The organism is Erwinia sp. OLFS4, assembly GCF_002752165.1.
GTDB lineage: Bacteria > Pseudomonadota > Gammaproteobacteria > Enterobacterales > Enterobacteriaceae > Izhakiella.
Genome location: NZ_MOMB01000050.1, coordinates 57,672 through 115,342, shown reverse-complemented (window position 1 = coordinate 115,342; position 57,671 = coordinate 57,672). Strand labels below are relative to the sequence as shown.

50 protein-coding genes and 2 tRNA genes (2 of these 52 cut by a window edge) are annotated in these 57,671 nt (G+C 52.4%); 19 read left to right on the top strand and 33 right to left on the bottom strand.

Going from position 1 to position 57,671, the window contains the following annotated elements:
• The 5 genes from agp to BL249_RS11605 all read right to left on the bottom strand — a co-directional run.
• A protein-coding gene (gene agp, locus BL249_RS11625; protein ID WP_099705295.1) for a bifunctional glucose-1-phosphatase/inositol phosphatase crosses the window boundary here: on the bottom strand, positions 1 to 243 show its 5' portion. 1,467 nt of this gene lie to the left of the window's left edge; the window shows 243 of its 1,710 coding nt (coding positions 1-243); its start codon is at positions 241 to 243; its stop codon lies beyond the left edge, outside the window.
• Between the two features lie 364 nt (positions 244 to 607).
• Complete coding sequence (locus BL249_RS11620; protein WP_342633903.1) at positions 608 to 865, bottom strand: AzlD domain-containing protein; 258 nt, start codon at positions 863 to 865, stop codon at positions 608 to 610.
• Positions 862 to 1,521, bottom strand: coding sequence for an AzlC family ABC transporter permease (locus BL249_RS11615; RefSeq protein WP_099705294.1), 660 nt, complete (start codon positions 1,519 to 1,521; stop codon positions 862 to 864). Before BL249_RS11615 ends, BL249_RS11620 begins: the two co-directional genes overlap by 4 nt.
• A 223-nt stretch (positions 1,522 to 1,744) precedes the next feature.
• Positions 1,745 to 1,832: transfer RNA gene (locus tag BL249_RS11610), tRNA-Ser, on the bottom strand.
• A 203-nt stretch (positions 1,833 to 2,035) separates the two neighbouring features.
• Positions 2,036 to 2,123, bottom strand: a tRNA-Ser gene (locus BL249_RS11605).
• Between the two features lie 228 nt (positions 2,124 to 2,351).
• Here BL249_RS11605 and yccA point away from each other — a divergent pair.
• Positions 2,352 to 3,008 carry an FtsH protease modulator YccA gene (gene yccA, locus BL249_RS11600; protein WP_099705293.1) on the top strand — a complete coding sequence of 219 codons (657 nt, stop codon included), beginning with the start codon at positions 2,352 to 2,354 and terminating at the stop codon, positions 3,006 to 3,008.
• Positions 3,009 to 3,117: 109 nt separating this feature from the next.
• Positions 3,118 to 3,441, top strand: a complete 324-nt coding sequence (locus BL249_RS11595) for a TusE/DsrC/DsvC family sulfur relay protein (RefSeq protein ID WP_099705292.1) — start codon at positions 3,118 to 3,120, stop codon at positions 3,439 to 3,441.
• Positions 3,442 to 3,444: 3 nt separating this feature from the next.
• On the opposite strand, the gene yccX is transcribed toward BL249_RS11595, so the two are convergent.
• Positions 3,445 to 3,723 (bottom strand): acylphosphatase, encoded by a 279-nt coding sequence (gene yccX / locus BL249_RS11590; protein ID WP_168174276.1) that lies wholly within the window; start codon positions 3,721 to 3,723, stop codon positions 3,445 to 3,447.
• A gap of 85 nt (positions 3,724 to 3,808) precedes the next feature.
• Here yccX and rlmI point away from each other — a divergent pair, with 85 nt between their 5' ends.
• Positions 3,809 to 4,999, top strand: a complete 1,191-nt coding sequence (gene rlmI, locus BL249_RS11585; RefSeq protein WP_099705290.1) for a 23S rRNA (cytosine(1962)-C(5))-methyltransferase RlmI — start codon at positions 3,809 to 3,811, stop codon at positions 4,997 to 4,999.
• Positions 5,000 to 5,060: 61 nt separating this feature from the next.
• Positions 5,061 to 5,378 (top strand): heat shock protein HspQ, encoded by a 318-nt coding sequence (gene hspQ / locus BL249_RS11580; protein WP_099705314.1) that lies wholly within the window; start codon positions 5,061 to 5,063, stop codon positions 5,376 to 5,378.
• A gap of 39 nt (positions 5,379 to 5,417) precedes the next feature.
• Here hspQ and BL249_RS11575 read toward each other — a convergent pair whose 3' ends face one another.
• Positions 5,418 to 5,840 (bottom strand): CoA-binding protein, encoded by a 423-nt coding sequence (locus tag BL249_RS11575; RefSeq protein ID WP_099705289.1) that lies wholly within the window; start codon positions 5,838 to 5,840, stop codon positions 5,418 to 5,420.
• A gap of 187 nt (positions 5,841 to 6,027) precedes the next feature.
• Between BL249_RS11575 and BL249_RS11570 the strand changes: the two genes are divergently transcribed.
• Positions 6,028 to 6,666 (top strand): YccT family protein, encoded by a 639-nt coding sequence (locus BL249_RS11570; RefSeq protein ID WP_099705288.1) that lies wholly within the window; start codon positions 6,028 to 6,030, stop codon positions 6,664 to 6,666.
• A 72-nt stretch (positions 6,667 to 6,738) separates the two neighbouring features.
• Positions 6,739 to 7,197, top strand: a complete 459-nt coding sequence (locus tag BL249_RS11565; RefSeq protein WP_099705287.1) for a methylglyoxal synthase — start codon at positions 6,739 to 6,741, stop codon at positions 7,195 to 7,197.
• Between the two features lie 18 nt (positions 7,198 to 7,215).
• Here BL249_RS11565 and helD read toward each other — a convergent pair whose 3' ends face one another.
• The gene (helD, locus tag BL249_RS11560; RefSeq protein ID WP_099705286.1) at positions 7,216 to 9,270 is read right to left on the bottom strand and encodes a DNA helicase IV; all 2,055 of its coding nucleotides are present in this window, start codon (positions 9,268 to 9,270) and stop codon (positions 7,216 to 7,218) included.
• Positions 9,271 to 9,396: 126 nt separating this feature from the next.
• Between helD and BL249_RS11555 the strand changes: the two genes are divergently transcribed.
• Positions 9,397 to 9,852, top strand: coding sequence for a YccF domain-containing protein (locus BL249_RS11555; RefSeq protein WP_099705285.1), 456 nt, complete (start codon positions 9,397 to 9,399; stop codon positions 9,850 to 9,852).
• Positions 9,852 to 12,017 carry a YccS family putative transporter gene (yccS, locus tag BL249_RS11550; RefSeq protein WP_099705284.1) on the top strand — a complete coding sequence of 722 codons (2,166 nt, stop codon included), beginning with the start codon at positions 9,852 to 9,854 and terminating at the stop codon, positions 12,015 to 12,017. The genes BL249_RS11555 and yccS overlap by 1 nt, the downstream gene beginning before the upstream one ends.
• On the opposite strand, the gene BL249_RS11545 is transcribed toward yccS, so the two are convergent.
• Positions 11,980 to 12,603 (bottom strand): TfoX/Sxy family DNA transformation protein, encoded by a 624-nt coding sequence (locus tag BL249_RS11545; protein WP_099705283.1) that lies wholly within the window; start codon positions 12,601 to 12,603, stop codon positions 11,980 to 11,982. The two genes, yccS and BL249_RS11545, sit on opposite strands and share 38 nt — an antisense overlap.
• 187 nt (positions 12,604 to 12,790) lie before the next feature.
• Here BL249_RS11545 and sulA point away from each other — a divergent pair, with 187 nt between their 5' ends.
• Both sulA and ompA read left to right on the top strand, forming a co-directional pair.
• Complete coding sequence (gene sulA, locus BL249_RS11540) at positions 12,791 to 13,291, top strand: SOS-induced cell division inhibitor SulA (protein WP_099705282.1); 501 nt, start codon at positions 12,791 to 12,793, stop codon at positions 13,289 to 13,291.
• A 344-nt stretch (positions 13,292 to 13,635) separates the two neighbouring features.
• Entirely contained in the window at positions 13,636 to 14,700 is a 1,065-nt protein-coding gene (gene ompA / locus BL249_RS11535) for a porin OmpA (protein WP_099705281.1), read from the top strand.
• Between the two features lie 85 nt (positions 14,701 to 14,785).
• Here the strand turns inward: ompA and matP are convergent, their stop codons facing one another.
• Positions 14,786 to 15,247: a macrodomain Ter protein MatP gene (gene matP / locus BL249_RS11530; RefSeq protein ID WP_099705313.1), complete on the bottom strand. Its 462-nt coding sequence runs from the start codon at positions 15,245 to 15,247 to the stop codon at positions 14,786 to 14,788.
• A gap of 147 nt (positions 15,248 to 15,394) precedes the next feature.
• Between matP and BL249_RS11525 the strand changes: the two genes are divergently transcribed.
• Positions 15,395 to 17,188: a S16 family serine protease gene (locus BL249_RS11525; RefSeq protein ID WP_099705280.1), complete on the top strand. Its 1,794-nt coding sequence runs from the start codon at positions 15,395 to 15,397 to the stop codon at positions 17,186 to 17,188.
• Between the two features lie 67 nt (positions 17,189 to 17,255).
• Complete coding sequence (fabA, locus tag BL249_RS11520) at positions 17,256 to 17,774, top strand: bifunctional 3-hydroxydecanoyl-ACP dehydratase/trans-2-decenoyl-ACP isomerase (protein ID WP_099705279.1); 519 nt, start codon at positions 17,256 to 17,258, stop codon at positions 17,772 to 17,774.
• 59 nt (positions 17,775 to 17,833) lie between these two features.
• On the opposite strand, the gene rmf is transcribed toward fabA, so the two are convergent.
• From rmf to rlmKL, 6 genes are all read right to left on the bottom strand, one after another.
• Positions 17,834 to 18,001, bottom strand: coding sequence for a ribosome modulation factor (gene rmf / locus BL249_RS11515; protein WP_099705278.1), 168 nt, complete (start codon positions 17,999 to 18,001; stop codon positions 17,834 to 17,836).
• Positions 18,002 to 18,278: 277 nt separating this feature from the next.
• Positions 18,279 to 18,860, bottom strand: a complete 582-nt coding sequence (gene pqiC, locus BL249_RS11510) for a membrane integrity-associated transporter subunit PqiC (protein ID WP_099705277.1) — start codon at positions 18,858 to 18,860, stop codon at positions 18,279 to 18,281.
• The gene (pqiB, locus tag BL249_RS11505) at positions 18,857 to 20,500 is read right to left on the bottom strand and encodes an intermembrane transport protein PqiB (protein ID WP_099705276.1); all 1,644 of its coding nucleotides are present in this window, start codon (positions 20,498 to 20,500) and stop codon (positions 18,857 to 18,859) included. The genes pqiC and pqiB overlap by 4 nt, the downstream gene beginning before the upstream one ends.
• Entirely contained in the window at positions 20,487 to 21,761 is a 1,275-nt protein-coding gene (gene pqiA, locus BL249_RS11500) for a membrane integrity-associated transporter subunit PqiA (RefSeq protein WP_099705275.1), read from the bottom strand. The genes pqiB and pqiA overlap by 14 nt, the downstream gene beginning before the upstream one ends.
• A gap of 16 nt (positions 21,762 to 21,777) precedes the next feature.
• Positions 21,778 to 23,694 carry an ABC transporter ATP-binding protein gene (locus tag BL249_RS11495; protein WP_099705274.1) on the bottom strand — a complete coding sequence of 639 codons (1,917 nt, stop codon included), beginning with the start codon at positions 23,692 to 23,694 and terminating at the stop codon, positions 21,778 to 21,780.
• A complete protein-coding gene (gene rlmKL, locus BL249_RS11490) occupies positions 23,685 to 25,817 on the bottom strand; it encodes a bifunctional 23S rRNA (guanine(2069)-N(7))-methyltransferase RlmK/23S rRNA (guanine(2445)-N(2))-methyltransferase RlmL (RefSeq protein ID WP_099705273.1) in 2,133 nt (710 codons plus the stop codon). The genes BL249_RS11495 and rlmKL overlap by 10 nt, the downstream gene beginning before the upstream one ends.
• 104 nt (positions 25,818 to 25,921) lie before the next feature.
• On the opposite strand from rlmKL, the gene BL249_RS11485 reads away from it, so the two are divergent.
• Positions 25,922 to 27,031, top strand: a complete 1,110-nt coding sequence (locus tag BL249_RS11485; protein ID WP_099705272.1) for a YcbX family protein — start codon at positions 25,922 to 25,924, stop codon at positions 27,029 to 27,031.
• Positions 27,032 to 27,041: 10 nt separating this feature from the next.
• Here BL249_RS11485 and BL249_RS11480 read toward each other — a convergent pair whose 3' ends face one another.
• The gene (locus BL249_RS11480) at positions 27,042 to 27,587 is read right to left on the bottom strand and encodes a cell division protein ZapC (protein ID WP_099705271.1); all 546 of its coding nucleotides are present in this window, start codon (positions 27,585 to 27,587) and stop codon (positions 27,042 to 27,044) included.
• Positions 27,588 to 27,773: 186 nt separating this feature from the next.
• Positions 27,774 to 28,784: a quinone-dependent dihydroorotate dehydrogenase gene (pyrD, locus tag BL249_RS11475; protein WP_099705270.1), complete on the bottom strand. Its 1,011-nt coding sequence runs from the start codon at positions 28,782 to 28,784 to the stop codon at positions 27,774 to 27,776.
• A 217-nt stretch (positions 28,785 to 29,001) separates the two neighbouring features.
• On the opposite strand from pyrD, the gene ssuE reads away from it, so the two are divergent.
• Positions 29,002 to 29,550 (top strand): NADPH-dependent FMN reductase, encoded by a 549-nt coding sequence (gene ssuE / locus BL249_RS11470; protein WP_099705269.1) that lies wholly within the window; start codon positions 29,002 to 29,004, stop codon positions 29,548 to 29,550.
• 76 nt (positions 29,551 to 29,626) lie between these two features.
• Here the strand turns inward: ssuE and pepN are convergent, their stop codons facing one another.
• A complete protein-coding gene (gene pepN / locus BL249_RS11465; RefSeq protein ID WP_099705268.1) occupies positions 29,627 to 32,242 on the bottom strand; it encodes an aminopeptidase N in 2,616 nt (871 codons plus the stop codon).
• A 258-nt stretch (positions 32,243 to 32,500) separates the two neighbouring features.
• Here pepN and pncB point away from each other — a divergent pair, with 258 nt between their 5' ends.
• The 4 genes from pncB to BL249_RS11445 all read left to right on the top strand — a co-directional run bounded on the left by pncB (position 32,501) and on the right by BL249_RS11445 (position 38,079).
• A complete protein-coding gene (pncB, locus tag BL249_RS11460; RefSeq protein WP_199073466.1) occupies positions 32,501 to 33,706 on the top strand; it encodes a nicotinate phosphoribosyltransferase in 1,206 nt (401 codons plus the stop codon).
• Positions 33,707 to 33,864: 158 nt separating this feature from the next.
• A complete protein-coding gene (gene asnS / locus BL249_RS11455) occupies positions 33,865 to 35,265 on the top strand; it encodes an asparagine--tRNA ligase (protein ID WP_099705266.1) in 1,401 nt (466 codons plus the stop codon).
• A gap of 312 nt (positions 35,266 to 35,577) precedes the next feature.
• Entirely contained in the window at positions 35,578 to 36,693 is a 1,116-nt protein-coding gene (gene ompF / locus BL249_RS11450) for a porin OmpF (RefSeq protein ID WP_099705265.1), read from the top strand.
• Between the two features lie 195 nt (positions 36,694 to 36,888).
• Positions 36,889 to 38,079 carry an amino acid aminotransferase gene (locus BL249_RS11445; RefSeq protein ID WP_099705264.1) on the top strand — a complete coding sequence of 397 codons (1,191 nt, stop codon included), beginning with the start codon at positions 36,889 to 36,891 and terminating at the stop codon, positions 38,077 to 38,079.
• A gap of 51 nt (positions 38,080 to 38,130) precedes the next feature.
• Here the strand turns inward: BL249_RS11445 and BL249_RS11440 are convergent, their stop codons facing one another.
• The 7 genes from BL249_RS11440 to cmoM all read right to left on the bottom strand — a co-directional run bounded on the left by BL249_RS11440 (position 38,131) and on the right by cmoM (position 48,899).
• Positions 38,131 to 38,760, bottom strand: a complete 630-nt coding sequence (locus BL249_RS11440) for an MBL fold metallo-hydrolase (protein WP_099705312.1) — start codon at positions 38,758 to 38,760, stop codon at positions 38,131 to 38,133.
• Between the two features lie 185 nt (positions 38,761 to 38,945).
• Positions 38,946 to 39,497: a YcbK family protein gene (locus BL249_RS11435; RefSeq protein WP_099705263.1), complete on the bottom strand. Its 552-nt coding sequence runs from the start codon at positions 39,495 to 39,497 to the stop codon at positions 38,946 to 38,948.
• A gap of 185 nt (positions 39,498 to 39,682) precedes the next feature.
• Entirely contained in the window at positions 39,683 to 41,344 is a 1,662-nt protein-coding gene (gene ldtD / locus BL249_RS11430; RefSeq protein ID WP_446717712.1) for a L,D-transpeptidase, read from the bottom strand.
• 287 nt (positions 41,345 to 41,631) lie between these two features.
• A complete protein-coding gene (gene mukB, locus BL249_RS11425; protein ID WP_099705261.1) occupies positions 41,632 to 46,098 on the bottom strand; it encodes a chromosome partition protein MukB in 4,467 nt (1,488 codons plus the stop codon).
• Positions 46,095 to 46,814 carry a chromosome partition protein MukE gene (mukE, locus tag BL249_RS11420; RefSeq protein WP_099705260.1) on the bottom strand — a complete coding sequence of 240 codons (720 nt, stop codon included), beginning with the start codon at positions 46,812 to 46,814 and terminating at the stop codon, positions 46,095 to 46,097. The genes mukB and mukE overlap by 4 nt, the downstream gene beginning before the upstream one ends.
• Positions 46,795 to 48,117: a chromosome partition protein MukF gene (gene mukF / locus BL249_RS11415; RefSeq protein WP_099705259.1), complete on the bottom strand. Its 1,323-nt coding sequence runs from the start codon at positions 48,115 to 48,117 to the stop codon at positions 46,795 to 46,797. Before mukF ends, mukE begins: the two co-directional genes overlap by 20 nt.
• The gene (gene cmoM / locus BL249_RS11410; RefSeq protein ID WP_099705258.1) at positions 48,114 to 48,899 is read right to left on the bottom strand and encodes a tRNA uridine 5-oxyacetic acid(34) methyltransferase CmoM; all 786 of its coding nucleotides are present in this window, start codon (positions 48,897 to 48,899) and stop codon (positions 48,114 to 48,116) included. Before cmoM ends, mukF begins: the two co-directional genes overlap by 4 nt.
• A gap of 118 nt (positions 48,900 to 49,017) precedes the next feature.
• Here cmoM and elyC point away from each other — a divergent pair, with 118 nt between their 5' ends.
• A complete protein-coding gene (gene elyC, locus BL249_RS11405) occupies positions 49,018 to 49,806 on the top strand; it encodes an envelope biogenesis factor ElyC (protein WP_099705257.1) in 789 nt (262 codons plus the stop codon).
• Here elyC and BL249_RS11400 read toward each other — a convergent pair.
• The 7 genes from BL249_RS11400 to BL249_RS11370 form a co-directional block, all read right to left on the bottom strand.
• Positions 49,750 to 50,682, bottom strand: coding sequence for a fructosamine kinase family protein (locus BL249_RS11400; protein ID WP_099705256.1), 933 nt, complete (start codon positions 50,680 to 50,682; stop codon positions 49,750 to 49,752). The genes elyC and BL249_RS11400 overlap by 57 nt on opposite strands.
• Positions 50,683 to 50,752: 70 nt before the next feature.
• Entirely contained in the window at positions 50,753 to 51,526 is a 774-nt protein-coding gene (kdsB, locus tag BL249_RS11395; RefSeq protein WP_099705255.1) for a 3-deoxy-manno-octulosonate cytidylyltransferase, read from the bottom strand.
• A complete protein-coding gene (gene ycaR / locus BL249_RS11390) occupies positions 51,523 to 51,705 on the bottom strand; it encodes a protein YcaR (protein ID WP_099705254.1) in 183 nt (60 codons plus the stop codon). Before ycaR ends, kdsB begins: the two co-directional genes overlap by 4 nt.
• Before the next feature lie 71 nt (positions 51,706 to 51,776).
• The gene (locus tag BL249_RS11385) at positions 51,777 to 52,988 is read right to left on the bottom strand and encodes a winged helix-turn-helix domain-containing protein (RefSeq protein ID WP_099705253.1); all 1,212 of its coding nucleotides are present in this window, start codon (positions 52,986 to 52,988) and stop codon (positions 51,777 to 51,779) included.
• Between the two features lie 45 nt (positions 52,989 to 53,033).
• Positions 53,034 to 54,014 (bottom strand): tetraacyldisaccharide 4'-kinase, encoded by a 981-nt coding sequence (gene lpxK, locus BL249_RS11380; RefSeq protein ID WP_099705252.1) that lies wholly within the window; start codon positions 54,012 to 54,014, stop codon positions 53,034 to 53,036.
• Entirely contained in the window at positions 54,011 to 55,759 is a 1,749-nt protein-coding gene (gene msbA / locus BL249_RS11375; protein ID WP_099705251.1) for a lipid A ABC transporter ATP-binding protein/permease MsbA, read from the bottom strand. The genes lpxK and msbA overlap by 4 nt, the downstream gene beginning before the upstream one ends.
• A gap of 35 nt (positions 55,760 to 55,794) precedes the next feature.
• Positions 55,795 to 57,671: the 3' portion of a DNA internalization-related competence protein ComEC/Rec2 gene (locus BL249_RS11370; RefSeq protein ID WP_099705250.1), read on the bottom strand. It continues 391 nt past the right edge of the window; only the last 1,877 of its 2,268 coding nucleotides appear in the window; the start codon falls outside the window, past its right edge; the stop codon is at positions 55,795 to 55,797.

Below are 57,671 nucleotides of genomic sequence, written 5' to 3'. Positions count from 1 at the left end.
CATATACACTTCGAGAATGCCCCCCTTTGTGGTCAGCTGACCACCAGGTACCTGCCAGGACGGCCAGCTTTTCTTTGTCGCCTGCTGTAATACGCTGCCGTTATTGGCCAGTGGCGCACGCAGATTATGACGACTCAGCATCAACACCTGCTCCAGCTGATAATCTCCGTCAGCACCCCAGGCTGTGCCGACAGACAGTGCGGCGCAAACTGAAACTGCGCACAAATTTATATTTTTAATCATAACGTTATTCCATTTTAGTGGCGATAACATCCTGACCTGTCTGGTCGGGCTTTGCCGTCTCGCAGCAACCCCGAATATCGTTATCCTCACCCAGAGCAGAACCATCAGGTGTTTGAAATATTGAAAGCATGGAGAATATAGCAGACTCTCCTGTTACGGGTTTAGCCCCGTTGGCACCTTGAAAAGCAACAAGATGTTATCCGCAAAGCCGCCTGGCCCTTATCAGGGCCACCGATGCATCATAATGCCAAAATCTTTACGCTTAAACAGTGAAAAACCGCTGTATCGCCCGATTTTAGTGGATGCCAAAATATCTCAGCATGGCAGTCACTGCCGCCGCTGCAATAACAACCACAATCAGCGACTACCGTGCCAGCGCCAGCAGCAGGCCTGCCACAACGCCAGCGACGCGGGCACTACCCGCAAAATGGCCATTCTGCAGAAAAGTGGCCATCACCGCCACGGTAACCAGCAAAACTGTAGCCGCATCATTTAGCAGCTGACGGCTGTTTTCCCCCAGAGCCAGCCGGTTTCCTAAAACGACGCCGGTCAGCCGAATCAGATAGGTTCCGGCTGCCAGTGCGACAATACCGGCAACGATCCACCACGGATGGGCCATCATGATGTTTTATCCCTTATCAGTAAACCACTCAACGCGCAGAGTACCGGTAAGCCAACCGGTAAAAAAGGCGAAAGAATCAGTGCGATGGTCACACCACTGAGCGCAGAAATCAGCGTCTGCCGGTTTTTCAGCGCTTGCAACGTCAGCGCCAGCAAAATAGCCGGAAATACGGCATCCAGCCCGATGGAAGCAGGATCCGGGATAATTTGCCCAATCACCCCACCCAAAACCACACACAATGGCCAGATGAGGAAAATGCCCATGCCACACAGCCAGAACGCAGCCCTGGCCCGCCGCGGCGATTTTTGCGCCAGCCCGACTACCACGCTCTCATCATTCATAATGTGATAGCCAAGATAACGCGTTGCTGAACGTCCAATTAAATCTTTCACTGCCATACCAAAAGGCAAATGACGGGCGTTGACTAACAGGCCGGCAACCACTGCAGCGGCAATACTACCGCCGCCACCAACAATGGTTACAAAGAGAAATTCTGACGCCCCTGCCAGCACCAATACCGACAGCGCAGCCGCCACCCACAGCGGAAAACCATAGCTGGTAGCAGTCGAACCATATGAAAGACCGAAGATACCGTCGGCAAGACAAATTAACAGAATGGATTTTAACAGTTTTTTATTGATATAACGTACACGCATCCCTGCCACCACATGAAGAACACCAATCAGCAGTCATAATGAACACTACGGAATTGGTTTTCAATGCATCCAGACCGTTCAATGCGAAATAATAATGCTTTCATCGATTCTGGCACGTTTTTCAGCCAGCCAGCGTGACGGGGCATCAGATTGCCCGACGACGGTTTCCAGGCAGTAATCAATAAAAAACCCCGTGCTGTCAGGCAGCACGGGGCGCAATATCTGGCGGAGGAGGAGAGATTCGAACTCTCGAACGGTTTCCCGTCGCCGGTTTTCAAGACCGGTGCCTTCAGCCACTCGGCCACCCCTCCGCATATCATCATGTTTTCAGCGATGATGGCGCGGGAGTATACTCAGGCCAGCAATCTTTGCCAATCTATTTTTATTGTACTTTCCGCCGGTTGCACAATGCTTAACCTGCCCGCATTAGCTTACGTGGCAAAGCACCCGTCAGGCTGCGGAACGCGTGACAAAAGAAAAACCCCATACTACAGCGTAGTATGGGGTTGATATCTGGCGGAGGAGGAGAGATTCGAACTCTCGAACGGTTTCCCGTCGCCGGTTTTCAAGACCGGTGCCTTCAGCCACTCGGCCACCCCTCCGTAATGAGGCGCACTATAAACATCCCCTGAAAATATGTAAAGGCTGTTTTGTTCTGGTTGCCTGAAAAACAGGCGATTAGCGGTTATTTGTCGCTATTATCACCAGACAAAACACCGTGACTCCTTTTGCTTACGTAAGCCACGGGTAAAGAAGGGTAAAACGGCTTTCCCTGGTGCCTGACGCTTCATATTCTTAACCTGGTTTGGTGACTCATAGTGAGGCATTGTATGGAACGCATTATTACGTCTTCACGCAGCCGGTCGTTACTCAGCAGCCACCGGGTGCTACGCAATACCTATTTTCTTCTTGGCCTGACGCTGGCATTTTCCGCTGTTACCGCCACAGCCAGCACTGTTTTCGCTTTACCGGCTCCCGGACTGATTCTGATGCTGGTCGGCTTTTATGGCCTGATGTTTCTTACTTACCGGCTGGCCGATCGCCCGGCGGGAATTCTGGCGGCGTTTGCCTTTACCGGTTTTCTCGGTTACTGCCTTGGGCCAATTCTTAACAGTTTCCTGATGGCGGGCATGGGCGATGTTATCGCGCTGGCGTTAGGCGGAACGGCGCTGGTATTTTTCTGCTGTTCAGCCTATGTACTGACCACACGCAAAGATATGTCCTTCCTGTCAGGCATGCTGATGGCCGGTTTTGTGGTGCTGCTGCTGGCAGTTATTGCTAATCTGTTTCTCAACATCCCGGGCCTGCAGCTTGCCATCAGCGTGATGTTTGTTATGTTCTCCTCTGCCGCTATTTTATGGGAAACCAGTAACATCATTCAGGGCGGAGAAACAAACTACATTCGCGCCACCGTCAGCCTTTACGTCTCTATCTATAATATTTTCATCAGCCTGCTGAGCATTCTCGGCTTTACCCGCAGCAACTGATTCGAACAGTCTGTTATTGTCTGAATAAAGCCCCGTCCGGGGCTTTATTTTTGCCGGCAGCAAAATTTGTTACACTTGCAGAATCTCAACCTTCTGAGGTGATGTTGTGATGGTTGCCGAAAAAGAAATTGCCCGTGATGCTAACGGTTATCTGAAATCTGTCGATGACTGGACGCCGGAACTGGCCGCCATGCTGGCGGCGGAAGAAGAAATTACCCTTAGCGAGGCGCACTGGGAAGTGATTGATTTTGTGCGCGCATTTTACCTTGAGTTTAATACCTCCCCTGCTATCCGCATGCTGGTTAAAGCAATGGCACAAAAGTATGGTGAAGAGAAGGGAAACAGCCGTTATCTGTTTCGATTATTTCCGCAGGGACCGGCCAAACAGGCAACAAAAATTGCGGGTCTGCCCAAACCGGTCAAATGTCTCTGAAGATTAATGCGTGGTAAAGCGTTCGGGTATCTGCTGCGGCTGATAAGGCTCTGTCAGTACCCGTTCTACCTGGGCAGTACGCGGTCCGCCGGCTTTCAGCCAGTCAATCAGACTATCAACCTGTGTCGCCTCTCCCCATGCCAGCACTTCAACGGAACCATCTTCCAGATTACGAGCGTAACCCGTCAGACCGTATTCATTTGCCTGCTGCTGGGTACTGTAACGAAAGCCAACCCCCTGTACTCTGCCATAAACCCAGGCACGCACCCCTTTTTTTGCCATGACGATCTCCTGTATGCCCATGCATTGATTTTTACACGCGTCAAACCGACAATACGGCCTGTTTTTCTTAAAATAAGCATAGCAAATGTCAGCACGATTAATTCTTGCCAAAGGACGTGAAAAATCCTTACTCCGCCGTCATCCGTGGGTTTTTTCCGGCGCCATCGCCCGCACTGAGGGTAAAGCCGCCGCCGGAGAAACTATCGACATCTGTGATAGTCAGGGAAACTGGCTGGCCAGAGGTGCATTTTCTCCGCAGTCTCAAATCCGCGCTCGCGTCTGGAGCTGGGATGCCGATGAATCTATCGATAGTGCTTTTTTTGTCCGCCGCCTGCAACAGGCGCAGCGCCTGCGTGACTGGCTGGCCAGCCGCGATAATCTCGACAGTTATCGCCTCATTGCCGGTGAATCTGACGGACTGCCTGGCATAACCGTTGATCGCTTTGCTGGTTTTCTGGTTGTGCAACTGCTTTCTGCAGGTGCCGAATATCAACGTCCGGCGCTGATTTCTGCACTGCAGCAGTGCTATCCCGCGCTTTCTATCTTTGACCGTTCTGACGTAAGCGTACGAAAAAAAGAAGGTTTAGCTTTAAGCCATGGACCGATCTGCGGCGAATTGCCGCCGCCGCTGTTAACCATTAACGAGCACGGGATGAAACTGCTGGTGGATATCCAGCACGGACACAAAACCGGTTATTACCTCGACCAGCGCGACAGTCGCCTGGCAACCCGCCGTTATGCCAGCGGTAAACGCGTACTCAACTGTTTTTCTTATACCGGGGGCTTTGCGGTTTCCGCCATGCTGGGAGGCTGTGAGTCGGTTGTCAGCGTCGATACCTCGCAGCCTGCGCTCGATATTGCCCGTCAGAATATTGAACTCAACGGGCTGGATAGCGCAAAAGCACAGTTTATTCGTGACGATGTATTTAAGTTGCTACGACGCTGGCGCGAACAAGGTGAACAATTCGATCTTATCGTGCTGGACCCGCCAAAATTTGTCGAAAATAAAAACCAGCTGGCCGGCGCCTGCCGCGGTTACAAAGATATTAATATGCTGGCTATGCAACTGCTCAGTCCGGGCGGCATGCTGCTGACCTTTTCCTGTTCAGGACTGATGCCCACTGAGCTGTTTCAGAAAATTATCGCCGATGCCGCAGTAGATGCACAGCGTGATGTACAATTTATAGAGCAATTCCGTCAGGCAGCGGACCATCCTGTTATTACCAGCTATCCTGAGGGACTGTACCTCAAAGGCTTTGCCTGCCGGGTAATATGACTTGAAAAATATTGCCCTGCCCTTATATAAGCGTCAGGGCAATATTGAGTGGGAGGTCATAATGATTGCCAGTAAGTTTGGTATTGGCCAACAGGTCCGACATAAAATGTTAGGTTTTCTCGGCGTGGTGGTTGACGTCGATGCTGAATATTCGCTCGATAAACCGGCATTTGAAGATGTTGCCGGCAGCGAACAATTACGAACCTCACCCTGGTATCATGTGGTGATGGAAGACGAGCTGGGTCAGCCTGTGCACACCTACCTGGCAGAAGCGCAGCTTGCCTGGGAAACCCAGGCAGAACATCCGGAACAGGCATCTCTGGATGAACTGGCCGACTCGATCCGCAGGCAGCTGCAGGCCCCTCGCCTGCGCAACTAACCTGCTATCTACGGCTGACAGCCAGCTGTCAGCCTGCTGTCAGCCCGCTGTCTTCTCAAGGCCCAGACGCGGAATTTCAATTTTCGGACAACGATCCATTATCACCGTCAGCCCAGCATCTTTTGCCAGTATCGCTGCCTGTTCATTAATAACCCCCAGCTGTAACCATAAAGTTTTCGCGCCAATAGCAATAGCCTGCTGAGCGATCTGAAACGCCGCCTCGGCATGACGGAACACGTCTACAATATCCACCGACTGTGGAATGTCAGCCAGCGAGCCATAGCCCATCTGTCCTAACAATCTGCGGCCTGCCAGTTTCGGACTCACCGGAATAACCTGATACCCCTGAGCCAGCAGATAGGCCATCACGCTATAGCTGGGTCGGGCTGGATTGTCACTGGCGCCCACCAAAGCCACGCTATGACTGGTGCTCAACACCGTTTTAATCAGCTTGTCATCCATTTCCCCCCCTTTCTGTGCCGGTTATAGCTGAGTGTATGCCAGGCGGCTAAATCAGGCGAAATACTTCACCCGAACAGCATCGATAACCTATTTATCGCGCCAGCAAGTATGTTTAAATGTTACTATATCGTCATAATGAAAAAATTAGATACAATTAAGACCGTGAAGGCCTCGAATTGGAGAAACCATGAAATCGCGTATCTGGTGCGCAGGTCTGTTAATGTTATCAGTCAGCATGGCGTTGCAGGCAACCACGCTGAAGCTGGCACCAGACGTTGACTTACTGGTGCTCGACGGCCGTAAAATTTCAGGTTCATGGCTAAAAGGCGTCGACGGTATTGAGCTGGAACCAGGACAGCACCAGCTGCTTTTCCGCGTCAATAAAACCCTTAATGTCAGCGGGCATACTACAAAATATCTTTCCGTGCCGTTTATTGCCACTTTTGTTGCAGAAACGAAATCTGTCGCCATTGGACTTCCCACACTGAAAAGCAGCGATGATGCCAGAAAGCTGGACAGCACGGCGAACTTTCAGCTTTTTAATGAGCATAATCAGCTAATTGCCAGCCAGCGCGACACGCTGACGCTGTCAGCCGGCGACGATGCCGAGCAGCTCATGATTGCCTATAACCGCGCAAATCATGCCGCGTCAGTCCCCCGCTTTGCGCTCAATCCGCGTACGGTGGAACCGTTATCACCGTCGGCGAAAAGTATTGTACTGAATAAGTTAGCGGATACCGCCGTGTTGTATCGCTGGTATATGCAGGTTGACACTGCAACCCGCCAGCATCTACGCCGTCTGTTTAAAGCACTTCATGCCAGTTGAACCGGGTTGCCACAGAGCGTTAAACTCGCTTTTTCTCCGGTTACTCCGATTACTTTCACCAGGACATGTCTTATGGATCAAACCACACGAAAAATACATGAAAAAAAACATATAGCGCTGGTTGCCCACGATCATTGTAAAACGGCGCTGATGCAGTGGGTCGAACGTTATAAAGAGATACTCAGCCACCACAATTTGTATGCCACCGGCACCACCGGCAATCTTATTCAGCGGGCGACCGGTCTGCCAGTAAAATCAATGCTCAGCGGCCCCATGGGTGGCGATCAGCAGGTAGGTGCCCTGATTTCAGAAGGTAAAATTGATGTGTTGATTTTTTTCTGGGACCCCTTAAATGCAGTGCCGCACGACCCGGATGTTAAAGCCTTACTGCGGCTGGCGACTGTTTGGAATATTCCGGTTGCCACCAACCGCGCTACCGCGGATTTTATTATTCATTCCCCACTTTTCAGCCACGAACTGGAGATAATGATCCCCGATTATCAACGCTACCTTCAGCAACGGTTACAATAGGTTCGTGGCCTGGGTCGATCAGGGCTTACGCTGTACTGATACGCCGAGCCGTTTAAATTCATCAACAAATACAGAAGGTGCCTGCGGGTCAAACAGCAGCCATACCTGTTCTTTGGCTCTGGTAAGCGCCACATAAGCCAGACGTCGTTCTTCGGCGTCGGGAAAATCTTCCGGTACCGGCAGCAGGACTTCCTCAATTACCGATTCCCTGGCAACAGCCGGAAATCCCTCTTTACCCTGAGATAATCCGAGCAAAATAACATAATCAGCCTGACGGCCCTTACTGACATGAATCGTCATGAATTCAATATCCAGTCCTGGCCAGCGGGTTTTTGCTTTATCCAGCTCAGCCGGACGCAGGTAATGATACCGGGCCAGCACCAGCACTTTTTCCTGTGGCCTGACAAAACCGCTGAGTTTATTTAGTAAAGCTTCGAACTGGTTTTCAGGTAATAAAATCACCGCTTTTTTACTGCCCTTACGTAAGCTATTAAGCGGCTTTTTTAACTGATGTGGATTTTGCTGAACAAAACGGTTAGCAATGTCGCCAATACGTTCATTAAAGCGATAGGTAATATCAAGTATGCAACGGTCACCCTCACCAAAATGGTGATGAAAGGCCGTGGTCAACGCCATTTCCGCACCGCTGAAACGATAGATAGCCTGCCAGTCATCGCCGACAGCAAACAGCGAGGTACGCGTATTCTGGCGACGCAGCGCGGCCAGCAGGCAGGCGCGCTGAGGTGAAATATCCTGAAATTCATCAACCAGAATCGCTTTCCACTGGCTGATAAAACGACCTTTATCCAGCAAATTGACCGCCTGATGAATCAGACCGGCAAAATCCACCGCACCTTCATTCTTAAGCGCGCTTTTCCAGGCTTTAACTAACGGGGCCATCAGCCGGACACGCTTGCTAAACTGATCGCGCAGCGCGTCCGGTGCCTGTTCTATCATTGCCGCCTGTGCACCGCCATGGGTACGCATTAATCCCAGCCAGCGCTCAAGCCGGCTGGCTACGCGGCTAGCCAGCCGTTCATCCTGCCAGAAAGCCGCATCATCCAGCGTCCAGCCCAATTCTTCTTCCAGCCACTGACGCCAGCCTTTTGCCTGCGCTTTTTTTTCAGCACATTGCTGGCGCCAGACCGAAACCAGAAATTCGCGTCTTTTCATGGCATCAGTTTCCAGCACGCTGATAGCCGGCGGGCGCTGGCTGGCTTGCTGAATAATATGCAATGCCAGTGAATGAAACGTTCTGACGTCAATTTCTTCCTTGTTCAATCGCTGCTGAACACGCTGTTGCATTTCTTCCGCCGCTTTACGGCCGAATGCCAGCAACAAAATTTGTTCCGGATTGGCAAGTTTACGTTGTATTAACCAGCCGGCACGGGCAACCAGTACCGAAGTTTTACCGCTGCCGGCACCGGCAAGAGTCAACACCGCATCTTCACCATTTACCACCGCGCGCGCCTGTGATTCATTTAGCGGAGTGGATTCTACCGTATTAAAGAAATCGGCATACTCTTCCAGCATGCGGCTGCTCCACTGCGCATTATGCTGCTGGCGCTGCTCATCGGCCTGCTGGTACCAGCACTGGCAATACGCCCACTGCTGCCCGCAGTTTGCAAATTGCGGCAAGCGCTGATGCGGCAATGGCAAAGCAGAAAATAAACTATCAAGCTGCTGACGCAGATCGGTAATATCGCTACTTTTAAGCCAGCGAGACTGTTGTTTAACATCGTCAATAACCCTGACGGCGTCGGCCAGCACCGTTGCGCTCACCTCGCTCATTTCTTCACTCCAGCGGGTCCAGGCTTTGTCCAGATAGTGAAAAAAACGCTGGGTTTCGTTCCACTCAGTACCGTGCAGGCGCACCACTTTCTCATCAATCAGCGTAAACTCCAGTTCACCCCACACCACTCCACGCTTACAACGAATGGTTAGCAACTGGTTAAAAGGAATAAGGTACTGATGTTTCTCTCCGCTGACTTCAACGCCGGCATTCAGTAAACGCACCTGGTTATAAGGATGCCGCGCCAGATGTTTGCCAAGCGACGTTGATTTCAGTTCCATGCACCTGGCCCCGTAGCAATAAGTAATCCGGATAGTTTACCGCCAGCAGGTTTAGCGCTCCAGTGCTAAAACGCGTTACAATCAAGGCATTGAACATTGTGTTTCATATTTAACGGGAGAAGTGCCATGCGCACTGTACTAAACATTCTGAACTTTGTACTGGGTGGCTTCATTACCACTCTCGGCTGGTTGCTGGCGACACTGGTTTCTATAGTGTTGATCTTTACCCTGCCTTTAACCCGCTCCTGCTGGGAAATCACCCGGCTCTCTTTCCTGCCCTTTGGCAATGAACCCGTACACGTTGATGAACTGTATCCCGAACGTCGCAACACGCTGCGTAATGGCGCAGGTACCCTGCTGAATATTGTCTGGTTTATATTGTTTGGCTGGTGGCTCTGCCTGAGCCATATATTTATTGGCATTGTACAGTGCTGTACTATTATTGGCATTCCGGTTGGCATTGCCAACCTCAAGATTGCCGCCATTGCCCTTTGGCCGGTTGGACGCCGGGTGGTGACCGTTGAACAAGCGCGTGCTGCACGTGATGCCAACGCCCGTCAGCGTTTTAATCAGGGAAACTAATGCAACCTCTCCTTTCGCTGACTCTGCGCCGTTTCAGACTCAGCAGTGCCTGGTTATATAATCTGCGTATTTTACTGGCGCTAACCGGAACGACCCTGGTGCCGTTCTGCTTGCAACAGGTTACCTGGACTATTCCGCTAACCCTGGGTGTGGTGGCCGCCGCGCTGGCTGACCTTGATGATCGCCTGAGCGGGCGCCTGAAAAATCTGATTATTACTCTGATTTGTTTCTGCGCGGCATCAGTTTCCGTTGAGCTGCTTTACCCCTGGCCCTGGCTGTTTTTTATTGGGCTCGGTCTTTCCACCTGGGGGTTTATTTTGCTCGGCGCCCTGGGTCAACGCTATGCAACAATTGCCTTCGGTGCTTTGCTTATCGCACTTTATACCTTGCTGGGTGTTGGACTGTTTTCTCAATGGTACTTTCAACCTCTTCTGTTACTGCTCGGCGCCGCCTGGTATAACCTGCTCACACTCTGTGGCCATCTGCTCTTCCCGGTGCGTCCGTTGCAGGAAAACCTCGCCAGCACCTTTATCCAGCTGTCGCACTATCTTGAAGCCAAGGCCGGCCTGTTTGACCCCGACGCGGAGACCGGCAGTAATTGCGGCTTAATTGACGTGGCAATGACCGACAGTCAGTTAGTTGCACAACTGAACATCACCAAAGCCTCAGTACAAAGCCGGCTGCGCGGCGATCAGGCACAGCGCGGTACTCAACGCTCTCTGCATTATTATTTTGCTGCGCAGGATATACATGAAAGAGCCAGTTCATCCCATGTTCAGTACGACAGGTTACGTGATGCCTTCCGTCACAGCGATATTCTGTTTCGTTTTCAGCGGGTATTAACGCTGCAGGCAAAAGCCTGTAGCCAGCTGGCGGAGGCCATTTTGCTGCGGCGGCAATATCAACACGATCCGCGTTTTGAAGCACAATTCAACAACCTCAGAATCGCGCTGGCTCAGCTGGATGCGCATGCCGGCTTCCCTGCCGAGCGAAAAGCCATGCATTATCTGCTCAACAACCTGCTGGCAATTGACGCCCAGCTGGCCACTATTGAATCTGAACGGCGATTAGCACAGCCCAATGCCAGCGAAAATCAGTTGCCCGATGAGGGACTGACCGGCTGGCATGACATTCGCCTGCGCGTCAGTCGTCACCTCTCTCCGGCTTCACCGCTGTTCCGTCATGCGGTTCGCATGTCACTGTTATTATGTTGCAGCTACGCAGCCATCCAGCTTACCGGCATGAAACATGGCTACTGGATTTTATTAACCAGCCTGTTTGTCTGCCAGCCTAATTACAATGCGACAAAACACCGGCTGTCACTGAGGATAGCGGGGACAATTGCCGGGATACTGATTGGTTTGCCGGTACTGTGGATGGTTCCCTCAGTTCAGGGCCAGCTACTGCTGATTGTGCTCAGTGGCGTGCTATTTTTTGCTTTTCGCACGATACAATATGCACACGCTACCATGTTCATTACCCTGCTGGTATTGCTCTGCTTTAATCTGCTTGGTGAAGGCTATGAAATCGCGCTGCCTCGTATTATTGATACCCTGATTGGCTGCGCAATTGCCTGGATGGCGGTCAGCTGGATTTGGCCTGACTGGCGTTTTCGCGATTTGCCCTCCGTGATTCGCCGTACGCTGGACGCCCACTGTCGTTATCTGGATGCCATTCTGGTGCAATATCATCAGGGTAAAGATAATCGTGTTGATTACCGGATCGCCCGACGTCAGGCACACAATGCAGCCGCAGAACTGGCCACGGTAATTGCCAACAGATCTGGCAAAAAGGCCCACTCCGGTTTACAGAACGAGGAAGCGTTTCGCCTGCTGTGCTTATGTCACTCACTGTTAAGCTATATTTCTGCTCTCGGGGCCCACAGAGAAAAAATCGAGGACGAGGCGTTATTATTATTACTGGATGATGCCGTCTGTTATGTTGATGATGCCTTGCAGCCAGACGCTGCACTTTCCCTGGCGTTGAACAAACAGCACGCTGCATTGTTTAGCCGAATTGAAACGCTGGAACCACAGACAGAAAGCAGCGCCCACCTGATTTTACAACAGATTTTATTGCTACTTGCTTTACTACCTGAGTTAACTGCGCTTCAGGCGCGTATTATTGCTATCGACAGCGCTGACGCTCAAGCTCGGCAATCTTAGCCTCATACCAGCGCCGCAAATCGGCCTTCACATCTTCAGGTAACGCCTGATAGTGAAGGCCACTTAACGCACCTTCCAGCGCGAAAAGCGTATTCAGACCCAGATGCGCATTTAACGCCCGCAGCTTAAGCCAGCTGGCTTTTGCGCCCTCTTCTCTGAGCGCACCGATGCTGCTAATGCCCGCAGCACGCAATAAGCGTTCAAGCTGCTGACCGATGTTGGGCAAATCCCGTATTTGCCGTGCCTGCCTCGATTCTTCAATATGCTGCTGCGCGCCCTTTAAACACAGCCGTGATATAGCCAGCAACTGCTCTGGCTCCTGCCACAAGGTTTCATTGACCTGATAATAGTCAAGGCTGACCGGTACACCGCGCTTCATAAACTGTAGCGTATGCAGCTTGCGTTCACAGAGATAGGGCCTGGACGCTTCACAGGCGCGCAGATAAAGCTCACCTTTAGCAACCACAGCAAAGACGGCTTTACCTACGCTCAGGCTGTAGCCACCAAATTGCGTGCGCACGCTAATCGTGCCCAGTGGGTCCAGAACCCTGGTAATGCGCTCAATACGTCCTTTTGTCGTCATCATTTCCTCCTTGTTAATTAACCGGGCTGCCCCTGACATTAGAGGTTGTAGTAAAAGCAATCAATGCCTTGCCGCTGTTTTTGTCAACGTCGTGTCAGATTTGCGAGGTGTTTTGAAAAAAATCAGGTTGATTTTCAGCCATGACACGGATACTGTATATTCATACAGTGACAATACAGGTGAATTAATTATGCGTACTCAACTTTCTCATTCTTATCGTGTTAGCAAACCTGTGCATGTAAACGCCTGTCCGGCAACCACACTAAGTTCCGGTAGCATTGCCGAACTCGTCATCGGTGACGGTCAGATAGCAATGCTGCAGCTGATGTTATTGCCGCTGCTGCAGCAGTTGAGTCTTGAATCCCGCTGGCAGCTGTGGTTAACATCAGAACAAAAAATCAGTCGTCCCTGGCTAAAATCAACCGGACTGCCACTGAATAAAATGATGCAGGTTCAGCGTCCGGGGGAAGTGACTACCCTCGATGCAATGATCAAAGCATTACAGACTGGCAATTACAGCGTGGTAATTGGTTGGCTGCAAAGCCCGCTGTCTCCTGAACAGAGGAAAATGCTGGAAGCAGCAGCAAAAACAGGTCACGCCCTCGGCTTAATTTTATCCACGACAGATCGTCAGAAAACCATCAACGGACCAGTAAACAGCCTGAAAATTCCCTCAAGTTTGTATCATTAAGTAAAAATGGGAATTTTCTCAGCGTTATGCCGCCTGAAGCCTTCGATAAGCTTATGATTCTGTTATGGCGCGCTTTGACAATGGGTTAGCGACGTTATGAGATATAATCACTGTTGATTTTTGCGCGACAATTGTTAAAAGATATGTATAAAACGCTATTTTTTTATCGCGCTACCCAACATCATACTTGTAAGTTTTTCACGACGTTGTAGACTTTATCACGCCGAGGTGCTCCGACAACCTCCATGCGGAAGCGTAATAATCGAGCTATAAAGCCCGGCGAAGGATTAAACCAAGAGCTAAATTCAGCTCCTTGCCTATTTGGATGATAACGAGGCGCAAAAATGAAAAAGACAGCTATCGCAATTGCAGTGGCACTGGCTGGCTTCGCTACAGTAGCGCAGGCCGCTCCGAAAGATAATACCTGGTACGTCGGTGGTAAACTGGGCTGGTCTCAGTATCACGACAAAGGCTACTACGGTAACGGTTATGTCAACAACGATGGCCCGACCCATGAAAGTCAACTGGGCGCTGGTGCATTCGTGGGCTATCAGGCGAATCCTTATCTGGGCTTCGAACTGGGCTATGACTGGCTGGGACGTATGCCTTACAAAGGCAATACTGTTAACGGCGCGTTCAAAGCACAGGGCATTCAGCTGGCAGCGAAACTGAGCTACCCGATCACTGATGATCTCGATATCTATACTCGCCTGGGCGGTATGGTATGGCGTGCTGATTCAACCCAGTATAACGGTAACACTAATTCCCGCATCAGCGACAACGACACTGGCGTTTCTCCGCTGGCAGCCGTTGGTGTTGAATATGCTGTCACTAAAAACTGGGCAACCCGTCTGGATTACCAGTGGGTGAACAACATCGGTGACGCGACTACCGTTGGTACCCGTCCTGATAACGGCATGCTGGCTCTGGGTGTTTCTTACCGCTTCGGCCAGGATGAGGCTGCTCCAGCTCCGGCACCTGCTCCGGCTCCGGTTGTTCAGACCAAACGCTTTACTCTGAAGTCAGACGTATTGTTCAACTTCAACAAAGCAACGCTGAAACCTGAAGGTCAGCAGGCGCTGGATCAGCTTTACAGCCAGCTGAGCTCAATGGATCCGAAAGATGGTTCTGTCATCGTTCTGGGCTACACCGACCGCATCGGTTCTGACCAGTACAACCAGAAGCTGTCTGAGAAACGTGCTCAGTCCGTTGTTGACTACCTGGTTTCTAAAGGTATCCCGTCTAACAAGATCTCTGCACGTGGCATGGGCAAATCTGACCCTGTTACCGGCAGCACCTGTAACAGCGTGAAAGGCCGCAATGCCCAGATCAGCTGCCTGGCGCCTGACCGTCGCGTAGAAATCGAAGTTAAAGGCATTAAAGACGTTGTTACTCAGCCACAGGCTTAAGTAACCGGCTTTGAAAAAACCCCGCTGATGCGGGGTTTTTTATTTCTGTTCTTCGGGTGACAATGACTACAGCCTCTTTACAGGCTCAGCGCTCTTTAGAATCGCCAAGAATAGCCTGCAAGTCCTCTTTGAGTAACGACATCTTACTGGCGTATTTTTCTTTGCGCTCAGCATCTTCAATCAGCTGCACAATGGTTTCAGACAGGGTCAGCTTACGCCGCTGGGCAAGACCGGCAAGCCGCTGCCATACCAGATATTCAAGGTCGATTGATTTTTTACGACTATGCTGATGTTCCGCATTAAAATGACGTTTACGTCGGGCACGTATCGTCTGCTTCATACGATTTTCCAGCGCCGGATTGATATGTTGCTGTATCCACAACAATACCTCCACCGGCCGGTTTTCCATAGCCAGCAGCTCATCCACCGCAACCTGAGCCGCACTTAGCTCAATATAACGGGTGATCAATTCCCCTTCGCGGTGTTTTTTTACCAGATATTTCCATTTCCATCCGCTTTCAAGATTTTCGAGCTGCTGATATTTCATCGGAATCTCAATGCTGATCGCCTTGTTTACAGAGCATAACAGCTTTTCAGGTGACATAAACCGGAAAACCGCTGTACTTAGCAAAAGGTGTGCGGCATCACAGCTAAATTGACAGGCGCGGTGCTTAACCGGCTGAAATACAGTATAATGCGCCCTTTGTTCATTTCAGATAAATCGATAACATTGACCAGTAACAAACTAGATTGGCAGGTACTACGGCCACAAACCGATAATTATCAGCACTTTTTTTCTCAGCTCCCTGAGGATACTTCAGGGTGTTTTGAAAAAATTCAGGCACGCCTGGCAGACGGTTTGCAGACCTTCAGTCTGACGACGGCACAACCGGCAATGATGCTGGTAAAAATCGCAGAATATGGACAATACCTGACGCTACTGCGCGACCGATTGATGATGCTGCAAGCAGATAAGCCACCACACTGGTGCGGTGGGCATTACAGTCTTGAAGGAAATCAGGCCCGCTGGCGCAGTGTTGAAACGGCGGAAGATAACTTTGCCTGTCTGTCCGGTCAGGTTGGCGTGGCCGACTGGATTGAACCTGAACAGCTGTTTGGCTGTGTGCGTATTTTCCGTGACAATCTGACGCTTGAACCGGGCCTGCTGCACCGCATTAATGGTGGGACGCTGATCATTTCGCTGCGAGCTATCATTAGCCAGCCCTTAATGTGGCTGCGGCTGAAACAAATTTTTCTCAGCCAGCAATACATCTGGTTATCACCAGATGAAACCCGCGCGCTGCCTGTTTCTGTGCCCGCCATGCCGTTAACCTTCCGCCTGCTGATAGCCGGCGATCGCGAAGCGCTGGCGCAATTTCAGGAAATGGAAGCCGAATTGTCAGCCCTGGCCATCTACAGTGAGTTTGAAGAAAACATACAGATTGTTGACGATGAAGAAATGACTGACTGGTGTCAGTGGGTGCGTGAGGTGGCTAATCGTGCCGATATTGGTGACATTGAAAGCGATTTCTGGTCGCAGCTGATCATTGAAAGCGTACGTTATACCGGTGACCAGGAAACCTTGCCGCTTTGCCCCTGCTGGCTGACACGTCAGCTACAGGATGCGTTAATTTACAGCGAAGATAACCGTCTCGCCGCCAGTCAGTTAAAGAGCGCGCTTGAAGCACGCGCCTGGCGCGAAGGCTTCCTTGCCGAGCGCATGCAGGATGAAATTCTGCTCGATCAAATCCTGATCGATACTGAAGGCGCCGTCGTCGGTCAGATAAACGGCCTTTCTGTAATCGAATTTCCTGGTCATCCACGCCCCTTTGGTGAACCTTCGCGTATCAGCTGCGTCGTCCATCCCGGTGACGGAGAATTTACCGATGTTGAGCGTAAAGCGGAACTTGGCGGCAATATTCATGCAAAAGGCATGATGATTATGCAGGCCTGGCTGGTATCTGAACTCGAACTGGAGCAGCAGCTGCCCTTCTCGGCCTCGATTGTTTTTGAGCAGTCTTATTCAGAAGTAGACGGTGACAGCGCATCGCTGGCCGAACTATGTGCGCTGATTAGCGCCCTGGCGAATCAGCCTGTGAATCAACAGATTGCCGTTACCGGTTCGGTCGATCAGTTTGGTAATGTACAGCCTGTTGGCGGACTGAATGAAAAAATTGAAGGCTTCTTCCAGATTTGCCAGCAGCGTGGGCTAAACGGCAGACAGGGTGTTATTTTACCTGCAAGTAATGTGCGCCATCTGGCCCTTAACGACGACGTGATCAACGCCGTCAGGGAAGAACAGTTCCACCTCTGGACCGTCAGCCATATTGAACAAGCCTTGCCATTGCTGATGGATAAAGTGTGGAATACCGAACGCGGTCCCTGCCTGTTGCGAACAATTCAGGAACGTATTGCGCAAATGAACCAGCAGGAAAACCGCCACCGTCCATGGCCGCTGCGCTGGCTTAACTGGTTACATCACAACTGATCGGAGTTGTTGAGCGTACAGCTGTTCGCTAATCTTCGACACTCATGAAAATAGGGCTATAGAACTCATGGTAGATAAACGTAATTCTTATTCTAAAGAAGACCTGATGGCTTCTGGTCGTGGTGAGCTGTTCGGCGCCGGTGGCCCGCCTCTTCCGTCAGGCAATATGCTGATGATGGACCGTGTGGTTGAAATGAATGAAACCGGCGGAAAATATAATAAGGGTTACGTCGAGGCAGAACTGGATATCTCGCCGGACCTGTGGTTCTTTGGCTGCCATTTTGTTAACGATCCGGTTATGCCTGGCTGCCTTGGACTTGACGCAATGTGGCAGCTGGTCGGTTTTTATCTGGGCTGGCTGGGTTCAGAAGGTAAAGGTCGTGCGCTGGGCGTCGGTGAAGTGAAATTTACCGGCCAGGTATTACCAACAGCGAGCAAAGTCAGCTACCGCATTCACTTCAAACGCGTTATCAGCCGCAAACTGGTGATGGGGGTGGCTGATGGTGAAGTACTGGTAGATGGCCATGTGATTTACACCGCTACCGATCTGAAAGTGGGTCTGTTCAAAGACACCAGCGCTTTCTGAGTCACCAATAATAATAAACCTCCGCATCAGCGGAGGTTTTTTCCTGACAACGAACAGAATCACGCCAGCGTCGTTCTGTCCGCCATGGCTTGTCGCCAGCCTCCCAACCAGTGAGACCGGGCATCAATCATCTGGTAAGGACACATTTCCCTTGAACGTCCGCTGATGCCTGCCTGATAACCGCGAGAATGTGCGCGCTCGAGTCGGTCTCTTTTCTGTCTCTTCATACCTTGTTTCCCTCATTTTGACTGGTGGAATTCGGATGTTAAGAAAGCAATGGCTACTTCAGGAAAGCAGCCATTATGTTGGTTTTAACCCCTGTATCAGCAAAGATCAATGCGCAAATTTCACGCCAATGTCATCAAAATGACGTGTAAAGAAAGTAAAGCGAAGCGTTTACTCTGCGCTAGCCAGATGACTAACCTGCGGAAAAACATTGAAAAAGCCCCTGATCCTGACAAATTTTCATCTGTCAGCAATCAAGGACTTAGCGAAAAGTAAAGATTAGCGATTGCCGGCAGCCGATGACAACTGGCGGGCAATCTCAGCAGAAACCTGTTGCCAGCCTGCGGCTAAGGTTTTCACCAATGGCTGGTAACCGTCGTCACGCAATGGCAGACTCAGTGAAAAACCCTGACGTCTGATAATATTACCCTGTTGCAGTATCCAGTCACCACTGATTACCACCTGACCATCGTAGCGGCCCTGGAAAGCGGTAATATTTACGCTGAGCACATCCGGCCGATCCCCCAGTGCTGTTGCAGACACCACCCGTCCAGGTAGCTGAGCTGACAAATTATTGATCAACGCCTGCTTTAGCTGCTGGTCAAGCGGACTGGCCCACAAATGACGACTGGCGATAACATAATTGACCTTGCTGGTCTGATAAACAATTCCGCCGGCGGATAAATAGTCCGGCAGCGTCAGTCGTTCAATCCAGACCGCTGGCCGGCCGGTGGCATCTTTGTGCAGCTGGCTGCTCAGCACAGCATCAGCCTGCGGCAGCTGATAATAAGATGGCTGACCTGCGCCGCCACAGGCGCTCAGGGCCAGCACCATTATACATACAGGGATCCACTTCATCATTTATGTGCCCTCTTTGGCTGCGGATCCTGGCCGGGTTTAGCCTCAAATACCAGCGCATTACTCTTAGTATTCAGCGTACGCAGTAGCGGTTGCAGTTCACGTAAAACCTGGTCAAGACGTTGCATATCCGATACCAGACGATTATATGCCGGTGACCCGGGCTGAAAACCACGCAGACTGCGGTTAACATCAATCAGCGTCTGCTGCATGTCGGCCGGCAGCTTTTGCATTTCCTTACTGCTGATTAGCGTGTTAAGACTGCTAAGCGTACGATCCAGCTGACGCATCGACTGCTGACTCTGTTTCAGTGTACGAGTGGCCTCATTGAGCATCGGATCAATTGGCAGGCTGTTGATCTTGTCCAGTACCGCCACCAGCTTCTGCTGGATCTGGTTCAGACCACCATCAATTGTCGGAATAATATCATAGCCGGATACTTTATCCGGACCTGTGTAGGCTTTGATATTGTTATAAAAATCCAGATCAACATACAGCGCGCCGGTGAGTAAATTGGCGGTTTTCAGCGACGCACGCAGCCCTTGTGTTATGCCGCTTTTCAGGTGCTGATCAATATTAAAATCGCCCCCCAGCATACTGCGCAAGCGATCCGGCTCAATGCGAATCAGCACCGGGATGCGGTAATCGTTATTCAGCGCCTGAGCAACCGCCATGGACTTAAAGGGTACTTCAGCAACGGTCCCCAGACGGATGCCGCGGAACTCAACCGGTGCGCCGGGTTGCAGCCCGCGAATTGATTGATTAAAGAACATCAGGAAATCCTGATGTTCGGTATACAGCGAATCCTGGATGCTGCGCTGATCGTCAAACAAGCGATATTCCGCCTGATTTTGCGCCACCTTACCTAAATCCCAGCCTTGTGGCACGTCAAAACTGACGCCGCCACTGAACAGCGTCGTCAGCGAGCCCATTTCAACACGCATACCCGATGCAGACATATCGACGGCAATACCGCTGTCTTTCCAGAAGCGAACGTTTGTGGTCACTAATCTGTCGTAAGGTGCCGTAATAAACAGCTGGTAGGTCATCATACGTTTTTCGGTATCAAAATGCGCCATTTCCACCGAGCCAACCCGGTAACCCCGAAACAGCACCGGATCGCCAGGCGTCAGCTGACCGGCTTTGCCGCTGTCTAAAATAACATGGATACCCTTAGCGTCAGGTGGCGCCAGCGGCGGCGCATCAAGCAAAGCATACTCTTTGGCCTGGCTGCCTTTGCTTCCTGGCTGCAGCTCGATATAGGCACCGGAGAATAACGTTCCAAGACCACTGACGCCGGAGCGACCAATGGTCGGTTTCACTACCCAGAAAACGCTGTCGGTGTGCAGCAGTTTTTCCATGCCCGCATTAAGCCGCGCTTTAATTTTAACATGATGCAGGTCATCACTCAGCGTCACGCTTTCAACCATACCAACATCGACACTGCGGCTTTTAATCGCCGTTTTACCGCCGACGATATCTTCAGCATTGGTGGTGGTTAAGATAATTTCCGGCCCCTGATGACTAAAATGCCAGAACAGGATCCAGCCGCCAATCAACAGGGTAACAATCGGCACGATCCATACCGGTGACCAGCGTTTGATCTGTTCTATCTGGGCTGAGCCCTGATTATTCTCCTGCAAGTTTCAGCTCCTTCCGGTTGTGCTGTGCGTAGCGTGCACGATCCCACGTCAGGCGGGAATCAAAGGTCATTGACGCAATCATGGTCAGAATGACTACCAGCGCAAACAACAGCGCCCCGATATCCGGATAAATACTCATTAGTTGCCCCATTCTGACCAGCGCGGAAAGAATCGCGATAACAAAAACATCAATCATTGACCAGCGGCCAACAAACTCAACCACCTCATAAATCAGATGCATTTTTTCACTGTCGCGCCGGCCATAGCCAGCGGCATCCCAGCAAAGCCAGCCTATGGCCAACATTTTCAGGCTGGGCACCATAATACTGGCAATAAAAATAACCAGCGCCACCGGGTACGAACCTTCACCCCATAACAGCACCACGCCGGCCATGATCGTTGAGGTTATCTTATTTCCCAGCGCCTGAGTCACCATGATAGGCAGTAAATTAGCCGGGATATAAAGCATCAGAGAGGTGAGCAACAAAGCCAGCGTCCATTGCAGACTATGGCGACGGCGCGGCGTGCCATATGTATGACAACGGGGGCAGACCGTCTGCTGCGCCGGTAAAACGGCGGCACAACAGCGGCAGGCGCGCAGTTGTTGCGCCAGACCGCTGATCCCTGGTGTCGGCATAGCCGGTAACGCAGGCAGCGGCGCTATCTCCTGCCACAGCATACGCCGGTCAATACACATAAAGGCACGCAGCTGTAACAAGCAGAACAAACACCAGGGCAAAAAACTGCTGCCAAGACCAATATCACCGTAGGCCATCAGCTTGACAAAGCTAACCAGCACGCCCACCAGAAAAATTTCGGCCATACCCCAGGTTTTAAGATGAAACAGTACCCTGGCCATTAGCCGCTTACAGGCCAGCGGCAAGCGGACCCGGTTCACCAACAGGAAAATAGTGAGCATACACAGCGCCGGCACGCCCTGAACAAACAGCAAAAACAGCATGGCCAGACTGGCATAATCTTCGCTAAGCATCACTTGCGGAATGCGCCACAAGGTAATCTGATTGTTGAAGCCCGCTACCTGCATACTGATGAACGGGAACAGATTGGCCAGTATCAGCATAAACAGTGCTGCCAGCGTATAGCCGGTAGCGCGGATACGCGTATCCCGCCAGCGCGTGAATAAGGTTGAATGACAGCGCGGACAGCGTGCTCTCTGCCCGACACTGATCGGTGGCAGATGCGTCATCAGATCGCACTGCGGGCAGAGTATCCATTGTTCAGCGGGGGGTGATGCGCACATCCCTCTCTCCTGTGGTTTAATCGCTGTTTTTCAGGGATTCAAGATACTCCCAGCGTTGAAAAGCGCTTTCTAATGCTTTCTCAGCCGCAGACAGCGCATCCAGTGCCGGTTGCGTCACTTCAAGCGGCTGATTAAAGAATCCCGGATCGTTCACCGTCGACTGCAGTTGTGCTAACGACAACTCCAGCGTTTCCAGCTGTTCAGGCATTTGCTCCAGCTCGCGCTGCAGTTTATAGCTGAGTTTAGTGGTAACCGGTTTGGCCGAATCGTTTTTTAGTGCCGTCTTTTTTGCCACAACGGCCGGCGCAGTTTTCACCGGCTGACGAGCAGAATACCAGGCCGCACGCTGCTGCATGGCATCATGATAGCCGCCTACGAACGTATTAATCTCACCATCACCTTCAAAGATCCAGCATTCGGTTACCGTATTATCGACAAACTGACGATCGTGGCTCACCAGCAGTACCGTACCCTGATAACCGTCGATCAGCTCTTCCAGTAGTTCCAGCGTCTCCACATCAAGATCGTTCGTCGGTTCATCCAGTATCAGTAGATTACTGGGCTTCAGGAATAATTTTGCCAGTAAAAGACGATTCCGTTCGCCACCCGACAGCGCCCGTACGGGTGTCATTGCCCGCCTGGGATGGAACAGAAAATCCTGCAGATAACCTAAAACGTGCCGTGGCTTGCCGTTTACCATCACCTCCTGCTTACCTTCAGCAAGGTTATCCATTACCGTGTGATCAGGATCCAGCTCGGCACGGTGCTGATCAAAGTAAGCGACTTCCAGTTTAGTCCCGCTGTGTACCCGACCGCTGTCAGCCTTTAACTGACCGAGCATTAAGCGCAGTAAGGTGGTTTTGCCGCAGCCGTTGGCGCCAATCAGCGCAATTTTATCCCCCCGCTGTACCTGGGCGGAGAAATCGTTCACCAGTTTTTTTTCTGCATTACGGTAACTGACTTGTTCCAGTTCAAAGACGATTTTGCCAGAGCGCGTTGCCTCACCGACCTGCATATTGGCTTTGCCCATCACCTCACGGCGCTCGGCGCGCTCACGGCGCAGTGCTTTAAGCGCCCGTACCCGGCCTTCATTACGTGTCCGTCTGGCTTTGATACCTTGTCGTATCCACACTTCTTCCTGTGCCAGCTTGCGGTCAAATTCGGCATTTTGCATCTCCTCCACCCGCAATGCCTCTTCTTTGCCGCTAAGATAGAGATCGTAATCACCAGGCCAGGAAACCAGCTTGCCACGGTCAAGATCGACAATACGGGTAGCCATATTGCGGATAAACGAGCGATCGTGAGAGATAAAAACGATACTGCCACTAAAACCTTTCAGGAAGTTTTCCAGCCAGTCAATGGTTTCAATATCCAGGTGGTTTGTCGGCTCATCGAGCAACAATACCCGGGGATTGCTGACCAGCGCGCGGCCCAACGCCGCTTTACGTAGCCAGCCGCCTGACAGTGCAGAGAGTTGCATGTCCGGCTGCAGACCAATTTGTTGCAAAACATCGTGAATACGACTTTCCAGCTGCCAGAGATTCTGGTGGTCAAGAATCGTCTGCAGGCGCGCCATCTCATTAAGATTCTTTTCACTGGCATCCTGCATCACGCGATGTGAAATGGCATGATAAGCTTTAAGGTATTCGGCCTGTTCTTCAACACCTTCCGCCACAAAGTCATACACCGAACCGGCGATATTACGCGGCGGATCCTGCTGTAAGCGGGCAACGATCAGGTCGTTTTCATAAACCACGCGCCCGTCATCGAGCGACTGTTCCCGGTTGATAATTTTCATCAACGTTGACTTACCGGCACCGTTGCGTCCAACCAGACAAACCCGCTCATTTTCTTCAATGTGCAGCTCGGTATTGTCCAGCAGCGGCGCATCGCTGAATGACAGCCATGCGCCATGAATACTGATTAATGACATGGCACTGTTTCCTTACCGGCGTGGGTTATCAGCCAGCAGTTATGTATCTGACGATGGCGGGCAAAATCCAGCGATTGCGTACGGACCGTAATATCCTGAGCCAGCAGCCCCAGCGCCTTCAGCCCGTCGTGGTCCATTTTAAAGCCCCTGCGGTTATTGGAGAATACCACTGTCCCGCCAGCACGCAGCAGACGCTTTAAATCGCGCATCAGCCGCAAATGGTCGCGCTGCACGTCGAAACTCTCTTCCATGCGTTTGGAGTTAGAAAACGTCGGCGGATCAATAAAAATCAGATCGAACTGTTCATCAGTTTCACTCATCCAGCCAAGGCAGTCGGCCTGTATCAGGCGGTGCTGACGCCCGCTCAGACCATTCAGCCGCAAATTTCTTTCTGCCCATTCCAGATAAGTACGCGACATATCCACCGTGGTGGTGGTACGGGCGCCACCCAGTCCGGCGTGTACGCTGGCGCTGCCGGTATAAGCAAATAAATTCAGGAAATCCTTACCCTGGCTCATTTCACCCAGCATGCGGCGGGCGATGCGGTGGTCAAGGAACAGTCCGGTATCAAGATAATCCGTCAGGTTCACCCACAGACGAGCCTCATACTCCTGAACTTCAAAACTGTCGCCCTTTTCGCTCAGCTTCTGGTATTGGCTTTTCCCTTTCTGTCTTTCACGGGTTTTCAGCACCAGACGGTTAGCCGGAAGTTCCAGTACCGACAGCGTGGCAGAAATCACGTCAAACAGCCGCTGACGGGCGCGATGTGCATCAATTGTTTTTGGCGGTGCATATTCCTGAATCACCACCCAGTCAGCATAACGATCGACGGCCACATTGTATTCCGGCAGATCGGCATCGTAGACCCGGTAACAGTTAATCCCTTGTTGCTGCGCCCATTTATCAATTTTTTTCAGGTTTTTACGCAGGCGGTTAGCATAGTCACCCGCCACCTCAGCGCCAGCGCTTTCGCCGCTGCCGGCCGCCAGGTGATAATTTTTCTGAATACAGTCGAGCGGACCATTTTTCGCTTTAAACTGTCGGTCTGCCCGCAGCTGCACGCAGCTAAGTAAATCGACAGATGCGCTGAATAATGACAGCTGCCAGCCGGCAAAATGCTGCTTCAAACGTCGCCCCAGCAGGCTGTGCAACGCAATCAGCGCCGGTTCACTGTCCAGACGCTCACCGTAAGGCGGATTGCTGATTACCGTGCCGGTCGGCCCCTGATGCAGCGGATTAGTCAGATGAATCACATCCTGCCGGGCAAAGCTAATCAGTTCAGCAACCCCGGCGCGACGCGCGTTGGCCTTCGCCTGAGTCAGTACCCGGTCATCATTATCATAAGCAAAAAAGCGCGAGCTGGTTTCCTGCAATCCGCGACGGGCACGTACCTGTGCCTCACTGCGCACGTTTTTCCACAGTTCATCATCATATTGTGACCAGCCAGAAAAACCCCAGTGTGTCCGATGCAAACCCGGCGCCCGATCCGCGGCTATCATAGCCGCTTCAATCAGTAAGGTGGCAGAACCACACATCGGATCAACCATCGGGGTGCCCGGCTGCCAGCCAGAACGTAAAACAATCGCCGCCGCCAGCGTCTCTTTAAGCGGCGCCAGGCCGGCCTGCTGACGATAACCGCGCTGATGCAGCCCTTCACCGCTCAGATCAAGCGCAATACTGGCGGTTTCTTTATGCAGCCAGACGTTAATGCGAATATCCGGTTGTTCACGGTCAACATTCGGTCGGGCAAGGTTATTGCGCGTGAAGCTATCAACAATCGCATCTTTGACTTTTAGCGCGCCATACTGGCTGTTACGGATAACCTCGTTAATGCCGCTAAAATGCACGGCAAAGCTTTTGTCACCGCTGAAAATTGTGGTCCAGTCAATAGCCTGAACGCCAAGATAGAGATGCAGATCGCTGTACACCCGACATTCTGTCAGTGGCAGCAGTATGCGTGAAGCCAGCCGACTCCACATCAGCGACTGATACATCAGACGATCGTCACCCTGATAATGCACGCCGCCCTGAACAATCTGGCATTCGCTGGCACCGAGCTGTTCGAGTTCACTTTTTAACAGCTCTTCTAGTCCGCGCGCCGTACTGGCAAACAGAGATTTCATAAACTCACTTATCGTCTTCTCAAAAATTGTTGCGCATTATAGCGAATGCGCGTCACATGTCATAAAGTTAGCTTTTTTTGTAATGGCTGGAGCAAGGAGCCCCCATGATTTCACTCACCCGCCTTTTTATTCATCCCATTAAATCAATGCGCGGCCTGCAGGTTTCTCATGCGCAGGCGCTGGATAGCGGGCTGGCTTTCGATCGCACATTTATGATTAGCGACGAGAATGGCACCTTTCTCACAGCCCGTCAGTTTCCGCAAATGGTGCTGTTTACCCCAGCGCTGACCGCTGAGGGACTTTACCTGACCGCCCCGGATAACCGCAGCGCCGTAGTACGCTTTTGCGATTTTCAACCTCAGGCAGCGGCCACCGAAGTCTGGGGACAGCATTTTACCTCGCAGATTGCCCCCGACACCATTAACAACTGGCTCAGCAGCTATTTTGATCGGCCGGTACAGCTACGCTGGACTGGTCAGAAGATGACGCGCCGCGTCAAGCGTTATGATCAGATCCCCCTCGGCTTCGCCGACGGTTTTCCCTACCTGCTGATTAATGAAGCGTCCTTTCGCGATGTGCAGAACCGCACGCCGGCGGGAATCAAAATGGAACAATTCCGGCCTAACCTGATCGTTACCGGTGCGCCGGCCTGGGATGAGGATAGCTGGTCATCTTTGCGCATCGGCAATGTCACCTTTGAAGTCAGCAGACCCTGTTCACGCTGTATTCTCACCACTGTCAGTACCGAGCGCGGACGTAAACATCCCGCTGGCGAGCCGCTGACCACCCTGCAAAATTTCCGTACCGCAACAGATGGCAGTGGTGACGTGGATTTTGGTATTAATCTGCTGGCCAGTAATAGCGGTATATTACGCGCCGGTGACGAACTGACGGTATTAAGCCGCAAGTCTCCGCGCAGTTATGGCGCCGGCAAAATGGTGGAATCCCTCCAGCTAAGCGACGACCATCCCCAGGAGATAAGCATTCACTATCAGGGCCAGACGGTAAAAGGCAATAATCAGCAGGTGTTACTGGAACAGCTGGAAATGCACGGTTTTCGCATTCCCTATTCCTGTCGGGCGGGAATCTGTGGCAGCTGCCGTATGACGTTAACATCCGGCCAGGTTAAACCGATGAAACAAAGTGCGGTTGCAAATGACGGCACCATTTTGTCCTGTAGCTGTATTCCGGCAGGCGACATCAGCCTGGCCTGACAAAATAGTGTCAGACCGCGTGGTCGTAACGTAAGTCGCTGGCTGCCGGCGGCGCAGGCATCAGGCGGTCATGCATCACTTTAATGGCGTCGCCTAACACCATCGTGCGTCCGGCTAGCTGCAGCTGAGGCTGGGCCAGTAAGCACAGCGCCGCGTTTTCACCGTTTTCAACCACCAGCAGCTCTGCACGCTGGTTGTTTTCGCACAGGATTACTGACACGCGTTCACCGGGTTCCGGGCAGTGACTGTGGTTCTGTGAGACGAAATGCCAGCTTTTTGGCATCAGTGGTTTCAGAAAGCGCAGCGCAACCAGTGCATTGAGTATCAGTTCAGCGCGCTGTTCGCTGTTTAACTGACAATGACGGCATTTCTCTTCAAAATTAAAATAAAACGCCGCATCGTCGACACAGAAGCGACTTTCGCAAAAAGCATCCGGCGTTAACATTTTACGTGGAAAACGCGAACGGAACAGCATGCCGTCAGCCAGATCAAGCATCATTCTGTCCTGTTCGTCATCATAAAACCAACGCCAGTTATCGTCAGGTTTAATCCTCATTGTGCGCCTTGTGGTTGCTATTAAATAATTAGTTACAAATAAGCTGCCCGATATTCTGATACCTCGGAATCCGAAAATATTTGATACGCGAAATTCAGCCGCAATGAAAATAACTATAGACTAGATAAAATATAAACGAGCCAGTGGAGAAAATAAAGCCCCTGGCTGCATTATCTAAGAATTGGCTTAGAGATAGGTCACAATTTGTTTTATCAGCGACGGTCCCTGATAAATAAAACCGGAATATATTTGTACCAGCGAAGCCCCTGCCGCAATCTTTTCTCTGGCGGCCAGCAATGAATCAATGCCACCTACGCCAATAACAGGTAATTTTCCTTGCAGCTCATCCGTCAGACGACGAACAATTTGCGTGGCACTAAGCTGAAGCGGACGCCCGCTTAGCCCCCCTGCTTCATCCGCATATTTTAATCCCTGCACCAGGCTGCGATCGAGGGTGGTATTCGTCGCAATCACGCCGTCAATATTATGTCTGACCAGACTATCAGCTATTTGGATCAATTCGTCTTCGGAAAGATCCGGCGCGATCTTCACAACGATCGGCACATATTTATGATATTTAACTTCCAGCGCATTTTGTTTATTCTTCACCGCGCTTAATAAATCATCCAGCGCCTCACCATATTGCAGACTGCGTAATCCAGGTGTATTTGGTGACGAAATATTAATGGTAATATAGCCGGCATAGGGATAAATTTTATTTATACAGGTCAGATAATCTTCTTTGCCCTGCTCCACTGGGGTATCTTTATTTTTACCAATATTGATACCCAGTATGCCATCAAAGCGCGCTTTCTTGACATTCTCAACCAGATTATCAACACCCAGGTTATTGAATCCCATGCGATTTATAATACCCTGTGCTTGCGGCAGCCGGAACATCCTGGGCTTATCGTTACCGGGTTGCGGGCGCGGCGTTACGGTACCGATTTCGATAAAACCAAATCCCATCGCGCCAAAGGCATCAATACACTCTCCGTTTTTATCCAGCCCTGCGGCCAGACCCAGCGGATTCCTGAAAGTCAGCCCCATACATTTGACGCTGCGCCCATTCAGTGGCTGACGGATCAACCCTTCCAGCGGCGTACCGCTGATAAAACGTAATTGCTGCATAGTTAATTCATGCGCCCGTTCCGGGTCGAGCCGGAACAGTGCCTGACGGACAAGGGGATAGATCATTTACTCTCCTGAGTTGCCGATGCAAACCGGCGGACGATTATCCGCTATATCAGGCTGAAAATAAAATGACTTGTCTTCGCATCACCGCCTGCTTTTGCATTCCATGCACGATGAATACCGGATAAAGCATTTACCGGATGTCCACCGCTCTGCCAGGATAATGCCACAAAGTATTAATGCAGGATTAATCAACAACTGTTGATTATAAGGAGCGGCAATGTGCGTTATCACGCTGGCGGGCAGCCCGCGCTATCCGTCACGTTCATCGTCTTTGCTGGTGCTGGCACAGCATTACCTCACCGCCCGTGGCGTTGAGGTTATTCCGTGGAATCTGCACAATTTTGATCCGGCAGACTTACTGCATGCGCGCTTTGACGCGCCGGCGTTGCTGGCATTATGTGAGGATCTGCAAAAAGCCAGCGGCCTGATTGTAGCCACGCCAATTTATAAAGCCTCATTTTCAGGCGCGCTAAAAACCCTGCTCGACCTGCTGCCAGAACGGGCGCTGGAAAATAAAGTGGTCCTGCCGCTGGCCACCGGCGGCAGTGCTGGCCATATGCTGGCGGTTGATTACGCGCTGAAACCTGTGCTTAACGCCTTAAAAGCCCGGGAGATATTACAGGGCGTCTTTGCCCAGGAGCAGGAGATCAGCTATCAGCAAAACCAGCCGCAATTAACGCCGGCACTCACGTTACGTTTTCAGCAGGCGCTGGCAACGTTTGTCAGTGCTATCAGCCGACAGCGTAGTACCGAGGTCAGCGCCTGAACGCCAGCAAGCTGATTATCCGGCAACGATAAAATAAAGGGCGCCATTAAGGCGCCCGAATCGCATACTGCCAGTATCAGGCATTCAGTGCGCGACTAATCTTTTCATAGAGATCCCCTGACAGTTTATCCAACCGCTGTAAGCTCTCCAGCGCCTCACGCATCAACGCCTGACGCGCACTGTCATAACGTTTTAAGCGAATAAGCGGCTCGATCATACGGGCAGCAACCTGCGGGTTACGGCGATTGAGATCGGTGAGGATCTCAACAAGGAAGCGGTAACCGCTGCCATCGGCGGCATGAAATGCCGCCGGATTAGCCGAGCAGAATGCGCCAATCAAGGCACGAACACGGTTAGGATTGCTCAGGGAAAACGAGCGGTGTGTCAGCAATTCACGTACCTTGTCCAGCACGCCGTCCGCCGGGCTGGTTGCCTGCAGAACAAACCATTTATCCATGACCAGACCGTCCTGGTGCCAGCGATCATCAAAAGCCGTCATCAGGGCCTCTTTACAGGGTAAACGGGCCGCCACCGCCGCGGATAATGCGGCCAGGGCATCGGTCATATTATTCGCCTGCTGGTACTGACAGCGTACCAGCCTGTCCGCCTGTGTAGCGTCGCCAAATGCCAGATAACTCAGACAGACATTTTTCAGCGCTCGTTTACCAATATCCGCCTGTTCAACCCGATAGGTAGCCGTCTGGTTAGCCTGATAAACCGCCAGCCACTCATCTGCCAGTTCCGCTGCCAGCGTCTGCTGCATCGCCTGACGTACCGCTGCAATCGCCTGTGGATCAATCGTGCTGAATAACTCGGCAATTTCATTTTCCCCGGGCAGAGTAAGAATCAGTGCCATCAGCGCCGGATCGCTGTGCTCGTCGAGCAAAACGGCGCGGAAAGCATCAGCAACGTGAAGCGGCAACGAAAGCGGCTGCTGCTGCTGATAGCGGGCAACATTCAGTTTGATATAGGTCGCCAGCAGACTCTGCGCGGCGTCCCAACGGGAAAAATCGTTGCGGGCATGGCGCATCAGGAAGGTCAGCTGTGCATCGCTCCAGGGATAATCCAGCTTAACCGGTGCAGAGAACTCACGCAGCAGTGACGGCACCGGCTGAAAATAAACCTTATCGAACACAAAGCTCTGAAATTCTTCAGTAACATTGAGTACATGGTGGACAGGATGGCCATTGTACTGCAACGGAATCACGTTACCCTGGTTATCATACAGCTCAATATCCAGCGGAATATGCAATGGAAGCTTCTCTTTTTGATCGGCCGTCGCTGGCGTCATCTGCTGCACATGCAGAGTATATTGTTCGAGTTCAGGATTGTAATCATCACGGATGGTCAGCTGGGGCGTACCCGACTGAGTGTACCAACGGCGGAACTGTGACAGGTCAATATTGGATGCGTCTTCCATCGCCTGGACAAAATCATCACAGGTCGCCGCGCTGCCATCGTGACGTTCGAAATAGAGCGCCATTCCTTTCTGAAAATTTTCCTCGCCAAGCAACGTATGCAGCATGCGAATCACTTCCGCACCCTTTTCATAAACAGTCAGGGTATAAAAGTTATTCATTTCAATCACCTGATCCGGACGGATCGGATGCGCCATCGGACTGGCATCCTCAGCAAACTGGGCACCACGCATCACGCGCACGTTGTCGATGCGATTAACCGCGCGTGAACCCAGATCAGAGCTGAACTCCTGATCGCGAAACACCGTTAGCCCTTCTTTAAGGCTCAGCTGAAACCAGTCACGGCAGGTAACACGGTTACCGGTCCAGTTATGGAAATATTCATGGCCAATAACCGCCTCAATACCAAGATAATCTTTATCAGTGGCCGTCTCCGCTTTTGCCAGTACATATTTAGCATTGAAAACGTTCAGTCCTTTATTTTCCATCGCTCCCATATTGAAAAAATCAACGGCGACAATCATAAAGATATCGAGGTCATATTCCAGATTGAAACGCTGTTCATCCCATTTCATGCTGTTTTTCAGCGACGTCATCGCCCAGTCAGCACGATCCAGATTGCCGCGATCGACAAAGATCTCCAGCGCAACGTCCCGACCAGAACGGGTGCGGAAACTGTCGCGCAGTACGTCAAAATCACCGGCAACCAGGGCAAATAAATAGCAGGGTTTTGGAAAAGGGTCCTGCCATTTCACCCAGTGACGTCCCTGCGCCAGGTCTCCGCCATCGAGCCGATTACCGTTAGATAACAAATAGGGATAACGCGCTTTGTCGGCATAAATTGTGGTCGTAAACCGCGCCAGTACATCCGGACGGTCGGGATAATAAGTAATATGCCGGAAACCTTCAGCTTCACATTGGGTACAGAGCGCTTCACCTGACTGATAAAGTCCCTCCAGCGCGGTATTTTTATCTGGCTGAATCGTATTGACGATTTTCAGGGTGCAGTGTTCTGCCAGTCCGTGAATAACCAGTCCGCCTGTAACCTGCTGATAATCACGCCATGGTTCACCGTCAACCTCCAGGGAAACCAGCGTAAGATCTTCACCATCCAGCCGCAGTGGCTCACCGGCCTTGCCCAGACGCTTAACCTGACTGATTGCCGTAACCTGGCTCTGATCAGGTGCTAAATCAAAGACCAAATCAATGTCAGTGATGGTATAATCGGGCGCACGATAATCGTGACGGTGTTTAGCTTGCGGCAATTGAGTCATAAAGCATGCTCCTGGCATAATGAAGTCAGTGCGAATAAGTCTATGCTGCTTGCCGCCCGCATGCTATGACTGAATCCATTTTCAGCGCGTAAATAAACGTTATTTATACAATTGATTAACAATGGCACAGAATGATCTCGACCCGGATAGCGCTTTTTGCTGTGATCAGATTCACTCTTTAAAGAAACGGGTTATACTTCGCCGTCTTTTACTCAAACCAGGGACAACGCTCTTCGCCAGAGGTTGCTGAAACGCACCATGACACGACACGCTTCCCCGATACTCCTGAGCCTGCTGGATACCGACGCTTATAAGCTGCATATGCAGCAAGCGGTCTTTCATCGCTATCCGTCTGTAACGGTCACGGCAGAGTTCCGCTGCCGTGGTGATGATTTGCTCGGCTTTTATGCCGATGAAATTTCAGCCAATATTGCAACGATGCACCAGCTGGCTCTGAGCGATGAGGAGTACAGCTGGCTGGCGTCGCTGCCGTTTTTTCAAGCGGATTATCTTGACTGGCTGCGCAGCTTTCGTTATGACCCGAGCCAGGTCAGGGTGCGTAATCATCAGGGCAAACTGGATATTCGCATCAGCGGCCCCTGGCGGGAAGTTATTTTATGGGAAGTCCCTCTGCTGGCGCTCATCAGTGAAATCGTTCACCGCCATCGTTCACCCGGAGTGTCTGTTACCCAGGCGGTTGAACGCCTGCAGGAAAAGCTTCATGACTTCAGGCAACAAACTAACGGTATGGATATGCGCCGGTTCAAACTGATGGACTTCGGGACCCGGCGACGTTTTTCCCGTGAAGTTCAGTGGGCCATTGTTAATACCCTAAAAGCGGATTTCCCCTGGCTGGTGGGGACCAGTAACTACGATCTGGCCCGTCAGCTCCAGCTAGCGCCGGTTGGCACTCAGGCCCACGAATGGTTTCAGGCCCACCAGCAGATAAGTCCGGTACTGGCCAATAGCCAACGGGCGGCGTTAGCCTCGTGGCTGGCAGAATACCCCGACCAGCTTGGCATCGCCCTGACCGACTGCATTACCATGGACGCTTTTTTGCGTGATTTTGGCCTTGAGTATGCCAGCCAGTATCAGGGGTTGCGCCACGACTCCGGCGATCCCATTGAATGGGGCAAAAAAGCCATTGCCCATTACCGCAGTCTGGGTATCGATCCGCAAAGCAAAACGCTGGTATTTTCTGATAATCTGGATCTCAACAAAGCGCTCGATCTCTATCGCCACTTTGGCCAGCATGCCAACGTTATTTTTGGTATCGGCACCCGTCTGACCTGTGATATTCCAATGGTGAAGCCACTCAATATTGTCATTAAGCTGGTCGAATGCAACGGCAAACCGGTGGCAAAGCTGTCAGACAGTCCGGGTAAAACCATCTGCCATGATAAAGCTTTTGTGCGTGCCCTGCATAAAGCGTTCAATTTACCCCTGGTGAAAAAAGCCAGCTGATTGCCGGCACCCGACCAGGGTGCCAGGCTGTTTTCAACGCCAGCAATAATTCTCCTCATATCAACGTCAAATCTGCTTGTGTCCTGGCAGTCGTCAAGTAACATAGCCATACCCTGGAACAGGGACCTATTTTAAACTGACTGATAGTGAGAAAACTTATGAGCGTAGTGCCTGTAGCGGACGTCCTGCAAGGTCGCGTGGCGGTTAACAGTGAAGTGACCGTTCGCGGCTGGGTACGTACCCGAAGAGATTCAAAAGCCGGTATTTCTTTTGTCGCTGTCTATGACGGTTCCTGCTTTAATCCCATTCAGGCGGTCATAAATCATTCTCTGAGTAATTACCAGGATGAAGTACTGCGCCTGACTACCGGCTGTTCCGTTATTATCAGCGGTACGGTTGTCGAATCTCCTGGCGAAGGACAAAGCTACGAACTGCAGGCAAACCACGTTGAAGTCACCGGCTGGGTTGAAGATCCGGATACCTATCCCATGGCGGCAAAACGGCACAGTATTGAGTATCTGCGTGAAGTGGCGCATTTACGGCCGCGCACCAATCTGATCGGTGCGGTGGCCAGGGTACGTCATACCCTGGCTCAGGCATTGCACCGTTTTTTTGACCAGCAAGGCTATTTCTGGGTATCCACGCCGCTTATTACCGCCTCGGATACCGAAGGCGCCGGTGAAATGTTTCGTGTTTCAACGCTGGACCTGGAAAACCTGCCGCGCACGCCGCAAGGCCGCGTTGATTTCGCCGAAGACTTTTTTGGTAAAGAGTCGTTTTTAACCGTATCCGGCCAGCTGAATGCTGAAACTTACGCCTGCGCGTTGTCGAAAGTTTATACCTTCGGCCCGACATTCCGGGCGGAAAACTCCAATACCAGCCGCCATCTCGCTGAATTCTGGATGCTGGAACCTGAAATTGCCTTTGCCACTCTTGACGATGCCGCCGGGCTGGCGGAAGCCATGCTGAAATACGTGTTCAATGCCGTATTAACAGAGCGTGCTGATGATATGGCGTTTTTCGCTGAACGGGTTGATAAAGACGCCGTGGTACGCCTGCAGCGTTTTGTCACCACCGATTTTGCCCAGGTAGATTACAGCGATGCCGTGGCTATTCTGGAAAACTGTGACGAGAAATTTGAAAATCCGGTGTTCTGGGGGGTGGATCTGGCCTCTGAGCACGAACGTTATCTGGCCGAGAAACATTTTAAAGCGCCGGTGGTGGTAAAAAACTATCCGAAAGACATTAAAGCCTTCTATATGCGCCTTAATGATGACGGTAAAACGGTAGCCGCAATGGACGTACTGGCGCCTGGCATCGGTGAAATTATCGGCGGTTCGCAGCGTGAGGAACGTCTCGACGTTCTCGATGCACGGCTGGCAGAAATGGGACTGAATAAAGAAGATTACTGGTGGTATCGCGATTTGCGTCGTTACGGCACCGTTCCCCACGCCGGCTTTGGATTAGGTTTCGAACGTTTAATTGCCTATGTCACCGGAATACAGAATGTAAGAGATGTTATCCCTTTCCCACGCACCCCTCGTAATGCCAGTTTCTGATTTTCAGCATTAAATATAAGAAATTCATATATATAAAGAGGTCGTCTCAGACGACCTCTTTTTATTTTTGTAAACTTAGATTTGTCTCACAAAGTTCCCAAAAAATTACATTTTGATACACATCCTTTCCTTTCGTTACGATGATACGAGATTTGTAGCATTTTCGCGCTAGATAATCACGACGGTGAATGGAAAGATGCGTTCAGACACAGGAAGACACCAAACTCTCTTCATAGTTCTTTAACCGTTTTGTAAAGAATTTATGCAGGCAGTGGCAAGGTGTCCAGATAACTCCAACGAGGGTAATAACTAATGATGAAGCGCAACATTCTTGCAGTGGTGATCCCAGCACTGTTAGCTGCTGGTGCGGCCAACGCAGCAGAAGTATATAACAAAGACGGCAACAAGCTGGATCTGTATGGTAAAGCAGTTGGTCTTCACTATTTCTCAAAAAATAATGGCCAGAACGCTTACGCGGGCAACGGCGACCAGACTTATGGCCGTCTGGGCTTCAAAGGTCAGACCCAGATTAACGATCAGCTGACCGGTTACGGCCAGTGGGAATACCAGTTCAACTTCAACAACTCAGAAGGCTCTGATGCACAGACCGGTAACAAAACGCGTCTGGGCTTCGCCGGTCTGAAATACGGTGATTATGGCTCAATCGACTACGGTCGTAACTACGCTGTGGTTTACGATGCGCTCGGCTGGACCGATATGCTGCCAGAGTTTGGTGGTGATACCGCTTATACCGATATCGGCGTAAACGGCGGTCGTACCACTGGCGTGTTAACCTACCGTAATACCAACTTCTTCAACCTGGTTAAAGGCTGGGATTTTGCCCTGCAATATCAGGGTAAAAATGAGCGTTCTGACATTCGTCGTGCCAATGGCGACGGCTGGGGCGCATCAACCTCTTATACCTCTGATATCGGTGTAGGTATCGTGGGTGCTTATGGCCAGAACAACCGTACCTCTGCGCAGACAGCAAGCGAATATGGCCGCGGATCTAAAGCCGAACGTTGGGCAACCGCACTGAAATATGACGCGAATAACGTCTATCTGGCAGCCATGTACAGCCAGGGCCGTAATGCCCTCCCGATCACCGTATCAACCACTAACGATCTTGGCCAGACAGTGTCTACTGATGGCTATGCTAAAAAATCACAGACCATTGAACTGGTTGCACAGTATCAGTTCGATTTCGGTCTGCGTCCGTCTCTTGCCTATGTTCAGACCAAAGGCAAAGACATTGAAGGCATCGGTGATGCTGACCTGGTTAAATACTACGAAGTGGGCGCGACTTACTACTTCAACAAAAACATGTCCACCTATGTTGATTACATCATCAACCAGATTGATAAAAACAACAAACTGGGTCTTGGATATGACGATACTGTCGCGGTTGGCCTGGTTTACCAGTTCTAATCCGGCATCGCTGCTGAGCAAGTCTGCAGCCGTAAAAAAACGGGGCCACTGGCCCCGTTTTTTTATTGGTGAAACATAGCATTATATTGTTTTCAGCCTGGCGATCACTTTTTCATTTAAACAGTTGGCATTTATATTCTCCGGCGTTAACCTGAACTGGTTTCTGGAACTGAACTTCGCTACGGATAAACACTCATGTTTGAAAATATTGCTGCTGCACCCGCCGATCCGATTCTCGGTCTTGCCGATCTTTTTCGCGCAGACGATCGCCCGAATAAAATTAACCTGGGAATTGGTGTTTATAAAAATGAAGCAGGCCTGACCCCGGTTCTTACCAGCGTAAAAAAAGCTGAGCAGTATTTGCTGGAAAACGAAACCAGCAAAAACTATTTAAGCATTGATGGTCTGGCGGACTTTGCCCGCTGTACTCAGGCACTGCTGTTTGGCACTGACAATAACATTATTACGCAAAAACGCGCCCGTACGGCCCAGACGCCTGGCGGTACCGGTGCGCTCCGGGTAGCCGCTGACTTTCTGGCGACAAAAACCGCCGTTAAACGCGTCTGGGTCAGTAATCCCAGCTGGCCGAATCATAAGAATGTATTTGAATCTGCCGGCCTGCAGGTTTGCCAGTATCAGTATTATGATGCGTCGCATCACCAGCTCGACTTTGCCGGTATGTTAAACAGCCTGCAGCAGGCTGAAGCCGGCGATGTGGTGCTGTTCCACGGTTGTTGTCACAATCCTACCGGCATTGATCCTAGCGCTGAACAGTGGGCAGAACTGGCAGAAATATCGCAATCTAAAGGCTGGCTGCCGCTGTTTGATTTTGCCTATCAGGGCTTTGCCAACGGCCTTGAAGAAGATGCCGCCGGATTACGCTTATTTGCCGCCCGTCATAATGAGCTGCTGGTCGCCAGTTCTTATTCAAAGAATTTCGGTCTGTATAATGAGCGCGTAGGGGCAATGACCCTGGTTGCCAAAGACAGTGATATTGCCGATACCGCGTTCAGTCAGGTTAAATACACCATTCGGGCTAACTATTCTAACCCGCCTGCCCACGGTGCTGCGGTAGTCGCCACGATTCTCGCTAACCCGGCGCTGCGTGCTATCTGGGAACAGGAACTGACCGACATGCGCCAGCGTATTCAGCGTATGCGTCAGCTTTTTGTTAACACTCTGCAGGAAAAAGGCGCGAAAGGTGATTTCAGCTTTATCATCCGCCAGAACGGGATGTTTTCCTTCAGCGGACTGACGGCCGATCAGGTTCTTCGTCTGCGACAGGAATTTGCTGTTTACGCGGTCAGTTCCGGGCGGGTTAACGTCGCAGGGATGACTCCGGATAATATGGCCGCACTGTGCGAAGCAATTGTCGCCGTGCTCTGAGGCCAGGAAGAATCGGATAAAAAAGGCAATTTATATTGCCTTTTTTACTGACTATTGTAAAAACGGATTACTGATACGCTCCTCACCCAACGTGGAATCAGGGCCGTGTCCCGGCAGAAAACGCACCTCATCACCTAACGGCAGTAATCGGGTCTTAATGGCCTTGATCAGGTCACTATGGCTACCTTGCGGAAAATCGCTCCGGCCAACGCCGCCACGGAAGATAACGTCACCGGAAATTAACAGCCGCTGCTGACGGTGGAAAAACACGATATGACCCGGCGTATGGCCGGGACAATGAAGCACCTCAAGGGTTTCCTCTCCTACCCTGATCTTTTCGCCATCGCTCAGCCAGCGATCCGGCGTCAGCGGTGCGCACCAGTCAAAACCAAACATCTGACTCTGGTCCGGCAGTGCCTGTAACCAGAAATTGTCCCTGATATCCGGCCCCAGCACCGGCACCTGATAGTCCCCGGCAAGGCTGGCAGCCGCACCAACGTGGTCAAGATGACCATGGGTTAACAAAATCTGTTTTACCACCACGCCCCGATCCCGGACGATTTCCTCAATCATCTCCGCATTGCCGCCCGGATCAACAATCGCAGCTTCTTTTGTCTGCGGACACCAGATCAGACAGCAGTTCTGAGCGAAAGCGGTAACAGGGATAATCTGAAACTCCATAATACTCCCGGTATTGATCATTGCCTGGCGTTCGCGCCATCGCGCCGCAGGCAGTCTGTACAAGAGTACTATCCTAACATCGTCAGAGGTGAATACCAGTGGCGCAGCATAGGAGAAGACAGGGGGAAAGAAACAACGGAAAAACGCCGCCACCGTCAGAAGGTGGCAGCAGCGTCAACAATACATTATGACCAGTGTCGCACTGGTCCGGTGTCGATATGGACAAAATTGCTGCGTGGATAATAGCCAACGCCGCCCATTTTTAAGGCCATCGCAGCCTTACGAACGTGATTTAACGCTACGCCCTCAATGTGGAAATCCATGGCCTGACCTTTAGTATGGTAGCTATGCCTGGCCACACCTTCACTGCTGCCACGCAGCATATTGTTGGTCGCCAGCGTGCGATAGCCGGAAATCAACTGCACTGGCTTGCGCGTGCCAAGCATCACCTGCAGACGATACAGATGGTCGAACAAGGCAGGATCAATAGACTTAATTTTACCGGCCCGGTAATCGCGGAAGAAATGGTTTAGCCTGGTCAGCTCATCTTTGTTATAACTCTTGCCATTGAAAAACTCCGCTTTCAGCGTTTCGCCGGTATGCAGGTTATTCAGAGTGAGAATACGAGGACGAGCGGTGGAAAGCGAAGCAAAAGCCTGAGCTGGCAGCAATGAGCAGCCGAGGACAGCCCCTCCCATCACCAGCAGTTTGCGACGGTGCGGATCAAAATTAGCCATGAATCATCATTACCCGACAAAAATATTTAACGGTGCCTCAGGGGCAACAGCGGGCACCTTACCTGTATAAAATTTCGCCGTCAACCCGGCAAACTGTGAGCTACGCCGGTTTTTATATAAATAATTCTTAATAATTAGCGATGACAGCGAACGACATCTATTGTTACTCCTTGATTTACCAGGCATTACATCAGCAATTTTTCAGCCTGGCTGAGAACCTGTATGCCAGAGTGCACAGTAAGATCATAATTGTAAATATCTGTACGAAACTGTGGTTTACCATCATCAGCCACCCAGGCGGTCAGATAATAAAGATTAACCGGCACACGGCGACGCACCGGCACATAGCGGGTATCCCCACCTTTCAGGGTGCTGGAAATACGTGCATCGTTCCAGCCTGCATCCTGCAGCAGCAGGTTGGCCAGTTCAGACGCCTTATTCACCCGCACGCAGCCGGAACTCAGGGCGCGGATATCTTTCTGAAAAAGATTATGGTTCGGCGTATCGTGCAAATAAATGGCATCCGAGCTTGGCATATTAAATTTATAACGGCCCAGTGAATTGGTCGCCCCGGGCGCCTGACGAATACGGTAGGGAAAATTCGCCGCCGAAACCATACGCCAGTCAATCATGGTCGGATCAATCACCTGAGCATCCCGGCTCCAGCCTGACAGCAACTGATAATTATGTTTCCACAGATAGCCCGGATCGCTTTTTACTTTTGGCACGATATCTTCACGCACCAGCGTGGTCGGAACATTCCACGGCGGATTCAGCACCACATTATTCAGCGCACTGCGCATCAGCGGTGTTTTACGATCCGGCCGGCCAACAATCACCCGCGATGCCAGAATCTGACTACCGTTGTCGTAATAAATCAGTGAGTAATTAGCAATGTTGACCATAATGCCATTATGCATATCATCCGGCAGCAGCCGTAGACGCTGAATATTCAGCGCCAGTAGCGCCGCGCGCATTTGCGGGGTAACGTTCAGCCATTCACGCGTGCGTGCGCCGATCGCCCCATCGCTTTCCAGCCCCTGCCAGCGCTGAAAATTTTTAACGGCTTCCACTAACTCTCTGGAATAGATAGCGGACGTGGCAGCAGCATTCACGCCGCTTTGTACCTGTCCCAGCGGCTGAGGTGGCTGGCTGCTGGCTGACTCCACCGGTGCGGCGGAGGGACTGACCGCTACCGTTTCATGCTCGCTAACAGGTCGCGGCGCGGTGGCGACGGCATCATCTACCGGTTTTGGCGCCAGGGTTTTCTCAGACAGCATGCCGAGACGCTGCAGAATATCCCGTAAGGCGGGTACGTCCCGGCTGATTTGTCCAGGACGCAGCGTGGCTTTAGCGTTGAGCTGTGGCCAGGGTGCGTTATCCGCCAGCAGTGCTTTCAGCGCTTCATGCATTGGCTGATATTGCGGATGCTGTGGAACCAGAGTGGCGACAAAATGCGCCAGATTGCCCTCAGCCACCGCACGCTGCCACTGATTGATCACCGCAACCGGTGGCAGTGCCATTTTATAAGGCAGCGTATTGTACAGCCACTGCTCGCCTTTTAACGGAACTTCGCTGGTAAATTGCAGATAACCCAGCATGGCATCAGATAATAAAATATCGCGCGCCATACCGCTAATCGCCGGATCGGTCAGCTGCCTGACCCAACGGGTAAACTGCGGCTGAACCCCGGAAATAGCCACCTCAGCCAGCTGCTGCTGGAACTGCTGTACCGCCGCGCGGTCCTGCCACATCGGTTGCATATGATGAGTGTGATAAAGCGTGGCCAGAGTGGTGAGAAAATAGGGGCTGACGCCGGCAGGCAACGCTGCCTGCAGCCGATCCATCGCCGAAGCCACCTCACCGGAAACCTCAGCAGATGGCGGCACGTCAACCGCATAAGCCGGTAAAAACGTGGTCAGGCCGAGGATAATGTAACTACCCGCAGCCACTTTTTTCAGTGAAAACTTCCGCGCCAGTGACATTCCTTGCCCCCTGTTTAATGTAAGACTGTCGGCAACAGCTCCTTCGCCGGCAATCGTTAATCATTGTTATAAGTATACAAACAGTAAACGGCAATTGCCTCCGCAGCAAATGCCGTTTGCAAAGAAATATGCCCTGACAGGGCGCCGGTTTATTCGCCCCCTGCCTGGCGGACGCCTTCCGTTACATGATTGGCCGCCTTGTCCGGCTCGGCGGAGAAGCCGCGCAGACCAACAACATGCACATGTTCACTGTTATTAATCACCTTACGTACCAGCTTGTAGGTGGTGCCTTTTTCAGGGCTGATATTCTCCGGTGCAGCAATGATCAGCTGCATATCCAGCCGGGCGCAAAGTTCAAACAACGTATTGATTGAACGGCCATCAAGGCGGGCAGCTTCATCAAGGAACAGCAGGCGACACGGCAGGATATCTTTTCCACGCAGTCGACGAGACTCCTCTTCCCAGCTTTGCACCACCATCACCAGAATTGACATTCCGGTACCGATCGCCTCACCGGTGGACAGCGCACCACTCTCCGCCCGTAACCAGCCGTCGGATCCACGATTAACTTCAACTTCCATTTCCAGATAGTTACGGTAATCCAGTAGCTCTTCACCAATGGTCTGCGGCGTGCGCTGACCAATATCAATCTGTGGGTTAAGACGCTGGTACAGTTTAGCCAGCGCTTCAGAGAACGTAAGGCGCTGACTGCTAAACAGATCCTGATGCTGCTCGTGCTGCTCTGATAATACATCCAGCAGCATGGCATGGCTTTCCCGCACGTTCACGTTGAGCCGCACGCTGTTAACCTGGCCAAAGCTGACGCTTTGCAACCCCTGATTGAGCTGGCGTATACGCGCCTGTTCGCGCTGAATAGTCTTGCGTATAATATTGGCCACGCTGCGGGCACTGATGGCCAGCGTCTGCTCACGGGCGGTAAGCTCTTCTGTTAACCGGTTGAGTTCAATTTCCATCTGTTCGATGGCTTCCACCGGATCGTCAGTACGAATAATATCCTGACGGATACGTTCACGCAGATGCTGATAAACCGAGATAAAAAACTCGATTTTCCGTTCCGGCCGTTTAGGATCTTCAGAAAGACGCAGTACATCGCGCAGATGTTCGTTATCTGCCACTGCCAGCCGCAATGCGCCTAGCGCCTTATCCGACATGGAACGCAGTTCATCAGCACTCAGATAAGCCAGCTCGCGTTTGTGCAGCCGACGCTCAACGCCATTCTCTTTAACCAGTCGCATGACCGCGCACCAGCCAGCTTTAGCACTGACCACCTGCTCGCGCGCCGTAAGATATTCACGTTCCACACGTCTGAGTTTCTTCTGCAGTGCGTCCATTTCTGCTTCACAGAATGTCAGCTGTTTTTCCAGCTGATTGCGGCTAGCACGGTTATTACTTAGCGCACTGTAGAGCTCATCGCGCCGCAGGCGGGCACGTTCTTCAGCACTGGCATCAGCATGTACGCCAATATCGCGCATCTCCTGTTGCAGCTCTTTTAGCATCTCCTGCCGGGCATCCCAGGCACTCTTCAGCGATGCCTGCAGCTGCGAATGCTGCGCCAGCTGCTGCTGTTGCTCACGCAGCGCCTCGCGGGCGCGGGTGCGTTCGCTTTCCGCCTGCTCCAGACGACGGCGCAGCTGTTCATTCAGTCCCTGGCTGCCGTCAGACATAGCAACAGCATCCTGATAACTAAAGTGCGCGCGGCGCTGCACCACTTCGGTTATGGCAAAGGCCTGCTGCCTTGCATCACGCTGGTTGTCCAGTGCCTGCTGATAATCCTGTTGCAGCTGGTCATGCTGCTGCGGGTCGTTTTGTAGTACCGCCACCATCGGTTCCAGCTTCGCCAGGCTGGCGCCATGCAGCTGAAGATAACGCGCCGCTTCCTGCGACTCATCCAGCTGAGCAAGAATTTCATCATAGCGATCGCGTAGCGTTTCATCGCGCAGCAGGCCAAGGCGCGGCACAATACGATTTAGCCAGCTGATGGCTTCTTTTGCCTGTTCAAACTGCTGACGCTGCTGCTGATTTTCGTTTTCATGCTGGTTGAGTGCGCGTTCCAGCTCGTTGCGCCGTCCGCTAAGCTGACGGATCTGCGCTTCCGGGTCCTGCTCAAAAGCAACGCCAATATGGCTACCAATGAAACGGCTGAACGACTGATGCAAACGCTGGGTTTTCTGCACGTCAAACGAAAGGGTGGCAAAACGCTCATTCAGGGTATCGCGTTCGGCGCGCAACAGTTCCAGCTGATTTTCCCGCGCGGCGCGGCCAAACAGCGGAATTTTCGGAAAGCGTGAGTAGCGCCACTGGCGTTCAGCGACTTTCACCACCACCGCGCCGTCCAGTTCATCAACACTGAATACGCTGTCATCAAAAGATTGCGGGTCCCCTTCAATCAGGTAGAGGTCTTCCGGACAATCTTCCAGACTATCAAGCTGATCACGGATTAATGACAAGTCCGCTACCACGATAGCATGACGAGACGGACCATAAAGCGCCGAGAAATAAGGCGCATCCTCAATGGTCACATCATCATATATTTCCGACAGCAGCACCCCACCAAAACGCTCTGCCAGCGCGTTAAGCCTGCCGTCTTCCGCGCCACCAGGCTGGCTTAAACGTTCAATTTGCTGCTCAATATCACGCCGGCGGGCTGACACCTCATCACGTTCAACGGTCAGCGTCCGCTCCCGCTCCAGCAGCTGCTGCATAAAGCCGGTGACCTGCTGGCTGCTGGTCAACGACTCGCCACTCTGCTCGCTGAGTTGCTCCAGCAGCTCCTGTGCCGCCAGCCACTGCGGCGCCCGGCCGCTGAGTTGTTCAATTTGTCCCCGCAGCTGTTCCAGCTGCTGGCGCAGTGATAGCCGCCGCTCACCGGCATCCGCCACGCTCTCACTGAGCTGGCCGATTAATGCCTCCTGTTCACGCTGCAGCCCTTCCAGCTGTTCAACGTCATATTGCTGACCCTGACGTTTACAAAAATCGTTAAACAGACGCTCAGCATCCTGCTGTTCGCGCAGCCGCTGTTCCAGTTCGGCCGCACGGGCGCGCAGGCCAGTAAGTTGTTCACTGTGATGGCGCAGGTTTGCCGCATCACGCAACAAGTCACGTCCGATTTGCCACGCTTCGCTGCGATCGACCGGGCCGGCAATTTTACTGACCAGCTCGAACGCCTGTTCAAACTGACCGTGGGCAGCGTCGGCGACGCTTAACTTCTGCTCCAGCATCAGCAGTTTGCTGGTCGCATCACGTTCACGTTGCTGAAAACTCTCCTGCCACTCAAGGGCATTGTCTGCCGTCAGGTCGGGCAGCTGACACAGAGCGCGGGCGCGTTCCAGTGCCTGCAAGGCCTGCTGATACTGAATCGCCCGCGTTTGCTGAACATCCAGCGCCTGCTGATAATCGGCCAGCTGACTTTTCAGCTCATCAACTTCGTGCTCTGCGGCTTCAGCCCGCTCTTCGTTTTCCTGATGTTGCTCACGCGCTTCAGTGACAATTCCGGTTTGCTCTTCCAGACGCGCGCCAAGATCTTCTATATCCGCTTCGTAGCGGGTAATTTTTTCCTGCTGACGTACCGCGGTCTGTACCAGATTCAGATGGTCACTGGCAGCCTGATACTCCCCTTCAAGATCGCCTTCGGAGGCAGCATGTTCAGCCAGTTCACGCGCCATTTCGACGTGACGGGTCTGCTCAGTGTCAAGTTGACGTCGGCTGGCGGTCAGTTCCTGGCGCAGCTGCAAGGCAGCGTCAAGATGCTGACGACGTTCGTTAGCATGACGCATGTAATCAGCCGCAACATAGCTGGTGGCTTCAGAAATTAAATGTTTAAACAAATCGCGATCGGATTGGGTAACGCGAATGGCTTCCAGCGTCATACGGTTTTCACGCAGCGCGGCTTCCATGTCCTGGAACGCTTTACGCACACCGCTATTTTCCGGCAGCAGGTAGTCACGCAGCGAACGGGTAATCGCACTGGAAATGCCCCCGTACAGCGAGGCTTCAATCAGACGATAATATTTACTGCGATCGGCGGCGGTACGCATGCGCCGCGCCACCACGCCAATATCAAACATCAGCGCATGATAATCAGTAATCGAATTGTACTGGCGAAACTGCACGCTCTCGCTACTTTCGAACTTATCTTTCAGCTCGCTCAACGGCAATACCCGTGCCTGGCGGGCACTGACGGTTTCGGTCAGCAATTCGGTAGGATGAATACTGGCCGGCAATCCCTGAATGCTAAAAGGCCGGATGTCGACTTTACGATCGCGCCCCGCCACCTGCTGCAGGCGCACGCCCACCAGCACCCGCTGCCCTTGTGAATTCATCACATCAAGAGCCGCATAACAAACTCCTGGGCGCAGCTTACCGTGCAGTCCCTTATCACGCGAACCTGAGGTGGCGCCGGCTTCGGTGGTGTTACGAAAATGCAGTAATGTCAGATCGGGGATCAGTGCGGTAATAAAAGCTGCCATGGTGGTAGATTTACCGGCGCCGTTACCGCCGGACAGCGTGGTGACCAGCTCGTCAAGATCGAAGGTCCGGGCAAAAAAACCGTTCCAGTTGATCAGCGTCAGAGAGAGAAATTTTCCGCGTTCAATCATTCCTGTTCCTCCTCTGCGTTATCCTGGGATGCCCCATGCGCATCGTCATCTTCATCATTTAGCGTCAGACCATTTTCCAGCGACATCGCTTCACCATCGCGGATCATCCGCAGCTGCGCTTCACGCGGATCATCACCGCTGCGCACATCGGCACCGAAACGAAACACCGCTTCGCTGATTCGAAATTTACTGTTGTCATTGCCGGTAAACCAGACCATGCCAAGACGACGCAGGCGATTCAGCGACGCCCGCATTTTTTCCTGTAATTTCTGGCGATCGAGATCGGAGCCGGTTGAACGCTGATTTACCAGTTTAAGCAGTTTGTTTTCATCGGCGAGGTTCAGCAGTTCTTCATACAGTTCCTGCTGGGTAAAAATGCCTTCATTTGCCAGCCGTTCGGGACTGAGATAAAGATAACAGAGGATTTTGCCAACCATCATGTCCAGTTCGGAAAGCACCGAGCGGGCAATCAGCGTGGTGGAGCGGGGCCGTAAATAGAAAAAGCCTTCCGGCGCACGTATCAGCTCAACGTTATAGCGCGCGTAAAACTCTTCGAGATATTCCTGATAATCCATCAGAAATGCATGATTATCTAACTCTTCAATGCCGATATGACGGCCGGAACGCAGCTGACTGTCTAACGCCGGAAAAATCGAATTTGCCAGTGCCTCGGCCAGCTTAACCGGCATCACTTGTTCAATATTTGTCGATGACATGCGCCTGCACCTTGGCTCCGTAATCATTAATAGACTGCCACTCGGCGGGCAACCCGGAAAAATCAGCTTCAGCAACCCCTAATCGTACGGCCTGATCAACAACGATTCGCGCAAGATCAAAATGACGTGCGCGTGGATACTGCGCAAGGTAGTCACGCATGACCGCACCGAGATTAAGCGGCTTCTGTTGCTGTTTATAAATGTATAATGCCTCTTCAATCATGGCTGCCAGCTGCTCGCGGATGGCGTTAAATTCTTCGTATTCCAGTTCAGAGGGTAACTCACCCATCACCTCTTCGTTGCGCAGCGTCAGTTCTTCGTCACGCACGTCATACAAGCGCCCGGCGTTGGCATATGTCAGCGCCCAGGGCGCGTCAAAATAGCCCTGTAACGACTGGCGCAACCGCTGTGCAAATACGCGGTTTTTATCCATATCAATCGCGGTACGAATGAATTTATGTACATGGCGGTCATAACCAATCCATAAATCAATCGCCTGCTGACCCCAGCTGATAATGCGATCCAGTTTGCTTTGCAAATCAAACACCAGCCGATCGATAAACGCTAAGTCGGGACTGTGGGTAATCGCATCCTGAATGCGCAGCAGATTGGCCTGGAGCTTATCACCAGCGGCTTCCAGGGTATCCTGCAATTCACGTAACGTACCTGAGGTTTCAGCCAGCAGATGCTCACAGCTGGAAATCGCCGCCTGCCAGTCCTGATTCAGCAGTCCGGCAATATCATCCTTGACCGCTTGCTGCTGCTCATCCATCACCCGCTGCGTCAGATCGATGCTGTCAAAAATCTCAGCCACTGAATATTTCAGCGGAGCAAAAACATGACGGTGCCAGTGAAACTCGTCGCCGTCTTCATCCGCCGCATCCGCTGCGCGTTTTAGCTCACCGGCCACAATCGATAGCTGCATGGAAAGCCGCAGCGTGGAAAACTCACGCTGTCTGATATAATAGTCGGTAATACCAATAGCCAGCGGCGTCAGACGATAAATTGCGTTCCCTTCGTTAATTTCGCTGGTAAAGCGGTTTAGCAGACGCTGACGCACCATATCATTGATGGCGTTATTGGCACGGGTTTGTACCGTCTCACTGGTTTGCTCAAATCCTTCGCTGACATGGCGAAAAGCATCCACCAGCTCCCCTTCCCCCATTTCGCTATCCAGCCGTTCACCGTTCAGGGCCGCAATGGCCAGCAGAAAGGTCAGGCGTTCGTTAGGCAAAGAGACGGAAAAATCATTCTTTCGCGCCCAGGCAACCAGCTCCGGGACGGTCCGGGAAAAATCACTCATAGTTCGTCCTTCTGCACAGGCTTACGCGCGACGACGTGTATATAACGGCCCAGGCTTAAAAAAGGCTCCTGACGGCAATAGTGTGATTCCAGCGCCAGCAGCTCATCAAATCGTTCAGTCTGCAGATGTTTGTCCCGCATATAATCATGAAAAACACGAATGCCGGTTTTTTCACCCAGCGTGAAACCGCACTCTGCCAGCCAGCGATAAACATCTTCTGGCTCACGTGGATAATCCGGTGAAAGACTGCGCTTTTTCCGCTTCGGCATATTTGCCTGCAGATAGGCAAAGTTTCCTAAAACCAGATTACGCATCCTCAGACCGTTGATGTTATAAAACATCAGAGACAAGACGCCACCCGGCTTCAGGCAGTGAAATAATGATTTCAGCACCGCCTGCGGTTCGGCAACCCATTCAAGTACTGCGTGAAACAATACCAGATCCACCGGCGTATCCAAATGCTGCGCGACGTTCTGAACAGCAATTTGTTTAAATTGCATGTTGTCGCTCACACCTTGCTGCACTGCCAGCTGTCTGGCACGGGCAATCATCTGCTCAGAAAGATCGCACAACATCACGTTATGGCCACGCTGCGCCATGGCGCAGCCAGTCTGGCCTTCTCCTCCGCCGGCATCCAGAACCCGTAACGGTGCGGCTGGTAACGTTGACAACAGGCGTTCCAGCGCCTGCCAGAGGATCGCCTGGCGAACCCGACCTTTCGTTGTACCGTAGATATTTTGCGAAAATTTCTCGGCGATGTCGTCAAAATTGCGATCCTGCATGGCTGCACTCCAGGCGTGATTTACCGCCTCATTTTGTCATACACTGGCGAAGAATGAACCTTTCCATCATCACTGTGCTTTCAGATGACGTTTTTTCGGTCAAAAGGAGTCCGGATTTATGTTTTTTATGCTGAAAAAAGTCGCTGGCGGACTGCTGATGCCGCTGCCACTGTTGCTGATTATTACCGGAACCGGACTTTTTTTACTTTGGCGCAACCGCTGGCAGCAACAAGGCAAAATACTGATTTCTGTCGGCTGGTTTGGCTTACTGTTACTCAGCCTGCAACCTGTCGCCGATGGACTGCTACGTCCGCTGGAAAACCATTATCCCACCTGGCGAAACCAGCAGCCGGTACGCTACGTGGTGGTACTGGGCGGCGGCTATACCTGGAACCCTGACTGGGCGCCGGGTTCAAACCTGATCAACAACAGCCTGCCCCGTGTCACCGAAGGCATCCGTTTATGGCGGGAAAATCCGGGTGCAAAGATGATATTTACCGGCGCGGCGGCACAGCATAATGCCATGAGCTCCGCCGCCGTCGCCGCCTTAGTAGCCAAATCACTCGGCGTGCCGGCAGATGCAATTATCACCCTGGATAAGCCGCGCGATACCTCTCAGGAAGCGGCTGCCGTAGCACAGACTATTGGCAACGCGCCGTTTTTACTGGTTACCTCAGCTAATCACCTGCCGCGCGCCATGCAATTTTTCCAGCAACAAGGATTAACCCCGCTTGCCGCACCGGCTAACCAGCTGGCAATTGATTCACCGCTTAATCCCTGGGAACGCGCGCTTCCTTCTTCACTCTGGCTAAGCCACAGCGAACGGGCCTGGTATGAAATACTGGGGCGGTTATGGCAAGACTTCACGGCTGGTGATACCGCTGTCCCCCAGCCAGGGCAACAGTGACTGGCTGGCATGGTCAAACAGCGCGCGGTCAAACCCGCCGGTATGCATCAGGTGATCAATACTCTCCCAGAGCGCATACAGCCAGCGACGCCAAAGAAAACCCTGATTAACCGGAGCCCGACTGACATAACAGGTCAGCAGCTGACTGGCGGCACCGGGTTGCCAGAGACGGAATAAATCAAATTCACGTGGCGCCCATAAAATAGTGCCGGGATTGACCGCCGCCAGCAGCCGCTCGCTACGCGGCGTTTTAAGGATATGTTGTAACGTCAGATTACCGTGCACCAGCACACACGGGTCGTCAAAGCCATTAAAAAAAGCTGCGGCCTGTTGCCGGGCACGGTATAAAACCTGCCGGTCATCCATGGTCAGTATCGGCGGCCGTATAAAATTAAGCATTGCCCACAGCACTTCAATTCGCTGCAAATACCAGCGCGACCACTGATTTTCCTGAATACTGTCTACCGTGCCCACCTGACCATGGCTATCAGTCCGGTGCCAGCGCAGTATCCCTTCAATAATCTCAGCCTGTAATGCCTGCCACTGCGTGGGGCTGCGCGCCGGCACTTCAATCGGAATGCCTCCCAGACGCTCAACCAGTAGCGTTTCATGCAGCGGCTTACGGTGGCTGAGCACCATGCCGAAAACAGCAGGGACCCGCATCTTACCTTGCCGTGCCAGCAGGGAAAGTTTTTTCGCTTCCTGAGCAGCAAACCCCGGTTGACTAAAGCATTTGGCGATCAGCGGCAGAGCGTTTCCGCTTGCATCATAAATCGTATAAAGACTGACCCAGGGCTGTTCGCTGATACATTCAATCCGGCTCAGCGTTTCACCGAGAACCAGCGCCAGCTCAAACTGCAGCTGTTGACTTTCCATACCGTTCTCTCCTCACGACCGCTATCTGCGTGGGATGACCGGCACAGGGTTTGCCGGCTGAAGGTGCGGATCAGGAGGCGCGGCCGGCCCCCCCGAATGGCTGCATTACAGCACGCACGCGCTGTAAATCTTCCGGCGTATCCACGCCAACGCTGGGAATAGCCTGAGCCACATCGACATGAATTTTCTCGCCATACCACAATACCCGCAGCTGCTCTAACAACTCAATCTGCTCCAGCGGGCCAGGCGCCCAGCTGACGTAGCGGCGAATAAAACCAGCCTGATAGGCGTAAATACCGATATGGCGCAAAAAGTGATCGCCAATGGTTTCTTTCGTCTGGCTGAAGCGCTCCCGTTCCCAGGGAATCGGCGCACGGGAAAAGTAGAGGGCAAATCCCTGCGCATCACGAACCACTTTGACCGCATTAGGATTGAAAGCTTCCTCTGCATCGGTAACCGGCACGGCAAGCGTTGCCATGCCAACGCCGCTACGACGCAAATTTTCGGCAACCTGACGAATAATGACCGGCGGGATCAACGGCTCATCCCCCTGCACGTTAACGATAATGGTGTCATCCGGGAATTGATAACGCTCCACCACTTCCGCAATACGTTCGGTACCTGAATGGTGATCGGCGCGCGTCATACAGACTTCACCACCCGCTGCCGTTATCGCGCTGGCCACCTCCGGGTGGTCGGTTGCCACAATAACCCGACTGGCCCCGGAGGCCTGTGCTCGCTCCATCACATGCACAATCATCGGCTTACCGTGGATATCAACCAGCGGCTTACCCGGTAGTCTGGTGGAGGCAAAACGAGCGGGAACCACTGCGACAAAACTCATGGATGGCTCTCTTCCAGCGTCAGTGTGCGAGCCTCATTTTCCAGCAGCACCGGAATACCATCACGCAGCGGATAGGCAAGGCCGTCCGCTTTACAAATCAGTTCCTGCTGTTCTTTGTTGTAATAGAGCTTGCCATTGCATACCGGGCAAGCAACGATTTCCAGTAAACGATGATCCATATATCCTCCGTTGTGGGCTGGATCAGGAAGAACAACAGCTTATCATAAGCGCGCCAGACTCAGCTATGCTATCAGTCAATCTGCCAGCGCGAAGGCAGATAACGGCTCAATGCTTCCGGCTGGCTGGCAATGTCCAGCCGACTGGCACCCTGCCATTGCGCAAAGCGGCTGAGGGTGCGTTGCAGATCTTCGCCGAGGCGCGCACTGGCCCGTACCGCCGGCTCCAGCCAGATTTGATGGATCTGCAAACAGGCATTCTTGCGATCCATACGCGCATCAAGCCGGCCTTTAAGTGCACCGCGATGTAAGATTGGCAGAACAAAATAGCCATAGCGCCGTTTTGCCGCCGGCGTGTAGCATTCCAGTCGATAATCAAAATCAAACAGAGCCCGCGCCCGACGCCGATCCCAGATGACCGGGTCAAAAGGTGACAGTAAGGCGGTATGACTGGCTGCCGGCAGCGCAGATAGCGCGGAAAACAGCGCGTTATCCAGATAAAGCGAGCCAAGCCGTTGTACTTCAATCTTTTTGACTTCGCCCTGCTCTTGCCACAAAGCCAGTAAGGCTGCCAGTGGCGCACGCTTCAGGCGGTAATAATCCGCCAGCCATTCGGCGCGAAATATCCCTAAACTGCGGGCGCTATTACGTAACATTTGCGCCAGCGCATCGGCTTCACTCAGCGCGTGCACTGCGTCATCCCAGTCAGGCAATACCCGCCGGCGTAAATCATAAATACGCTGAAAATGGTGGCGACCAACAACCATCAGTTCACCGGCACTGAACAGATTTTCCAGATGACGCTTAAACGGTTTCCACGACCACCAGCCAGGCTTATTTTCTGATGGCGTCGCGAAATCCGCCGAGCGCACCGGACCATGCTGTTCAATGTGCATCATCAGAGCGGCAATATCGTGCTGATGTGCCATCATCCATTGATGATTATATTTCCAGCCGAGGGCATGAGGATTGAGCATACGGTGACGCAGCAGAGGGTAATCTTCGGCAGGAATAAAACAGGCCTCATGGGCCCAGTATTCAAACAGCTTACCCTCGCTGAGTGCCTGTTCCAGCCATGAAAAAGGATGACTGCCAATACGACTGAACAGCACCAGCCAGGGACTGCGTGCCACCACATGAATGGTGTCTATCTGCAACAGCGACATCCGGCGGATAGCGCTGAGCAGATCCGCCGGACGCGCTTTTCCTGCAGGTGGACGCAATAACCCCTGGGCCATCAGATGCAGGTTTCTGGCTTCGGCCAGTGTCAGTGAGGAGAACGCCATGCTGCCATCCTGTTGCGATGCGCGAACACGGTGCGCAGGAGAGATTTAATCAGACTGGCACAGCCGGAGAATTTCGCCAGTTAAATCGTGACCCTGCAGGTCCAGTTGTGCCTCAACCGGCAGATACCACCAGTTTTTTTCAGCAAAGGCGCGCACTTTTACCGCATCTTTTTCCGTCATTATCAGCGTTTCATCCGCGCGGGCCAGCGGAGCAAGCTGACTCAGCACGTAATGCTGATGATCGGCAAAGGCAACTTCACGCCGCGGCGTGACGCCCAGCTGGCGCAGCGTGGCAAAAAATCGCGGCGGATGACCAATACCTGCCATCGCCACCACATTGTGCAACTGTGCCGCTGGCCGTTGTTCACCTGACAGCAGATTAACCGCAAGACCGGCGGTAAGCTGCATAGCAATTTCATCCGCCGCCGCCTGTCCACCGTTAACCACCCGCGCGTTGACCTGCTTCAGGCGTGACGCACGTTCACGCATTGGTCCGGCGGGCAGCCACCAGCCGTTACCAAACCGCCGTTCGCCGTCAATAACCACCAGCTCGTAATCACGCGCCAGCGCGTAATGCTGCAAGCCATCATCGGAAATAATGATATCAATGTTGCCTGCCGCCAGCAGGGCACAAACCGCATCACGCCGTCGGGGAGCCACCGCGACCGCTGCGCCGGTACGTTGCCATATCAGCACCGGTTCGTCACCGACCTGAAACGGCGTGCTGGCCGCATCCAGCAACAGGGGATAATGTGCCGATCGGCCTCCGTACCCCCGGGAAACCACGCCTACCCGCAATCCTGCCTGCTGAAGCCGTTTTACCAGCCAGATAACCAGCGGCGTTTTACCGTTACCGCCGGCGGTCAGGTTGCCCACCACCACCACCGGAACGGGGGCGCGCCACGCCTTTCGCCAACCGCACTGATAACTCAGGCGAATGCAATGACTGATCAGGCCATAAAGCAGGCTAAGCGGCCACAACAGCAGCCAGAGTGGAGACTGACCACTCCAGATACGCGCTATCATTGACCAAACTGCATCTTATGCAGCTGCGCATAAATGCCATTGTTGCTCAGCAGCACGCTATGCGTACCCTGCTCAACAATCCGCCCGTCTTCAATCACCGCAATCTGATCGGCTTTTTCGATGGTGGACAGACGGTGGGCAATGACCAGCGCGGTGCGGTTTTTCTGTAATTCCTCCAGCGCGGCCTGAATGGCACGTTCAGATTCGGTATCCAGCGCCGAGGTAGCTTCATCAAGAATCAGAATCGGACAGTCACGCAGCAGCGCACGGGCAATAGCAATACGCTGGCGCTGTCCGCCGGACAACAGCACGCCGTTCTCACCAATCACCGTATCCAGCCCGTTATCCATTTTGCCGATAAAATCCATGGCATAAGCCATGCGGGCAGCGCGCTCAATCTGCTCACGGCTGTATTGTTCTTCACGTGCGTAAGCAATATTGTTGGCAATGGTATCATTGAACAGATGGACATTTTGCGATACCAGCGCTACCTGATTACGCAGCGATCCAAGGGTATATTCACGCAGATCGTGACCATCGATTAAAATTTCCCCTTGCTGGATATCATAAAAACGCGTCAGCAGGCTGGCAATAGTGGATTTACCCGATCCGGAGCGGCCCACCAGCGCCAGGGTTTTGCCTTTGGGTATGTTAAGGCTGATGTTATGCAAAGCCGGAGCATCACGTCCCGGATAAGTGAAAGTGACGTTTTTAAACTCAACGTCACCCTGGGCACGCTCAATCACGCGCTGTCCGCTGTCCACTTCCTGTTCACCGTCAAGAATGGCAAACAGCGTCTGACAGGCCGCCATCCCACGCTGAAACTGGGCATTAACGTTGGTCAATGATTTCAGCGGTCGCATCAGCGCCAGCATGGAGGCAAACACCACGGTGATGGTGCCCGGCGTCAGGGTTTCCATTACCGCAGGGAAGCTGGCAGCATAAAGAACAAAAGCCAGCGCCAGGGAGGCAATAAGCTGAATAATCGGATCGGAAATTGACGAGGCAGAAACCAGTTTCATGCCCTGCTGACGCATGCGATTGCTGACTTTCTCAAAACGACGATTTTCCACATCCTGGCCGCCAAAGATCAGCACCTCTTTATGCCCTTTCAGCATCTGTTCAGCGCTGGTGGTTACCTGCCCCATGGTGTTTTGCATATTTTTACTGATGTCACGGAAACGTCGGGAAACGAACCGAATGGCCAGCGACACCACCGGTGCCAGCAGAATCAGAATCAGCGACAGCTGCCAGCTGTAATAAAACATCATAATAAACAGGCCAATAATCGAAGTGCCTTCCCGTACCACGGTGACCAGGGTCCCTGAGGAGGAGGAAGCGACCTGCTCTGAATCATAGGTAATGCGTGAAAGCAGCGTACCGGTGGACTGCTGATCGAAAAAGGAGACCGGCATACTCATCATATGGCCAAACAGGCGGCGACGCATGGTCATTACCACGTTACCCGATACCCACGACAGGCAATAACTGGAAATATAACTGGTAATCCCGCGCATCAGCATCAGGCCAATCACAACCAGCGGCATCCACATCAGAACCGTGTTATTTGCTTTACCAAAACCTTTGTCGAGCAATGGTTTAAGTAATGATAACAACAGCGCATCGCCTGCGGCGTTGATCACCAGAGCAATGGCTGAAACGATCAGCCCGGTTTTGTATGGCGCGATCATTGGCCATAGCCGGCGGAAGGTCTGCCAGGTGGTAAGGTCTTTATCCGGATGCATTATTTAACCGCTTTATCTGAAAACAGCCGCTCATTCTACCTGGAATCGCGCGGCACGCCAAACCACTGATGATACCATCTGGGCATTATTTGTTCCCTGAACCCGTCGATTGCCCATCGGTTGCGATAAAATTTAACGCTTATCTGACCGGATTTAGCGGTATCCCACCAGTGATAATGGTTGTCACGAAAGCGTTTTATTATCACGCTTGCCGGCAAGCGCCAGGGGTTATAACGGGATGTTGAAGCCAGCGCGGCCTGACCTGCAATGCTGCGCAGCCACGGCCATGAAGAGGAGCTGCGGCTACCGTGATGACCAACCTGCAGTACGGTGGCCCGCAATGCTGTTCTGTCCAGTCCAAGAATCCGGTACTCTGCGCGCGATTCCAGATCACCGGTCAGCAGTACCCGCCAGCGGCCGTCACTGATACGGATAACACAGGAATGATTGTTATCTTTTCCCTTATCCTCTTTCAGCGGCCAGAGTACGCTGAATGTCAGCCCATGCCAGCGCCAGTGATTACCGCGTTCACAAGGCAGACGGTCAGCCGGACCAAAATGACTGCGTACCGCTGTTTGTGGCCAGTGTGCAAGCAGGCTGGCCAGCCCGCCGATATGGTCAAGATCGCCATGGCTCAGGATAATTTGATCCGGCCGCAGATGATGCCACTGCATCCAGGGAATAATGACACTTCGCCCCATGTCCCCACCAGGCCAGCGTTTGCCGGTATCATAAATCACCGCCCGCTGACCACGCGAAATCACCAGGGCAAGCCCGTGCCCGACATCCAGCATATCCACGCGCCACTGCGGCTGCGGTGGATACATGCGCCATAGCCAGACAGCCATCATCAACGCCAGCAGACTGGCAAGATGGCCGCGCCAGAGAGCAAAACGCCATGCAGCCAGCACCAGCCATATCCCGCTACTTAACCAGCATTGCGTTTCAGATAAGGTAAACCAGCCGCTGGGCAGCCGCTGTAAAGGCCAGAACACAATCATCAGACTCTGATCAGCCAGCCACCAGAAACACGCAGCCAGTAGATAACACGGGGAACAGCATACCGCCAGCAGACTCAGCGGTACTGACACCATCGACACCACCGGCACCGCCCACAGGTTGGCAAACAGCGCGCTGAGACTAAAGCCATGGAACATCATCGCCTGTACCGGCAACATCAGCAGCAATATTCCCAGCTGTAAATGCAAAAGATGTAACCAGCCCCAGTACCATTTACGTGGGATCCAGCCGGGCAGCGGTGCCAGGCGATACCAGAGTAAAATCCCGCCCACCGCCACAATGGAAAGAATCAGGCTGTCAGAAAGGATGCTTATCGGGTCGGTGAATAACAGCAGGGCAAGACACAACAGCCAGACCTGAACGCTACGGCAGTGCCAGCCGGCCAGACGCAACAGGTTCCAGCTCAGCAGCGCCAGAATAGCGCGCATAACCGGTGGATTAGTGCCCGCCAGCCAGCAATAAGCCATGGCCACGCTCATCCCCACCAGTAACGGCATTTTGAAGTCAATGCGGGCCGTCGGCAGAAAAAATTGTAAGCGCCGTCCCAGCAGCCAGCCGGCCGCCGCGGCAAAGCTGATGTGCAGACCTGAAATGGCTATCAGATGCATAATGCCGGTCTCGCGCAGCAGCTGGTTAGTTGCACGGTCAATCCCGCTGCGGTCGCCGAACGTCAACGCATTGAGAATGCCCCCCCAGTGCCTGTTTTGCGTATGCTGCTGCGCCAGCCGGATTAACCTTGCCCGATAACCACAGTGGCGCTGTAAAGCCCCGGCGCTAATTATCCGTCCCTGTAGCGGGTTACCGTTTGCCAGACGATAGCGCTGACTGTCGAAGCCGCCTTCATTAAGCCAGCCGTGTACCGGCCGCAGTGTCAGGGTCATCTGCCAACGCT

Excerpts from the sequence above, each read along its gene's own strand:
- BL249_RS11620 (WP_342633903.1), bottom strand. The coding sequence starts at position 865 with ATGATGGCCCATCCGTGGTGGATCGTTGCCGGTATTGTCGCACTGGCA.
- BL249_RS11615 (WP_099705294.1), bottom strand. The coding sequence starts at position 1,521 with ATGCGTGTACGTTATATCAATAAAAAACTGTTAAAATCCATTCTGTTA.
- yccA (WP_099705293.1), top strand. The coding sequence starts at position 2,352 with ATGGAACGCATTATTACGTCTTCACGCAGCCGGTCGTTACTCAGCAGC.
- BL249_RS11595 (WP_099705292.1), top strand. The coding sequence starts at position 3,118 with ATGGTTGCCGAAAAAGAAATTGCCCGTGATGCTAACGGTTATCTGAAA.
- yccX (WP_168174276.1), bottom strand. The coding sequence starts at position 3,723 with ATGGCAAAAAAAGGGGTGCGTGCCTGGGTTTATGGCAGAGTACAGGGG.
- rlmI (WP_099705290.1), top strand. The coding sequence starts at position 3,809 with ATGTCAGCACGATTAATTCTTGCCAAAGGACGTGAAAAATCCTTACTC.
- hspQ (WP_099705314.1), top strand. The coding sequence starts at position 5,061 with ATGATTGCCAGTAAGTTTGGTATTGGCCAACAGGTCCGACATAAAATG.
- BL249_RS11575 (WP_099705289.1), bottom strand. The coding sequence starts at position 5,840 with ATGGATGACAAGCTGATTAAAACGGTGTTGAGCACCAGTCATAGCGTG.
- BL249_RS11570 (WP_099705288.1), top strand. The coding sequence starts at position 6,028 with ATGAAATCGCGTATCTGGTGCGCAGGTCTGTTAATGTTATCAGTCAGC.
- BL249_RS11565 (WP_099705287.1), top strand. The coding sequence starts at position 6,739 with ATGGATCAAACCACACGAAAAATACATGAAAAAAAACATATAGCGCTG.
- helD (WP_099705286.1), bottom strand. The coding sequence starts at position 9,270 with ATGGAACTGAAATCAACGTCGCTTGGCAAACATCTGGCGCGGCATCCT.
- BL249_RS11555 (WP_099705285.1), top strand. The coding sequence starts at position 9,397 with ATGCGCACTGTACTAAACATTCTGAACTTTGTACTGGGTGGCTTCATT.
- yccS (WP_099705284.1), top strand. The coding sequence starts at position 9,852 with ATGCAACCTCTCCTTTCGCTGACTCTGCGCCGTTTCAGACTCAGCAGT.
- BL249_RS11545 (WP_099705283.1), bottom strand. The coding sequence starts at position 12,603 with ATGATGACGACAAAAGGACGTATTGAGCGCATTACCAGGGTTCTGGAC.
- sulA (WP_099705282.1), top strand. The coding sequence starts at position 12,791 with ATGCGTACTCAACTTTCTCATTCTTATCGTGTTAGCAAACCTGTGCAT.
- ompA (WP_099705281.1), top strand. The coding sequence starts at position 13,636 with ATGAAAAAGACAGCTATCGCAATTGCAGTGGCACTGGCTGGCTTCGCT.
- matP (WP_099705313.1), bottom strand. The coding sequence starts at position 15,247 with ATGAAATATCAGCAGCTCGAAAATCTTGAAAGCGGATGGAAATGGAAA.
- BL249_RS11525 (WP_099705280.1), top strand. The coding sequence starts at position 15,395 with ATGCGCCCTTTGTTCATTTCAGATAAATCGATAACATTGACCAGTAAC.
- fabA (WP_099705279.1), top strand. The coding sequence starts at position 17,256 with ATGGTAGATAAACGTAATTCTTATTCTAAAGAAGACCTGATGGCTTCT.
- rmf (WP_099705278.1), bottom strand. The coding sequence starts at position 18,001 with ATGAAGAGACAGAAAAGAGACCGACTCGAGCGCGCACATTCTCGCGGT.
- pqiC (WP_099705277.1), bottom strand. The coding sequence starts at position 18,860 with ATGATGAAGTGGATCCCTGTATGTATAATGGTGCTGGCCCTGAGCGCC.
- pqiA (WP_099705275.1), bottom strand. The coding sequence starts at position 21,761 with ATGTGCGCATCACCCCCCGCTGAACAATGGATACTCTGCCCGCAGTGC.
- BL249_RS11495 (WP_099705274.1), bottom strand. The coding sequence starts at position 23,694 with ATGTCATTAATCAGTATTCATGGCGCATGGCTGTCATTCAGCGATGCG.
- rlmKL (WP_099705273.1), bottom strand. The coding sequence starts at position 25,817 with ATGAAATCTCTGTTTGCCAGTACGGCGCGCGGACTAGAAGAGCTGTTA.
- BL249_RS11485 (WP_099705272.1), top strand. The coding sequence starts at position 25,922 with ATGATTTCACTCACCCGCCTTTTTATTCATCCCATTAAATCAATGCGC.
- BL249_RS11480 (WP_099705271.1), bottom strand. The coding sequence starts at position 27,587 with ATGAGGATTAAACCTGACGATAACTGGCGTTGGTTTTATGATGACGAA.
- pyrD (WP_099705270.1), bottom strand. The coding sequence starts at position 28,784 with ATGATCTATCCCCTTGTCCGTCAGGCACTGTTCCGGCTCGACCCGGAA.
- ssuE (WP_099705269.1), top strand. The coding sequence starts at position 29,002 with ATGTGCGTTATCACGCTGGCGGGCAGCCCGCGCTATCCGTCACGTTCA.
- pepN (WP_099705268.1), bottom strand. The coding sequence starts at position 32,242 with ATGACTCAATTGCCGCAAGCTAAACACCGTCACGATTATCGTGCGCCC.
- pncB (WP_199073466.1), top strand. The coding sequence starts at position 32,501 with ATGACACGACACGCTTCCCCGATACTCCTGAGCCTGCTGGATACCGAC.
- asnS (WP_099705266.1), top strand. The coding sequence starts at position 33,865 with ATGAGCGTAGTGCCTGTAGCGGACGTCCTGCAAGGTCGCGTGGCGGTT.
- ompF (WP_099705265.1), top strand. The coding sequence starts at position 35,578 with ATGATGAAGCGCAACATTCTTGCAGTGGTGATCCCAGCACTGTTAGCT.
- BL249_RS11445 (WP_099705264.1), top strand. The coding sequence starts at position 36,889 with ATGTTTGAAAATATTGCTGCTGCACCCGCCGATCCGATTCTCGGTCTT.
- BL249_RS11440 (WP_099705312.1), bottom strand. The coding sequence starts at position 38,760 with ATGGAGTTTCAGATTATCCCTGTTACCGCTTTCGCTCAGAACTGCTGT.
- BL249_RS11435 (WP_099705263.1), bottom strand. The coding sequence starts at position 39,497 with ATGGCTAATTTTGATCCGCACCGTCGCAAACTGCTGGTGATGGGAGGG.
- ldtD (WP_446717712.1), bottom strand. The coding sequence starts at position 41,344 with ATGGATCGGCTGCAGGCAGCGTTGCCTGCCGGCGTCAGCCCCTATTTT.
- mukB (WP_099705261.1), bottom strand. The coding sequence starts at position 46,098 with ATGATTGAACGCGGAAAATTTCTCTCTCTGACGCTGATCAACTGGAAC.
- mukE (WP_099705260.1), bottom strand. The coding sequence starts at position 46,814 with ATGTCATCGACAAATATTGAACAAGTGATGCCGGTTAAGCTGGCCGAG.
- mukF (WP_099705259.1), bottom strand. The coding sequence starts at position 48,117 with ATGAGTGATTTTTCCCGGACCGTCCCGGAGCTGGTTGCCTGGGCGCGA.
- cmoM (WP_099705258.1), bottom strand. The coding sequence starts at position 48,899 with ATGCAGGATCGCAATTTTGACGACATCGCCGAGAAATTTTCGCAAAAT.
- elyC (WP_099705257.1), top strand. The coding sequence starts at position 49,018 with ATGTTTTTTATGCTGAAAAAAGTCGCTGGCGGACTGCTGATGCCGCTG.
- BL249_RS11400 (WP_099705256.1), bottom strand. The coding sequence starts at position 50,682 with ATGGAAAGTCAACAGCTGCAGTTTGAGCTGGCGCTGGTTCTCGGTGAA.
- kdsB (WP_099705255.1), bottom strand. The coding sequence starts at position 51,526 with ATGAGTTTTGTCGCAGTGGTTCCCGCTCGTTTTGCCTCCACCAGACTA.
- ycaR (WP_099705254.1), bottom strand. The coding sequence starts at position 51,705 with ATGGATCATCGTTTACTGGAAATCGTTGCTTGCCCGGTATGCAATGGC.
- BL249_RS11385 (WP_099705253.1), bottom strand. The coding sequence starts at position 52,988 with ATGGCGTTCTCCTCACTGACACTGGCCGAAGCCAGAAACCTGCATCTG.
- lpxK (WP_099705252.1), bottom strand. The coding sequence starts at position 54,014 with ATGATAGCGCGTATCTGGAGTGGTCAGTCTCCACTCTGGCTGCTGTTG.
- msbA (WP_099705251.1), bottom strand. The coding sequence starts at position 55,759 with ATGCATCCGGATAAAGACCTTACCACCTGGCAGACCTTCCGCCGGCTA.